Origin of the sequence: Ferrimonas kyonanensis DSM 18153, from assembly GCF_000425405.1 — a bacterium.
GTDB lineage: Bacteria > Pseudomonadota > Gammaproteobacteria > Enterobacterales > Shewanellaceae > Ferrimonas > Ferrimonas kyonanensis.
The window spans coordinates 57,672-115,342 of sequence record NZ_AUDJ01000014.1 but is presented as its reverse complement, the minus strand read 5'-3'; the positions used below and the strand labels follow the sequence as shown (position 1 = coordinate 115,342).

Genomic DNA, 57,671 nt, shown 5'->3' with positions numbered 1-57,671 from the left:
AAACCATGGCCATTTCCGCCAGGTTCAGGCCTGGTTCAGCCCCGACAGCGAATTCAGTTCACAAATGCAATTTTTACAACTAAGTTATTGCAGGGAGACGAAAATGTGTCCCTTACCCCTTTTGGGGTAAAGCAATGTAAATCACTGATGCACATCACAGTAATAGACACTGGAAGTTGATATAAATTACCTCGTAGAAGTGCTTTAGCGAATCTTAATCGAGACTAAAGCACTGATTGGCAAGGTGGTTACTTCGTTACGTAACCCCCTCCAAAAAAAAGCAGGGAAATTGATGATGATGATGAACAAACCTAACTGGCGTCTGCTGGCTACCGCTGCGGTAGTGAGTGCTGCGCTGACCGCCTGTGGCGGCGATGATGGCAACGACGGTAACTCCGGCGAAGATGGCCGTCCCGGTGGCGAGCCCGCCACTTCCGTATCCACACTGAACCTGAAAGTTACTGACGCCAGCTTCAGCAACGGCTTGCCGGTATTTACCCTACTGGCCACCAACGAAGACGATGAAGCGGTTGTCGGCTTGCAGGGGCTGAAGGTCAATGTGGCCCAGTTGCTGCCCGCCGGACACCAGGTTGTTGGCGACCCCACCAAGTGGCAGTTTGCCGGCGATGACAGCCGCAACGGCGCCGCAGAGATCGTGGATCAGAAAAACGGTTACTACACCGTAACCTTTACCAGCCTGGATAAAGCCCAGCTGGATCCGAATTTTACCCGCCGACTGAACATCGTGTCTCCGGCCGGTACCCTGATTGACGGCACCACCGAAGTGCCAAACGGTCAGGCCTCCTTTGATTACAACGCAGCAGGCGCGGCCGCCGATTACACTCGTAATATCGTCGCCACCGACTCCTGCGCCGCCTGTCACGGTGAAGGCAATGGCATTCACCACGGCAGCTACGTTGAACCCGAAACCTGTGCCACCTGCCACGATGGCCTGAAAGCCGAAGGCGGCCGCACCAACCGCTCCTTTGCGGTACTGGTACACGATGTGCACAAAGTGGCCGCCGCCGAAGACGCCGATGGTCACATTCAGTACCCGACTGAGCTGAGCAGCTGTAACGTCTGTCACGAAACCTCCGCTCCAGCGGAAGAGTTGGCGATCACCGAGTGGGGCAACTGGTCTGCGGTTCCGTCCAAAGAAAACTGTGCCAGCTGTCACGCCGACAACAACCACATCATGGAACAGGCTGACAGCTCCCGTTGTGCCTCTTGCCACACCGCCGAAGGCACTGGCGTGGTTAAGGGCACCATCGACGCACACCTGGGTGAGTGGAACGATGCCGCCGAGGTGATCAGCCAGTGGGGCAGCGATGTCGAGATGGCCTACTTCGCCGACACCGACACCACCACGGTAACCGTGTCCATCACCGATGCCAATGGTCAGAAGCTGGCCGCCGATCAGGTACTGCCTCAGATCAAGCGCATCGAAGTGCTGACCAACCTCGGCCCGAACTACCCGGTTCTGAGCTACGGCGCTGGCAGCCATCTGGATGCCGTCAGCAACGGTGAACTGGCCAACAACACCACCATCGTCGATGGTAGCTTTGTCCTGCCAATTACCGGTCTGCCATACGGCGCCGAAGGCACCGATGCCGACACCGCCTTCTCCTTCGTCGGCCTGGCTGCCTGCTCCAAGGGCAATGCCATTGTCGCCTGTGCCGATGTTGCCGACCCGGACAACACCGACAACTACACCGGCATGAAAGCCAACATGGCGTTCGTGACCAAGTCCGGCTTTACCCCATCCAAGCGCCACACCGACTCGCTGGAGTTCAGCAAGTGTGAAGGCTGCCACAACGACAACTGGCAGATTCACAAAGGCTACCACTCCGGATTCGTGATGACCGAACAGGTTGCCCACGACGAAGAGGGCAAGGTGATTGGCCTGGACGGCTGCGTGACCTGTCACACCCCTGACGGCACCTACGCCTTCAACAACAACGGCGCCTGGGAACAGAAGCTGCACGTGGTACACGGTGATAAGAACATCATCAACGACTGTACCCAGTGTCACACCAGCTTCAACCTGAATGCCTTTGCTAAGAAAGGCCCAATCAACACCGGTGCCGGCGCCAACCCTTACGCTGACGGCCTGTACGGAACGCCAATCACGGCCACCTGTGCCAGCTGCCACAGCTACCCAAGCGCCATCGACCACATGACCGGCGGTACCTTCGGTAACGGCGTGTACGACGTCGACAAAGCCGATGCCCAGCTGGCTGTTTCTGCAGAGAACTGCTTTGTTTGTCACGCCCCTGATGTGGCTGACCACAGCAACGTGAAGTTCTAAGCCGATGGGGAGGGCCTGGCCCTCCCCTTCTGTGGACCCGAGTTAGGAATCCTTTATGAAACAGATGAAATGGTTAACCACCCTGCTGGCCGGCGCTGCGCTGGTTGCCGGCTTTGGTGCCACCGCCGCACCATGGGACAAAATGCCCGACGCCGAGGTTGAGCAGATTCTGGACACCAAGTTTGCCGAAGGCAAATACTCCAAGAAAGGCGCCGATGGCTGCCTGATGTGTCACCGCAAGAGTGAGCAGGTCATGGGCATCTTCCAGGGTGTTCACGGTCAAAGCACCAGCAGTAAGAGCCCCATGGCTGGCCTGCAGTGCGAAGCCTGTCACGGCCCTCAGGGCAAGCACAACCGCGGTGGCAAGGAGCCGATGATCCAGTTTGGCGCCGACGCCCCGGTACCGGCGGCCAAGCAAAACAGCGTCTGCCTGTCCTGCCACCAAGACGGCGAGCGCATGGCCTGGCACTCCAGCACCCACAACCTGGAAGAGGTGGCTTGTGCCTCCTGTCACCAGGTCCACGTTGAAAAGGATCCGATCCTCGACAAGGTGACCGAAGTCGACGCCTGTACCGCCTGTCATACTCGCCAGAAGGCCGATATGAACAAGCGCTCTTCGCACCCACTGAAGTGGGCCGACATGACCTGTACCGATTGCCATAATCCTCACGGTTCCATGTCCGAAGCGGCGTTAAATCAGGTTTCCACCAACGACACCTGTTACGAGTGCCACGCCGAGAAGCGCGGCCCTTTCCTGTGGGAGCACGCCCCGGTTGCAGAAGACTGCTCAGCCTGTCATAACCCCCACGGCAGTGTGAACGAAGGCATGCTGACAAACCGTGCTCCTCAGCTGTGTCAGCAGTGTCACACCAATCCTCACAGCGGCAACAACATCAACGGCAAGCCCAGCGTCTTCACCGCCGGCCAGAGCTGTTTGAACTGCCACAGCCAGATTCACGGGTCTAATCACCCCTCTGGCAAAGCGCTGCAGCACTAAGGAGAGGTAACATGAGATTTCGTTTAAATCTGATCACACTGGCCCTGGCCGGTGTCTCCAGTGTTGCCATGGCCGGCGGGTACAGCCTGCAGGAAGCCAACACTGACAAGGTCAACACCGACAAGTGGGCCTGTAAACGCTGTACCGTCGAGTACGGTACCCGGGGTTCGGTCGGCATCGCCGCCGGCATGGTAGAGAGCAATAACGAGCGCTCCGCCAACACCTTTGGTGCCGAAGACGGTGCCGTTGGCGCCGTTAACTCCGACCTGCACTACCTGGCCGAGTCCGGGTACCAGGCTTCACTGGAAGCCCGCAACCTGGGTATGGACAATGGCGAAGCCACCCTGTCCGCCGGACACGGTGATACCTGGAACGTGGCGCTGGAATACGGCAAGCTGGTGTGGGTGGATAACGCCAACGCCCAGACCGAGTACCTGCCCGTGGGCGACACCCTGGTGAAGGGTGACCTGACCGACGTCGAACTGAAGACCGAACGCGAGCGTTATGGCATGGCGTTCGATTTCGGCGGTGAGATGTGGCAAACCTTTGCCAGCTTCAAGCGCGAAGACAAAACCGGTCGCCAGAAAGCCTCCATCTATGGTGGCACACCGACCAACATCGCCAAGCCTGTCGACAGCAGCACCGACAACTGGAAAGCCGGCGTTAAGCTGAACGGTGAGCGCTGGTTCACCAGCCTGGCCTACATCGGCTCCAAGTACGACAACAACGTCGGTGCCCTAAACTTCGGCAGCTTTGCCGGTGCCTATCAGGATGCGCCAAGCAACGAAGCCCACCAGGTGCTACTGAACGGTCAATACAGCATCGGTCGTACCCACCTGGCCGGTCGTTTCTCTACCGGAGAGATGACCCAGGACGACGATCTTCTGTCCATCAACAACGGCATCACCGGCTTCGACGGCAAGGTGGAAACTTTGGACGCCAACTTCAAGGTGACCTCCCTGGTGACCAACAAGTTGCGCCTGGGTGCCAGCGTTGATTACAGCGACCGCGACAACAAGTCGACCGTCCTGACCACTCAGATCGCTCTGGATCCAAACTCCGGCAATGCCAGTGAGTATGTGGCTTACGACACCGAACGCACCACCTATAAGGTCAACGGCAGCTATCGCATCGCCTCAGGCTACCGTGTCGATGCCGGTTACGACCGCAAGGAAGTGACCCGCACCGGCCAGGATCGCGAAGACACCACCGATGACGCCGTCTGGGGTCGTTTCCGTGTCACCGCATTCGATGCCTGGGACATCGCCCTGAAAGGCGAATTCAGCAGCCGCGACGGCTCCAGCTACAGCGTAACCGGTAACAATAACGACCTGATGCGTCGTTACTACCTGGCCGATCGTGACCGCTCCGAAGTGGAACTGCGTGTCAGCCACACGCCACTGGACAAGCTGTCAGTGGACTTCACCGGTCACTATGCGTTGGACGACTACGACAAGTCCGATGTGGGCCTGACCGAAGCGGAAGACTACGGCTATGACGTGACTCTGGCGTTCCAGCACACCGAGCGGTTCTCTACCCACCTGTTTGTTGGCCAACAGTGGATCACCTCAGAGCAAGGCGGGTCCGTGACCGGCCCTGCGGTCTGGGAAGCCACCATCGAGGATGACTTCCTCAATGCCGGCCTGGGCTTCAGCTACACCGGCTTGCTGGCCGATAAGCTGGTGCTGGGTGGCGACTACGTGTACGCCGACTCCAACAGCGATACCGTGTCTGGCTTCAGCGAGTACGACGACTACTACGCCACCAGCCACAACTTCAACCTGTATGGCGATTACGCCCTCAGCACCAGCATGTCGCTGCGCCTGGATTACCGCTATGAGCGCTACCAGGATGCCGACTATGCCGTGGTTGAGGCCGATACCGTTGCCGATCTGATCACCCTGGGTGATCTCAACAGCAACTACAACGCCCACATGGTGATGTTGTCGTTCAACTACAAGTTGTAACCACAACGACAGTGATTAAGGCCGGCATTGCCGGCCTTTTTTGTGCCCCCGACGCCGCGGCCTTAACCCAAACTGAATCACTCGTGCATTGAATTGCCTCAATCGTTGCCTGAACACCTGGGCTACGCCATACTCCCTCCCGAATCGAAACAGACCGATCTGACAAGGAAACGCGTCACGGCTACCCGCCCCTGAAGGGGTCACAGCCGACGCATCGATCGGCCCACGCTCCGCGCTCCCAATGGACACGAGAGTCGCCAGCCCTGAGACTCAGGAGACTGACATGACCGATTTAATCAGCCCAGTGCTGTTCGACAGCCCCAATGCCCTGCTGGTCGCCAAGATCATGCTGACCGCCGGCCTGCCATTTCTGGCCTACGTGCTCTACGACATGGTCAATACCGAACGCCAGCCCAAACTCTGGCAGCAATATTCATAAAAAAACCGGCCTCAGGGCCGGTTTTTTTTCATCTCTGGCTTGTCGTCAGCCCAGCACTGTGTCCGCCACATAGGGGTTCAGTCGGCGTTCGCGGCCAATGGTGGAGTTTGCTCCGTGCCCGGGGACAAACTCGGTCTCATTGCCCAGAGGCCACAACTTGTCGGTGATGGAGGTTAGCAGCTGCACCTGGTTGCCGCCCTCAAAGTCGGTGCGGCCAACCGAACTGGCAAAAATCACGTCCCCCACAAACACCAGACCGGCATCGGGTTGATGAAACACCACATGCCCTGGCGTGTGCCCCGGCGTGTGCAAAACCTCAAACCTCAGTTGGCCCACACTCAGCTGATCGCCATCATTGAGATAGCGATCCGGCACGACCTTGGGGTGCACCGGAAATCCGTAGGTTCTCGCTTCCTGCTCCAGATCGTCCAGCAGAAACTGGTCATCCCGGTGCGGCCCAATCACCGCCACCTTGAGGCGATCCGCCAGCACTCTGGCTTCTCCCGCGTGGTCGATGTGGCCATGGGTCAGCCATACCTGAGTCACCGTCACGCCGTTGGCTTCAGCCGCCTTCACAATGTCATTGTGATTGCCGCCGGGATCGATGACCGCAGCCTGCAGCGTAGTCGTGCACCACAACAGGATGCAGTTGGTCCGGTACGGAGTCACCGGTACGACCTGATACTTCATTTGGATTCCATGTAAGGGTGGTAAAAGGCTCAGCCTAACACGATGTCAGGCCGATTCGAGGCGACGGAGACCGTCAACGGCTTCCGGCTTGATCTCGGGCAAATGAAGCACGCTCATTGAACAGGATTTAAGCGTCAGTCATAAAAAAGCCGGCTCAAGGCCGGCTCTTGTTCACGCAGTCGTCAGCATCAACCGGCCAACACGGCGTCGGCCACGAACGGGTTGGAGCGCCGCTCGGCACCAAAGGTGGAGTTAGGCCCATGGCCGGGCACAAACTCGGTCGCATCCCCCAAAGGCCACAACTTCTGAGTGATGGAGGCGATCAGATCGCCATGATTAGACATCGGGAAATCGGTTCGGCCGATAGAACCGCTGAACAGCACATCCCCCACGAAGGCGGTGCCGCTGTCGGCCTCATGAAACACCACATGACCCGGCGTATGCCCCGGCGTATGCAGCACATTCAGGGTCAGGTTGCCCACGGTTTCCGCCTGACCATCCTCCAGGTAGCGGTCCGGCTGAAACGCCTGGGTCAGGGCCAGGCCAAACATCTGCGCCTGCTGAGGCAGTTGGTCCAGCCAGAACTGGTCGGCCTTATGAGGGCCAACCAGAGGAACCTGCAGTTTATCCGCCAGCATCCGTGAAGCTCCGGCGTGATCGATGTGCGCATGGGTCAACAGCACTTTCTCAATCTCAATGCCTTGTGAAGCGATGGCGGCTTCAATCATCTCAAGATCGCCACCGGGATCAATCACCGCCCCTTTGTTGGTCTGCGAACACCACACCAAGGAACAGTTTTGCTGAAACGGGGTAACAGGAACAATCTGGTATTTCATAACTACACAAACTCGACGAAATCAGTCTCTTTAGAGTATCACAGCCGCCGCGGGTTGCGGTGCCAATGTTGCCGATCCAACAGTAGGACGACGCCCCGGAAATCCGCAGCGTCAGCCACCATGGTCTATTCGTCGATGCCGACGATGTTGCCCTGCTCATCGATGTCGATACTGAGGTAGGCCGGTTTTTCCGGCAGACCGGGCATGGTCATCACATTGCCGGTCAACACATAGATAAATCCAGCACCGGCGCACAGGCGCAGGCCGCGGACCGGGATCTCAAAGTCGGTCGGCACCCCTTTCAGGGACGGATCATGGCTGATGGACAGCGGCGTTTTCGCCATGCACACCGGCAAGTCACCATAGCCCAGCTCGGTCAGGCGTTCGATGTCGGCCTTGGCCTGCTCCGACAACTCGATGCCGTTACCGCCGTAGGCCACTTCCGCCATGGTCAGCAGTTTGTGCTCCAGCGGCTGGTCACACCGATACAGAGGGGCAAACTCGGCCGGTTGGCTGAGCGCAGTCATCACCGCCTGAGCCAGCTCGGTGGCACCTTCGCCGCCTTTGGCAAACGCTTCGGACAGCGCCACCTGGGCACCGGCCTGTTTGACCTTGTCAGCCAGCCACTGCAGTTCGGCATCGCTGTCATCGGGGAATCGGTTCAGTGCCACCACCACCGGCACGCCGTAACGAGCGGCATTGTCGATGTGCCATTTCAGGTTGGCAAAACCGCCAGCCAGGGCCTCGGCATCCTCGTTGAAGATCGACTCCGGCAGCGGCTGGCCCGGACGCAGGTCGTAGCGACCTGAATTAGCCTTGAGACCACGCAGGGTGGCGACCACCACCGCCGCATCCGGTCCACGCCCCGCGGCACGCGCCTTAATGTTGCAGGCCTTTTCAAAGCCCATGTCGGAGCCAAATCCGGCTTCGGTCACCACCACATCCGCCAGCCCCAGGGCCATGCGATCGGCAATGATAGAGGAGTTGCCGTGAGCAATGTTGGCGAACGGACCGGCGTGCACCAGGGTTGGTACCCCTTCCAGAGACTGCATCAGTGTCGGCTGAGCGGCATCGCGCAAAATCGCCGCCATCGCGCCGGCGACCCCGATGTCTTCGGCGGTGACCGGCTTGCCAGTGTTGCTGTAGGCCAGGACCACACGACCGAGACGAGCCCGCAGATCGTTCAGGTCGCTGGCCAGGGCCAGGATGGCCATCAATTCGGACGCCGCCGAGATGTCAAAACCGGACTCGCGCTCAATGCCGTTAATGGTCTTGCCCGGCTCGTTAAGCCCTATCTTGATCTTTCGCAGGGCCCGGTCGTTCATGTCGACCACACGTCCCCACACCACCGAGTCGGCTTGCAGCCCCAGCGGCGTCAGTCCGGTTTTGGCTTCAAACGCTTCGCCGTGACGCAGCTCGTGATACAAACGGGCATCGATGGCCGCCGCTGCCAGGTTATGGGCCGCCGTCACCGCATGAATGTCGCCGGTCAGGTGCAGGTTCAGCTCCTCCATCGGCGCCACCTGGCTGTAACCGCCACCGGCTGCACCGCCTTTTACGCCAAACACCGGCCCCATGCTGGGCTGGCGAATGCACGCCATGACCTTCTTGCCAATGGCCTTCAGCCCCTGAGACAAGCCGATGGTAGTAACCGTTTTGCCTTCGCCTAACGGAGTGGGAGTAATGGCCGTCACCAGCACCAACTTGCCCTGTGGCGCGTTGCTGGCACGGTGAAGCAGTGAATAGCTCAATTTGGCTTTGTATTGCCCCTGGGGGATCAGTTCTTGTGGCTGAATGCCAGCGGCGGCCGCAACGTCAGTGATTGCGGATAAACAAGCAGATTGAGAGATGGCAATGTCTGATTTCATTATTATTTTCCGGGTACCACGCTAGAATCGCCGACATTGTACTGGATCAATGGCCAATTTCAGACAATTTTACGATAAAAAGTGTGTTCCGCTTCAATCGCCTGGGCCGGGGCAGCCGCCACGATAAATTTTCTTTAAAATCATAAGGTAACAACATAAGCGTCGCCCCAGGTGGCGGCTAATACACTGTCACCCTATCGCAACACCAACTTGGAACCGACTGAAAAGTATGTCAAAAAAGAGTAAACCTGATAACTCTCAAGGAATGGAATGAATCAGTCCCGCTGGCTGCTGACCGCCGCCGTGGCCTGCGCCGTCGCCTACACCCTGACGGAAGCCTGGCGCCCCTACCCACTCAGCTACCTGCTCAAAGCCCTGCCGGCGCTGCTTTTGGCCGCCTACTGCCTGAGGCACTTGCCCCATCGTGACCGCAGCCCCTGGGTCATCGCTCTGCTGGCCGCCGCCGTTGGTGATGTTTTTCTGGACTTTGGCCACCACTCCCACCTGCATCTGGGCCTGGCCGCCTTTGCCATCACCCAGTTCGGGTTGTGCTGGCTGTTTTGGCGCCGTCCTGGCCGGCGGCCAAGCTGGCAGTGGCTGGGAATGCCGGTGGGTACGGTGATCTTCCTGTGGCTGTTGTGGCCGTTCTTCGATTGGCGAGCCCCCCTAATCGGCCTCTACAGCCTGCTGCTGACCGCCATGGTCATGGGCGCCCTGCGTGCCAACCTCAATCCGGCCACCCAAGCCGGCGCACTGCTGTTTCTGCTGTCCGACAGCCTTATCGCCTTCGACACCTTCTATTGGCACAGCCAGTTAGGGATGAGCACCATATTCATCAGCTACTTTGCGGCGTTACTGCTGCTGGTGACCGGCTGGGTGTCGGCACACCGGAGTGAAACCGAAACTGAGTGTCTGCCGACAGGATCAACTGACGCTCCCGTGCACCGATGACCTCGATCCGGGGGTCGATGATCTCCGGGCTGATCTGCCGAGCCAACACCAGATAATCCTCGAAATGGCGCGCCTCGGAGCGCAGCAACGACAGGTAAAAGCGCTGCAACTCTCCGTCCAGATGCGGTGCCAGGGCCGCAAAACGCTCACAGGAGCGGGCTTCGATGTAGGCACCGATGATCAGTTTATCCACCAGCGCCTGGGGCTCAAAGGTGCGCACCTCCGCTAACAGACCCGACGCATAACGCGAGGCAGACAGCGGCTGCACAGCGATGCCCCTGGACTGCATTAACTGGTGTACCTGGTTAAAATGGTGCAGCTCTTCTTTGATGAGCCGAACCATCTTCTCCAGCAGCGCCTCAGACCCGACCCCACCATGACGTCGCGACAACTCAGACACGCTGAGCTCGGGCCGAGGCAGTTGGGCTAATCGCTGCGGCTGATACACGGTGGCCGAGTAAGGAGCGAGACAGGCTTGCAGCCGCTGGCTGCTGCGCTCATCGAGCACATAGCGACGCAGCAACCAGGCCGCCGACTGCGCGGCCTTCAATTCACACAGTAGATGGTCCTGCAGAATCAACGACTGAGACTGGGGTTGACGTGCCAGCTCAATCCAGGCCCCCGGGGTGGCACAACACAAAAACTGCCTGATGGGCAACAGCAACGATTCCATAGCACTCCCTTGCCAGCTTAACACTGGCCCCATGGTAGCGGCTGCGCCCCATAAGACAAGACCAAGACACCGCGGCGAGCTTATGACACTTTCTGCCTCTACGTTCAGTAGCCTATAAGAAATCAATGGTATGATTCAGAGTTCGATAGGGAGAGCAACCTCATGAAAACCGAAGATCTAAGCCTGTTCCATCTGGTCGCCGACTGCCAGAGCTTTACTCAGGCCGCCACCATCTCCGATCTGCCGGTGGCCAATGTCAGTCGTCGCATCAAGGCGCTGGAACAAGATCTCGGCTTCATGTTATTTCAACGCACCACCCGGCAGTTGAGAATCACCGAGGCCGGTGACCAGTTTTATCAACGCACCCGCCCGTTACTCAATGAGCTGAACAACACCCTGCAGGAGCTGCAAGGGGCCCAACAGGAGCTTAAGGGCCGACTGCGAATTCAGATGTTTGCCGACTCCAACCTGATACTGCCGTTCCTTCAACAGTATCAGCAGCTTCATCCCGGGGTGACCTTTGACATCGTGGTTTCCGATCGAGAGCTGGATCTGGTTGAGAACGGCTTTGACCTTGGCATGCGTCTGGGCAAACAGCGGGATTCCAGCCAGGTGGCCCGCCTGGCAGGGAAGTTGCGCCGGCTGGTGGTGGCCACCCCTGACTACCTGGCCAAGCACGGTCGTCCCCAGCGCCCGGAGGAACTGGCACAGCACAACTGCGTGCTGTTCCGCATGCCCAACGGCCAACTGGACGACGACTGGCAAGTGGACCCCCACAATCGGGTCAAGGTTCGCGGTGACTTCATCGTCAACCAACAATCGCTGCTCGGTGACTTACTGCTCAGCAATCATGGCATCGGATTTTTACCCAACTTGATCGCCTTCCCTCTGATTCAAGAGGGCAAACTGATTCAACTGTTTGAAGGCGACCCCAGCTTTGGTGAGGATATCTGGCTCATCTATTCCAGCCGGCAACTGCAGACCCGACTGCTGAAGGACTTCATCGAGTTTATCCTGACCGCCACCAAAAACGACCCGGCACTTTATCACATTCTGTAAAAGTGATTCTGCTCAAAGAGGGTTAATGCCGAGTCGCTCCGGGCTTACCATAAACACCATCCCGGGTCGTGTATCATCAACTCCCCAATCCGTGCACTCTCCCTGCATTGATTCAGGTTCACGGCCCGGGCTCCCCTGCCCCAGTCAGACCAGCCAGTAGCAACTATCGTCGGCAGTGAAGACTGCCAACCTCGCCAGCCGCCACAGCAACGGCGCTCAGCGGTTGATGCCGCCCAGCCGCCGCCGTTGCCTGGTCGCGGATTTTATTGAATAGCTGTTCAATAGGCGCTGAGAACCCGGCCCATTTTATCAATTATCGTGAAAGTAATTCTCTGTGATGACGGTTCATCGGCGCCGCATCGCTCTTTACACTTGCCCCCAATATTCCCAATCAAAGACACCACTATGAAACCCCTGTCCACTCCGATGCTCCTCAGCAGCCTGGCTCTGAGCCTGATTCTGGCAGGCTGCAGCCACGAAGCCCCGCATTACGCCGACAAAACCCCCCGTCCCATTCGGGCCATCACTCTGACCGCGGCCCAGCAACAGGAAACGCTGACCCTGCCCGCCATGCTGGTTCCCATCGATACCGCCGAACTGGCGTTTCGCGTGCCCGGGCCTGTCGCGGCAATCGGAGCCAAAGAGGGCGATATGGTGGCCAAGGGACAGCCGTTGATGCGACTGGATCCTCATGACTTCGATGTCCAGATCACCGAGTACCAGGCGCGACTGAGAGAAGCCAAGGCGCAGGCAAAACAAGCCCGCCAGGAGCGAAAGCGAGTACTTACTGCCAATGCTGAAGACGCCATTGCCCGAGTCGAACTGGATCGCGCCAACACCGCCGTCGAGCGCAGCGAAGCCTCAGTCACCGTGGTGGAGCAGCGACTGCAGATGATGCGCGATGCCAAACGCTACAGCGTACTCAATGCACCGTTTGACGGCATCGTCGCCAGCATCAGCATTGAACCCCACGAACAGGCGATTCCCACCTCACCGGTGCTGACCCTGCATGGACTCAGCGGTTACGAGGTGCAAATGGACGTGCCTGAACAGATCGCCCAGCGGCTGATGCCGGGCCAGAAGGTTCGCTTTAACGCCACCGGTCAACAGCAGTCTCTCAGTGCCTCCATTCATGAAATTCGCCGCTCGGCCAATCTGCTGTCTCGAAGTTTTCGAGTCACGGCTCGACTCGACGACCAACCCAAGCATGGGTGGCCGGAGCAAACCGGCTTGCTGCGGATCTCGCTGCCCATCGACAATCACAGTGGCCACCTGGTGCCCAGCAGTGCCGTCCAAAGCGACGGAACACACCACTACGTCGCAGTCCTCGATCATCAGACTTTGAGGCGGGTTGCGGTCACGGTCAGTGGCTTAGAAAGTGACCAAATTCGGGTTAACGGCGCACTGAACCAGGGCGATCAACTGGTGATCTCCGGCGCCGCCTATTTTGACGACGGCGCTCCTGTCGGCACGGTTCTGCTGGATGACCAGCAGGCGCAGTTGTGAGAGGAACGCCATCGATGAATCCGGCTACCCTAACCATCAACAAACGCTTCTTTGCCAGTTTTCTTACTACCCTGCTGTGCTTGCTGGGGCTGTACGGCTACAGCGCCATGGGCAAACTGGAAGACCCTGCCTTTACGGTAAAGACCGCCGCCGTGGTTACCCTCTACCCAGGTGCCAGCGCCGAAGAGGTCGAATCCAGAGTCACCGACGTCATGGAGCGCAAACTACAGCAGATGGGCAAGCTGTGGAAACTGCGTTCCGTCAGCCGCCCCGGCCAGTCGATGATTTTCGTCGAACTGGTGGAAACCACCACCGGCGCCGAGTTACCCCAGCACTGGGATCTGCTGCGACGTAAAGTCAACGACGTGAAACTGGAACTGCCGCTGGAAGCTCAGGTCTCGGTGGTGATTGACGAGTTCTCCGAAGTCTATGGCATGCTGTTTGCTGTCAGCGGCGACGGCATTCCTGCACTTGAGCTGAATCACTATGCCCGCCAACTGCAGCGCCAGTTAAAGGCCGTAAACGGCGTCAACAAGGTGCTGCTACAGGGACTGCGTGAACGATCCATCCACATCGAAATCGATGAGGCCAAGCTGGCTAAATTCCGCCTGACGCCGGTACAGCTGTTTGATCAGCTGCAGAGCCAGAACCTGGTCAGTCACCCGGGACAGATGACCCTGGGCTACGAGCGGATTCGCATCACTCAGACCGACACTCTTGACTCCGTTGACGCACTGCGAAACCTGACCCTAAGAGGCGGAGCCGGGCCAGTGGGCGACGACCGCTTCCGTCTTGGTGATGTGGCCAAGGTGCATGAGGCGGACAGCGACACCCCGCTGTCCATGAGTCGATACAACGGCCAGGCAGCCATTACCGTTGCTGTGAATCCGAAAAATGGCATCAATGTCGTCGCCATCGGCGATACTCTGAAACAGGCCATCGCCGACTTCGAAGCCAGAATGCCCGCAGGTGTTCAGGTTCATACCATCGTATTTCAGCCAGACGAAGTGCAAAAATCAGTCAATAACTTTGTCGGCAATCTACTCAGCTCCATCGCCATTGTGGTACTGGTACTGTGGCTGTTTATGGGCTGGCGCAGCGCCAGCATTGTCGGTGCCAGTCTTGCCGTTACCCTGTTACTCACCCTGGTGTACATGAAGATAGGCGCGGTGGATCTGCACCGCGTATCCGTGGGTGCCTTCATTCTGGCCTTGGGCATGCTGGTGGACAACGCCATCGTCATCACCGACCTGTTTATCGCCAAGCTTAGAACCGGCACCGACCGTGACCGAGCCGCGGCCGAAGCGGTAAAAGAGACCGCCATCCCCTTGCTGGCCGCCACTCTCATCGCCATCGCCGCCACCACGCCGGTGTTGTTCAGCCAGACGTCGGCTGCGGAGTTCGCCATTGACCTGTTCAAGGTGATGGCCTCCTCTTTGATGCTCAGCTGGATCGTCGCGGTTACCCTCACGCCGTTGTTGTGTTGGCAGTTTTATCAGCCCGCTGCCGATGCCCAGCCAGAGCCCGCCTGGCAGCGTCACTCGCGCCGGTTGATCACCCGGATTCTCACTCATCGCAAACGAACTCTGGCCGTAGTGGCCCTGGCCCTGGTGGCTACCGGCCTGCTCAGTACCAAGATCCTGGTCAACTTCATGCCCGGTTCTGATCGAGCCATTACCTTTGTCGACTACTGGTTGCCTCAGGGAGGAGACCTGCAGCACACCGCCGCCGACATGGCCAAGATAGAACAGTGGTTACTGCAACAACCCGAGGTGACCCACATTGCCAGCTTCATCGGTGGCGGTGCCCCCCGCTTCACGGTGACCTATGAACCGGAGCCGAATGATCCCGCCTATGGTCAGATTCTGGTCAGCCTGCAGCGATTCGACCAGATTCCGGAATTGCGCCGTCGAGGCAATGCCTTCCTCAAAGCCGAATTTCCCCAGGCCGAACCTCGATTCCGACCACTGAAGCTGGCCACGGTGGATAAATTCAATATCGAGGCCCGTTTTTCCGGCCCCGATCCACTGGTGTTGCGCCAGCTTGCCGCGCAGGCTAAAGCGATCATGCAGGCTCACCCCCACCTGCAGTACATTCGCGATGACTGGCGCCAGCCCAGCAAAGTGCTGATCCCGGCGTTTAATCAGGATAACGCCCGTCTGGCTGGCGTGACTCGCAACGATGTCAATCTGGCGTTGGCCCGCGCCACTGACGGGCTGCTGGTGGCCAACCTGTATCAGGGCCAGGATCGACTTCCGGTGCTGTTGCGGCAACCGCCCATCGAGCGCAATGATTTCAGCACCCTGCTGACACTTCCGGTCAAGCCGCTGCTGGGGGGACACTCGGTTCCCATGGGGCAGGTGGTGGACCGCTTTGACCTCGGCTTCGAAGAGGGCCAGATTTGGCGCCGCGATCGGGTTCGAACCATGACCGTTCAAGCCGATGTCGAAGGGATGTTTGCCTCTCAGGCTCGTCAGCAGATTGCCGATGCCATCGACGCCATTGAACTGCCGGACGGTTACACCATGGCCTGGGGTGGCGAGTTTTACGACGAAGATCGCTCGGTCAAAGACATCTTCGCGCAACTGCCCAAGGCCGGAGTAATGATGCTGATTCTGATGGTGGCCATGTTCAACGGCCTGCGACAACCCTTGGTGATCGTCATGACCATTCCGCTGGCGTTGATGGGGGTGATCCCCATGCTGCTGATGGCCAACATGCCCTTTGGATTTATGGCGTTGGTGGGGGTCATCGCCCTGTCGGGGATGATCATCAAAAACGGCATCGTGTTGATGGACCAGATCAACATGGAGATTGCCAATGGCCGCAGTGCCTTCGATGCCCTGGTGGAGGCCGCGGTCAATCGTACTCTGGCCATCAGCATGGCCGCTTTAACAACCGTGCTGGGGATGATTCCGCTGTGGTGGGATCCGCTGTTTGGGCCCATGGCGGCCACCATCATCGGCGGCTTGTCGGTGGCCACCTTTTTAACCTTGCTGATTATGCCGGTTTTCTATGCGGTGCTGTATCGGGTGCCCGCACAACAGGAGCAACACAATGCGTAAGCTGATTCCCCTCACTCTGGCGCTGCTTCTGAGTGGCTGCGCCGTCGGCCCGGATTATCACGGCCCAGGCGCTCACAGTGGACAACCCGACAGCTGGCAGACGTCGGCCTCGACTCAATCGGCCAGCATCGAGTTAAGCTGGTGGCAACAGTTCAACGATCCGATGCTCAACCAACTGGTGCAACAGGCACTGTCCCAGAACCTGCACGTACTGGCTGCCCAGGAGCGGGTCAAGTTGGCGGACAGCTACCGTCAGGCCGTGTCCGCCACCTCCCTGCCTCAGGTGGGCATCGGCGGCGGCTTCAGCGCCGGCATGCTTAGCGAACAGGGGCCAATCGGCGGGCCACTTCGTCACCCCTCAGTGGGGGGCCAGCCCCTAGGCATGCCTCTGGCCAGCCGACACTTTCAGGCGTCTTACCTAGGCTTGAGTGCCGCCTGGGAGCCGGATCTGTTTGGTAAAACCGCCCGCCTGGTGGAAGCCACTCAGGCCAGGGCCGATCAAGTTGCCATCGTTGCCGATGGCACACGCATGCTGGTGGTCAGTGCCGTGGTCAATAACTACCTGCAACTGCGCAGTGCCCAACAACAACAACGGATTGTCCTCAGCCAGCAACAGGATCTGCAGGCCCTGTTACAGCGGGTGGAGAGCCTCTATGACAGCGGTCTGGCTTCGGGGATCGAACCGGCACAAGTCCGCGCCCAGCAGGCGCAACTGCAAGCGGTACTGCCCCAGTTTGACAGTGTCATCGATGCCCACAGTCGTCGGCTGGCCATCTTAACCGGCCAGCCGTCATCGGCTCTGCTAACGAGTCTGGCCTCGCCGCAGCCTCTGCCCCAGGTTAGCGGTGTGATTCCGGTGGGGCTGCCGTCGGAGTTGTTGCAACGCCGACCGGACATTCGGTTTGCCGAACGGCAGATGAAGGTCGCCAATGCCGAGTTAGGGGTCGCCATTGCCAACCAATACCCCAGCTTCTACCTGACCGGCGCCCCGGGTGTGGCGGCCAGCGACTTTGGTGACTTGTTTGCCAGCGGCGCCAGTGCCTGGAGCTTCGGGGCTGGCGTGAACTGGAGCCTGTTTGACGGTGGCCTGAGGGATGCACTGCAAGCCGTGGCGCAGTCACAGGTCGACATCGCCGCCTTGGAGTACCAACGCACACTGCTGGCCGCCTTTGGTGAAGTGGAAACCCTGCTGAACGCTTACGGCAACAGCCAGGCCCACCTGCAGTCGCTGTCTCAGGCCAGGGCTCAGACCAGAGAAGCGGTCACGCGCACCGACGCCCTGGCCAGCAGCGGCCTGGCCAGCGGCATCGACCGCCTCAAGGCAAGAAGCGCCGGTCATCAGGCGGACCTTGAACTGTTGCAGGCACAGACTCAACATGCCCAGCTGGTGGTGGCACTGTACAAATCTCTTGGGGGACGCTGGCCTCAGCCAGGCTAATGGCAACTGGGTGCCCGCCCTTCCCGGCGGGCACCACTGTGGTACACTTGAACCAAGGTTCCCACAGACAGAGTCCTCATGGAAAATTGGCAAGCATGGCTTCTGATCGCCCTGATCCTCGGCATCATTGTCAGCAACATCATGGTCATCAAGCACACGGCTAACTTTAAGATGCCGCAGTTTGGTAAACCCAACCTGCCTAAACCCGATTCGAAGCCAGACTCTGAATCCGGCGACGACAAACAAGGGTAAGGCCGACCCACAGCCCCCACCACCCTAACGAACCGCCACCGCCGCCACCAGAATCCGGTGCGGAAGTGGCCGTCAGTTCGAGCCGCACCTCCGATTGCTGGCCCCCGGCCGACGTCAGCCTGAGCAGCAAGGCGCTGTCCTGATCACCGCTGAACGTCGTCACATCGACGCTCTTTGACACCTCACCCTCGGCGAACGTCACCGTGGTATCCAGAGGCGCATAGTCCTGCCCCGCCACGGCGGTCAACGCGATGGTCTGCAGCCGCACGGTCAACAATCCCTGGCTGCCGCCAATCCGGGACAAGCCAACCTGAACAAGCTCACCCGCAGAGACCTGATAGAGGCTTTGGGAAAACACGATGCTTCCCGGGCCACCATTGGCATCCGCGTCCGCCAGAGCGACCACCGTCGTACTCTGGGCACCGACGCCACTGCCCGACGGCCACAACAATTCCAACAGCAACTCTCTGTCGGCGTTGATGCCATCCACCGAGGTAACCAGTTCAACCATGGCCTCTTCCACACCGGCCTCAAAGGTCAGTGCCAACAACGCCGGCCCCTGATAGCCGTTGCCGCTGACCCGCACCGCCGCAGCGGCAACCTGGCTGACGTCGGTTCGCCGTACCGGTACTGAAACCGCACTGCCCTCATCGGCTTGCAGCCTGGCGGCCACAAACGCCAGGGTGCCCCGCTCCGTCAGCGGCTGCGCCTGATCGGCGATAAAGTCGGCAGACTCACTCAGGGTGCGGCCATTGTCTGCGGTCACCGCATCGCCGCAGCCCAGAGGCGCAGACAACCCCGGAGAGGAGAAACTGGCCAAGGTGGCATTGCTGACAAACGACCACATCAAGGTACGGCCAAAGCCACAATCAATGGCATGGCTGTAAGGAAACAAGCCATTGGCCTCCCCCTCGTGACCGGCGCCAAAGTTATGCCCCAGTTCATGGGCGAACACCGCATTGCGAATGGAATCGGCAAAGCCCTGGTAGGACACCACCGATGCTTGCCCCGGCAAAAATGCAATGCCGGCGGCATCGTCCATGGCCGGCACCAACAGCATGGCCAGATCCGCACCGTAGTAACGATTCAGTGCCGCCTGGACCTGAAGGTCGTCGGCAAACAGATTCAACAGGCTGGCCGCCTGAGTCGACATCGGCACCGCCGACGCCGGCAGCAATGCCCGCAGCCTCAGCTGCAGTTGAGCGCCGGAGGTGATAAACGCCTGATTGGTGGCCGCCACTCCCTGTTGAGCAATCACCAGCATCTGTTCGTAGCTAAGACGAGGCTGCGCCCAGGAAGGGACAAATACCAACAGATCCACCTGGCGATGGTTGGCCGCCGCCACCGAGGGGGTTGGCATGGGCACCGATTGGCGATGGTCATTCAGCCGCTGCCGGAACGCCTCATCACTCAGGGTATCGCCAATCAGAGGCACCGGTGTTGCCATCACCGCTGGCACTGCCATCAGCGCCAAAGCCATCAACCACTGTCTCATCGCTACTCCTCCGCGGCTATACCGATGCCCCAACGGGCGCCGTCTAGTAAGGCTAGACCAAGAAGGAATAAGTACGGCGCTAATCGCCAAACAAAGGGATACGCAGGCCGAACCAACAACGGGGGGAGCAGTCACAAAAACGCCACCGAAACGGTGGCGTTTTTTCACTCTTCCTGGGCCGCGCTAACGATTACCACGCCGCTTCAGCAGATACACATCGTCGTCCGCCAACTCGCTGTCCAGTTGCCTGGCCACAAACTCCGGCGACTGGGTATAGCGCGCCAGCAGGTTGTACACCACCGGAATCACCAACAGGGTGAAAAAGGTGGCCACCAGAATGCCGGTCAACACCACCACCCCAATCACAAAGCGGGTTTCTGAGCCGGCTCCGGACGCCATCACCAACGGAATGGCGCCTGCCGCAGTGGTAATGCCGGTCATCAGAATCGGCCGCAGTCGCTGCACCGAGGCGTCGATGATCGCCTGCTCAAACTTCACCCCTTTGTCCCGCAACTGGTTGGCAAACTCGACAATCAGGATGCCGTTTTTCGCCGCCAGTCCCACCAGCATGATGATGCCAATCTCGGAGTAGATGTTGAGGCTTTGGTCGGTAAAATAGAGTCCCAGCAAGGCGCCAAAGGTCGCCAGTGGCACCGTCAACATGATCACCAGCGGATGGATGTAGCTTTCAAACTGAGCCGCCAGCACCAGGAACACCACCACCAGCGCCAGGGCAAAGACGAACACCACGGCGTCGCCCGACTCCTCGTAGTCCTGCGAGGCACCCTTGTAGCTGACCACCGCATCGATGGGCAGCAATTCGTTCACCAGGCCATTGAGGTAGGCCAGCGCCTCCCCCTGGGTGTAACCATCGGCCAGGTTGGACTCGATGGTGATGGCGCGCATGCGGTTATAGCGATTCAGCCTAGGCGCATCGGCGTACTCCTCTACCCTCACCAGGTTGGCCAGCGGGATCAATTCACCGGTTGAACCGGAACGCACGTACAGATTGCTCATGTCGGCCGCGGTGTTCTGGTTGTCCCGCTGCCCTTCGATGATAACGTCGTACTCCTTGCCCTGTTGCTCAAAGGTGGTCACCACCCGCGACCCCAGCATCGACTCCAGCGTCCGGCCGATGGTGTTCACCGACACGCCGAGATCGCCGGCCCGATCCCGATCAATCACCACCCGCAACTGCGGCTTGGTTTCCTTGTAATCGTGATCCAGGCCGATGAGGTTGGGGTTGTTCTTGGCCTCGGCCAGGATCAAGTCCCGCCATTGGGCCAGCTGTTCATAACTGCCGCCGCCGATCACAAACTGCACCGGCTTGCCCACGCCCCGTCCAAAGGCCTGGCGCATGATCGGGAACGCCCGCACTCCACTGAGGTCTGCCAGGCGACTGCGAATATCGGCCATGATCTCAAAGGCACTGCGACGGCTGCCCCAGTCCTCCAGATTGATGATGGCCATGCCACCGGAGAAATCGGCGATGCTGCCCCAGCCACGGGGGGCGCGAATCAGCAACCGTTTGATTTCACCAGCTTCCACCAGTGGCATCAACCGGTGCTCAATCTCGTCCATATAGTCTTTCATGAAGGTGTAGCTGGCGCCTTGGGGGCCGTTGATAAACACAAACATCGAGCCCCGATCCTCCTTCGGCGCGAACTCCGACGGCACCTTGGAAAACAGAAAGCCGCTGCCCGCCATGGCCACGATCACTATGGTCACCACCAACAGCGGGTTTTTGAGCCATTGCTCCAGCGAACGCCGATAGCGCGCCTTGGCCGCTTCCACCGCCTGGTCGACCTTTTTCACCAACCAGGGCTCCTGATCCGCCGGCTGCAGCAGTTTGGAACACATCATCGGACTCAGGGTCAACGCCACCAGTGAGGAAAATGCCACCGCCGCGCTCATGGCGATGGAGAACTCTCGAAACAGCTTGCCAAGATCCCCCTCGAGGAAACCAATGGGCATAAATACCGAGATCAGCACCAAAGTGGTGGCCACGACCGCAAACGCCACCTGACGGCCTCCGAGAAAGGCCGCCTTCAGGGGCGACTCCCCCTCCTCGACCCGGCGGTGAATGTTTTCCAACATCACGATGGCGTCATCCACCACCATGCCGATGGCCAGAATCAGCGCCAACAGCGTCAACAGGTTGATGGAAAAGTCCAGCGCATACAGCACCACAAAGGTGGCCAGTAGCGATACCGGCACCGTGACCGCCGGAATCAACATCGCTCGCACACTACCCAGAAACAGATAGATCACCACAATCACCAGCAGCATGGCGATGCCCAGGGTGGTGTACACCTCGTCAATGGAGGCCTGCACAAACACCGACGCGTCATAGGAGCGCTTAATGGCCATTCCATCCGGCAGCGTCTGGTTCAGCTCCGCCACCAGCTTGTGCACCGCCCGGGCCACCTCCAGGGTGTTGGCGGTGGACTGGCGACTGACCCCCAAGCCGATCATCGACTCGGTATTGCCCCGAAACGCAATCCGCTCCTCCTCCGACGCCAGCTCCACGTGAGCCACGTCCGCCAGGCGGATAAGATACCCATCGTCACCGCGGCCAACCACCAGCTTGGCAAAGTCTTCCGGGGCAATAAAGCTGCGCTGAACCCGCACCGAAAAGTGGCGATTCTCAGACTCGATGCTACCGGCGGGCAGTTCGACGTTGTCCGCCCTGAGCGCGGTCTCGATGTCCGCCACCGTTAAACTTCGGGCGGCCAGCGCCTGGCGGTCCACCCAGATTCGAATGGCGTACACCTTGCCGCCGCCAACGCGAATGTTGGCCACACCGTCGATGACACTCAACCGGTCCACCAGGTAACGGCGGGCATAATCGGTCAATTGCAGGGTGTCCATGCGCTCTGACTGCAGGTTGAGCCACATGATCACTTCCGAGCTGCCAGAAGCCTTTTGCACCTCCGGGGGATCCGCCTCATCCGGCAGGTTGTTGAGCAGTCCAGAGACCCGATCCCGAACGTCGTTAGCCGCCGCATCGATGTCCCGCTCGATGTTGAACTCCAGCGTCACCGACGAACGACCGTCACGGCTGGATGAGGTGATGTTCTTGATCCCTTCGATACCGGCGATGCGGTCTTCGATGATCTGGGTAATCCGGGTTTCCACCACCGCCGCCGAAGCGCCGCGGTAGTTAGTGGAGATGTCCACCACCGGCGGGTCGATGTTGGGGTACTCCCGCAGTGGCAGCTTATCAAAGGAGACCAGGCCGAAGGCGATCAGCAGCAGGCTGATCACCGAAGCAAATACCGGCCGCTTGACCGACAGATCCGTTAATACCATCAGCCCACTCCCTGGACGCTGAAGCGTTCACTGGTCCGGGTCTTGACCTCCTGACCGGGACGCACCTTCATAATGCCCCGAGTGACCACCTGCTCGCCGCCGTCCACGCCGGAGAGGATTTCCACCTTGCCGCGAACCCTCAGGCCCACCTCGACTTCACGCTGTTCAATTTTATTGTCGGCATTGACCACAAACAGGTAGTGACGCTGCTGCAGGGGAATGATCGCTTCTTCCGGCACCACCAGCGTGTCCCGCTGCTCGGTAATTAACTTTAGGGTCATCAACATTCCGGGGCGCAGTGCCAGGTCGCGGTTATCGATGTTGGCCCGAACCACCAGCGCTCGGGTCACCGGATCGATGCGGCTGTCGATACTGGCGACGGTACCTGTAAACACCCGCCCGGGGAAGGCGGCGGCGGTGGCTTCTACCTCGCGGCCTTTTTTCAGCCGCGACAGGAACCTTTCCGGTACCGGAAAGTCCAGTTTCACCACGTCGATGTCATCCAGGGTGGTGACCTCGGTTCCCGGAGTCACCAGGGCGCCGGGGCTGACCTCTCTAAACCCCAGTACCCCCTTGAAAGGGCTGCGCAGATAGCGGGCATCCAGCTCCGCCTGATACTGTGCCAGCGTCGCCCGGGCCACATCGATGGAGGTGGCCCGCTTATCCAGCTCGGAACTGGCGATGGTTTTGGCCTTGACCAGGCCTTTAATGCGGTTGTATTCGCGGTTCTGCTCCTGCAGGTTGGCCTTGGCGGCGCGCAACTTGGCTTGCTGCTCTCCGTCTCTGAGGGTCACCAGCAGGGTATCGGCCTCGACGATCTGGCCGTCTTCGAAGTGCACCGCCTCTACGGTCTCGGTGACTTTCACCGACAACACCACCGACTCCCGGGCCTTGACCGTTCCCAGGGCTTCCACTTCCCGCCGCATCGGCTCCCTTACTACGTCAGTCACCACCACCGAGGGCATGGGACGTTGGCCTCGCTGGCCGGGATCCGCCTTGCCGCTTTCCTTGTAATACACCGCTGAGCCTAACGCCAGGCTCAGCAGTACTCCGGCAACGATTGTTTTTTTCATTGTTATGGGCCTAAGTTGATTGCTTGTTGTTGGTGCTACGCAAAACGCGCCTCATTAAGGGTAACAATCCCCCGGCGGATTCTCAGCAGCCGCTTGTGAAGCAGTTAACACTCTTTGGTAACGAACTGTGACAGAAAGGTAAATAACGGATGAACTGAGCAGAAATGCAGCAAAAAGCCCACCAAAGTGGGCTTTTTGCGATTCAGACTGAATAGGCAGTCAATCGATAACCGTTATGGTCAGATTTTAAAGCGACCGACCAGCAGTTCCAAATCTCCGGCCTGGTCCGACAAGGCCTGACTGGCACTAGCCATCTCGGCCGCGGTGCGAGTGTTACGCTCGGTACCATCGTTGATGTTGGTGACGTGTTCGGTAATCTGAGTCACGACGCTGGACTGCTCCTCGGTAGCGGTAGCCACCTGAACATTGAGGTCGGCGATGGCCCTTATCTGCTCGGCAATCTGGGTCAGAGATTCACGGGTGCGCTGCGCCGCCTGAGTGCCATCGACGGCCTGTTGGCGACCGCTGGCCACCGCGTCCACCGCCCGGCCGGCTTCGCTCTGCAGGGTGCCAATCATCTGCTGAATCTCTTCGGTGGACTCGTTGGTTCGCTGTGCCAGGTTGCGAACCTCATCGGCCACCACCGCAAAGCCACGTCCCTGCTCCCCAGCCCGAGCCGCTTCGATGGCCGCGTTCAGGGCCAGCAGGTTGGTCTGTTCTGACACCGAACGAATCACCTCCAGCACCGAGCCGATGTCATTGCTGTGGCGGGCAAGGGATTCGATCACCTCGCTGGCGCGCTCCATCTCGGCCGCCATGGTGTTGATGGTGGTGCTGGACTCCTCCACCACCACCATGGCATCACCGGCTTCCCGGTTAGCCTGTTCGGCTACATCGGCGGCCTCGGCGGCATTGCGGGCGATCTCGCCAATGGTCAGCCCCATCTCTTCGATGGCGGACGCGGCTACGATGGTTTCATCACGCTGCGTCTCACTGTCTTCTCTGGTCGTCTGGGCACTGGCCGAGACCTCTCCTGCGGCGGTGCGCAGCAGGCTGGAGGTTTCTGACACCTCGCCAATGGCCAACTGAATCTTGCCAATAAAGCTGTTAAAACCGGCACCGACCCGGGCCAGCTCAGAACGGCCCTGATCGCTGAGGCGATGGCGCAGGTCCCCTTCCCCCTCTCCCATGTCATGGAACACATCGGCCAATTGGTTGATGGGACGGGACAGAGAGCGGGACAGCACCACGCCTAGGGCAGAACACGCCACCAGAACCAACAGGGCCCACAAGGCAATGGTATTGCGCGACGCATTCAGTTCGGCATACAACTCTGCCTTAGGCACCTCGGAGATCAGGTACCACCCCAGGCTGTCGACGTAACTGGAGGCGATGATGCGCTCATCGTCTTCGACAAAGCCAAACTCCTGTCGGTTGAGCAACTGCTGCCAGTCAACGTTACCGTGCAGGCCTGCCAGACTCAGGGAGTTGCTGCCGGTTTTCTGCGGATGCACCATCACCTCACCCTGGGCGTCCACCAGGTAGACGAACCCGGTTTTCTCAATTCGAAACTGATTCAGATAGGTCAGCATGTCATCGAAGGAGCGGGAGATACCGGCGAAGCCGCGTCCATTCAACTGCTGATAGTTAACAAACAGATCGGTGTTGCCTTCCGGGTAGGTGTACAGGCTAGCCTGGCTGGCCTTGCCGCTGTCACGAAACGCGTAAAACCAACCATCCAGCTGATCGCGCTGCAGACGACGCAGGAACCCCTGCTGATTCCAGTAATCTGCGGTCTGGCGGTCGCCAAAACTGGCATTGCTGAGATCGTATTTCTGGGCAATGCGGCCCAGATAGGCCACCAGTTGCTGTTCGTCGAGGGCATCGGCCCCTTGCTCTAAGGCCTGCAGGGCGAACTCGTTGCTGGCAATGCTGTAGGAGATGGCGTTCATCACGCTGATCTCGCGGTCGATGGCATTGCGAATGCGCAGTGACAGGCTCGGCAGTTCAGACTGCTGCATCCGGGTTACCAGCAGCTTGCGAGCTTCGAACTGGCTGATGGCGCCGATCACCACCGTCGAGGCCAGGACCGCCACGATCACGATCATCATCAGCCGTTTTTGAATGGTCAGGTTGTGCAGATTAAACATAGGTGGTTTCCGTCTCTGGGCTTCCCATCACGGGACTCTCTGGCATTCACCCCTGAATCGGAGCTGAACGCATCTCAAACAGAGCGGCAATTATGAACAAAACTTTCAGAATTGAAAGCAAAAACACATCAGAGCTGATGTTTTAGACGATAGTGTCAACTGAATGGTGAAAAGTGCTGGTTATTTGCCCAAAATCCAAAATGAACAGCATTTAATTACAAGCCGCAAACAGAAAAAAGCCCCGACCTGGTCGGGGCTTTACCATCAAACAAAAATCGACTTAGAAAGTGACTTCGGCAGACAGGTAGAACTCACGGCCAATCACGTTGTAGTAACCGCGATTGTAGTGAGGCCAGCTCTTCTGAGTGGCATCGATTTCCGGCTCGGCGTCAAACAGGTTGTTGATACCACCGGTGAAGCGCCAGGCATCGTAGTTGTAGCTGCCCATCAGGTTCACTTCAACATGGCTGTCCACTTCGACGTCGTACTCGTCTTGAATGCCCCACTCGAGGAAGCTGTCCTTGTTTTCGGCGTGGTAGCTGTCGATGTACTTAACCAGCAGGTTGACGCCGATGTCATCGTAGGTCCAACCGGTGTTGAAGTTGGCACGCAGTTTCGGTGCGGAATCTTCACCACCCAGTTTGTTGATAGGGTCAGACTCGGCAGTCAGCTGCTCTTCCCACTTGGTCAGGAAGGTCCCGTCCAGAGAGAACTTCAAGTCGCCCAGGTTACCGGCTTCCAGCAGGTAAGAGACACTGAAGTCGATACCAGAGGTTTCCTGGCTGGACATGTTGATGGCCTGGGTGTTGACCTGCACCAGTTGACCATTGGCGTCGCGCTCGATCTTATCGGCATATACATCAGCGTGATCCAGAATGTACTGAGCGGTAGGATCGCTCACCAGATCGTCAATTTCTACGTTCCAGTAATCGACGCTCATGTTCAAGCCTTCGTAATCCCACACCACACCCAGGTTCCAGTTGGTACCGGTTTCCTCTTTCAGGTTCGGGTTGGCGCCAATGGTGATAGGCAGGGAATCGATCTTCTGACACTCAGGAGAGTTTGGATCGCCACTGGCTTCACAACGTGGGGTATCGACAACACCAGCATAAGCCCGGGTGGGGTCGCCAAACAGGCGCTGCATGTCCGGAGCACGGAAGGTTTCCGCGAACAGGCCGCGAAGCAGCAACTCATCCATCGGACGGTACTCGAACGACACCTGAGGAGTGAATCGGCCGCCCACATCAGACAGGTCGTCATAGTAGTCGTAACGACCTGCAGCGGTCACCACCAGCTCATCGATCACTGGAATGGCAAATTCGGCGTAACCGGCGTACTGCTTACGAGCACCTTCGGCAGAGCTGCCGCCCTTACCCAGCACACCACCAACAGAGGTGAAGGAGTCATCGGCGCTGAAGAACCACTCACGGCCGTATTCCACACCGGCGGCGTAGGCGATAGGACCGGCTGGCAACTCCCATGCTTCACCGCTGATGCCAAAGGAGATCACGCTCAGGGTAGACTCACCGCGCTTATTGCCCTGGTAGCCTATGGCCGCCGCGTCTTCCGCGGAGATCTCGTTCAGAATAGACTGACCGCCATCGGAAACGATGTAATCAAACATGCCTTGAACCGTCGGGCTGCCTTCGCTGACGGTGTTGACTTTCTGGCGGGCAAAAGACCAGCTCAGATCGTATTCGATGTCTTCGGTCAGGTAACCTTCCAGTCCTGTCAGGAAGGAGAAGTTGTTGGTCTCAAAGTCGGTACGGCGTGGGCCCATCTCCAACAAACGACGGGTGTAGTAGTACTGACCATCGTCAAAACCGGCAAAATCGCCACCGAAGGCGGTAGAGCCTGCTGCTGCCGCGCCAGTAATGGTCTGCTGCATGTCAGGGAAGGCCTGAGACTTAACGATCACGTCGTCGCCAACCACATTAAACAAAAAGTCGTTGTTACCAAAGGTCGCCGGCTCGATCTCGGTGTACACCTCGGAGTGGGTGTAATCCATGCGGCCATACAGCTGGTGATCCGCATTCAGCTCACGGGTGAAGTTGATCATGGTGGACAGACGCTGCTGCTCCGGCATGAAATCACGCATGGCGGAACGATCGAAACCACAGCGGTCGCTATGATACTTCATGCCACGATCGGTACATTCTTGCTCGCTCAGAGTCTTGAGCACTTCATCATTTGTTGTGGCAGGAATATCCTTGTACAGGGTCGCGCCATAAGTACTGTAGCCGGCATAGGCTGCACCAGGAATGAGATCCGTGCCCCACTCTGGGCGATCGGTGCCCTTCAACGCTTCCCGATCATCGTATTCCACGAAGAAGGTGACGTTAGAGGTGTCATTACTGGTACCGGTCAGGAAGGAGATGTTGTTGCGCTGCATTCCACCGTCTTCGGTATCGCTGAAGCGATACTTAACCGTGGTTTCATCAACATCTTTCTTCAAAATGATGTTAATTACCCCGCCCATGGCGTCGGAACCATAAATCGCCGAGGCGCCGGTAGTCAGGATCTCAATACGTTCGATGGCACCCAGCGGCATATTGGCGGTATCAACAAAGTTGTCTGTACCACCCGCTGCGAATGGGTATTTAGGCACACGTTTGCCGTTGATCAGGGTCAGAACACGACCGGCACCCACACCACGCAGGTTTACGGAAGAGGCTGCAGGAGTAAAGCCATGCACTTCCTGCTGGCTCATGGAGCCGCCGGAGTTCTGGGACAGGTTGTCCAGTACATCCTGAACGGAGTTGAAACCGCCCTTTTCAATGCTCTCTGAGCTGATAACCACCAGCGGAGAAGCGGTTTCCATGTCGGTACGCTTAATGCGTGAACCGGTTACTTCAATGCGTTCTACGTCTTGACTTACTTCTTCTTCAGCAACAGCCACGCCGCTCACTAAAGTTGCGGTTGCCAAAGTGCCCAGCAACGCTCCCTTAACTGCTCGTGACACAATCGATTGCATCATCATCGTTATTATCTCCATTTAGCGACTTTGCGCTAATACATCTGATTAATTGTTATGCAAAGGTTACTCCAACCTCACGATGATGCTGCATTTAATACCACCTCCTGTCAGTGATCCAAATCACACTCAATTTATTAACAAAAGGTTGAATCTGTCACCACAATGTAAAGTCGCCGCTATTTTTAAAGCGGAAAAACAGGCAACAACGACGAACGCATCTACAAATTAAGTGCGTTAATCAAAAGTTAATTATTGATGAGTTGAAGACGGGGTGTAGAAAAAAATAAATCAGATTCGAAATTTAAGTGCTGCTTTTTTAGCCTGAATGAAAAGAACTTTCTTTGTCACTAATGGCATTGAGGATCTGAATTCGGTCACATTCCAACCACAGGTGATTTGTTTTTCATTCGAAATATTCTCGGCTTGATATCGCTCCCGTTTATTTAGTCATACTGTTTTACATATTAAGTACAAACCAGATCGACCTTCTCATCATAAAAAAGGCGACCCGAAGGTCGCCTTTTTAAACACTCAACGTTAATTAGAACTTAACGCCGGCCTTCACGTAGAAGTAGCGGCCCAGTACGTCGTAGGTGTACGGGTCAGTGTTGGAGTCGTTGTTGCCGGAGTAGTATGGAGGCTCTTCATCCAACAGGTTGTTAATACCACCGGAGATGGTCACGGTATCGGTCACATGATACGCACCTGAGATATCGTGGTAGACGATGGAATCCACACTCGGCGCGTAACAGTCGCTCGGATCATCCTTACAGCTGAAGGAATCCATGCCATCGATGTAACGCAGCTCGTAGTTGGCGCTCCAGTCATCGCCGGCGGCAGTCAGAGTGAAGTTACTCTTGAACTCGGCGTAAGCACCGCTGCCAGACGTGATGTAACCGGTGTAATCAAGGATGTTGCCATCCTGATCGCGCTCTTCGAACTCATCCAGGATGGAGGTATCCAGGCTGGCACGCCAGTCCAGACCCGCGGCTTCGAAGGCGTACGCAATGTTGATGTCGTAACCGGAGGTCAAGGCACCACCCAGGTTCTGCAGGCCGTTGTCAAAACTGATGCGACCACTGCCGTCGATGGCAATGTTCGACGCCTGACACAGGGCGGTAGACGCGTTGATCAGGTTACCGCCGGCATCCATACACTGGTTAGCAATGTAGTTGGAATCCACGGAGCTGATGGCGTTGGAGATTTCAATGTTGTAGTAGTCCAGTGTCAAAGACAGACCGTCAACAAAGCTTGGCTCATACACCACACCGACGGTGTAGATGTCGGCTTCTTCCGGAGTCAGCAACTCGTTACCGCCCACGGTCACTTCGGCCTGAGTCTGGTCAGTTGCCGGGTGAGTGATCTGGTCAAACGAAGGAGACTTACCTCCGTAGAGCTCATCAACGGTCGGAGCACGGTAAGCGGTAGACGCCACACCACGAACCATCAGGTCGCTGTTTACCCGCCAGGTCAGACCCAGCTTCCAGGTGTAATCATCACCGAAGGTGCTGTAATCGAAGTAACGTGCCGCTGCACTCAGTTCAACGTTTTCGGCCAGGAACATGTCGGACAGAACCGGAACCAGGAATTCAACGTAGGCTTCGTCAACGGTGAAAGAACCTGAAGTTGGCTCAACACGCGGATCGTTGGCCAGGCCCTGTGCGGTCAGAGAATCCGGAGTGTACTTGGCAGACTCACGGCGGTGCTCGTAACCGGTGGCAAAACCCACGTAACCCGCAGGCAGTTCAAACAGCTCACCGCTCAGTGTGGCGGCCACGATGTCCATCTCACTGCTACCGGCATTCAGCTCGGTGTAGATGAACGGCGCGATGCTCTCACCCTGCCAGGAGGACTGCAGGAAGGGGTCAAAATCGCCCGCCTGTACGGCGTCGTTGATGGCACCGATGTTGTGCAGGTTCGCCAGGGTATCGATGGAGTCGTTACGGCCCTTGTTGTAGGACACGTCCCAGCCCCAGCCATTGTCGAACTCACCTTCAAAGCCGACAACAACACGCAAGGTATCGACGGTCTGAGAGAATTCACGGTTACCGGTATCGCTCATACGACGGCCGTAGCTCAGCTCTTCACCAGGCTGGACCCAAGGCAGCAGGTCGTCGGTCATCCAACCGCCGGCGCTGATTGGATCATAGACCCACGCTTCGCTGTTCCAGATAGGCTGAGGCGCCATCTGCTGCTCGGACCAACGCTTGGTGTACATCACTTCGGAGAAGAAGGTTGCATTGTCCGCCACCTCGTAAGAGCCGTTGGCCGTTACGTTGATGCGCTGCATGGGGGTGAACAGGTAGCTGGTCGCCGAGTAGTTGTATTTGTCGGCGTTAGTGAAATCGTGGTATTCGCCACCACGGCCACTCAGGTCCGCTTCACTCATGCCATCGTGGTACTCGAATACCGGAATCTGATTGCCATCGTCGTCCAGTACCGGGTTACCAGCATCATCCAGCTTGGCGACATAACCGCCGTAAGTGCCAGAATCGCCAATGGCATAGGCGCCATCAGGGCCAGTACCGACAATACCAAAGTTGTTGTCGCCCCAGATGTGACCGCCTTCGGCGTAGGAGCTACCACCACAGTAAGGTGCGCTACCGTCGCCAGCTTCGTTCAGCGGACATTTTGAGAAATCACGGTCGGCCTGAGACGCTTCACCGCGGTCGGTGTACTGAACACCCAATACCAGGTGACCTTTGTCGAAAGCAGTACCCAGGGTAAAGTCGATGCTGGACTCTTTGGCATCGCCTTCACCGGACATGCCGTACTGAGCGTTCATCTCAAAGCCTTCGAAATCACGCTTGAGGATGATGTTCACTACACCGGCAACCGCATCGGTACCGTAAACCGCAGAAGCGCCGTCCTTCAGTACTTCAATGCGCTGAACCATAGAAACGGGGATGGTGTTCAGATCCACAGTGGAGGCCGCACCGGTACCGGACGCAATCATACGACGACCGTTAACCAGAACCAGCGTACGCTGAGAACCCAGGCCGCGCAGGTTAATGCGGGAGTTACCGCCAGAGCCGTTGTTGATGCCGGGGTTGGTCATGGCACCGCCGGCGGCGGTCAAGGTTTGCAGTACGCCATCAATGGAGGTGGCGCCAGATGCAGAGATGGCGGATGAATCAATCACGGTAACCGGGCTGGATCCTTCCATGTCGGCACGCTTAATGCGAGAGCCGGTTACTTCAATACGTTCAACACTGTCTTCGCCTTCAGCAGCTACGGTAGTAAAACCAGTAAATGCTGTTGCGCCGGCTGCAACCAGCATGGCGCGACGAACTGCCTTAGAAACAGTCGAATGGGTTGTCATTATAATTCTCCCTGAACAGCACTTTTCAGTTAACGAAAGCGCCTACTTATTCATTTTTGTTGATAAAGAGTTATTCACTCTTTGTTAAATGCTGCACCGACAGGCAACATTGTGTCAACCTGATGACAGTTTCACAAATGTTAAAAATGTATGAGAATTGTTTTTAACAGATTAGTAATTACCCCATCAAATTGAGTTAAACCTCACAAAATCGAATGTAGGGGGTAAAAAACGTCAGTTTCGCCCGCATTACCAGCAACATTTGCGCAACAAAAAAGATCGCTTTTTTTATGTAAATTTCTCGAACTGGATAATTGACTAGTTATTCGCTACATCAGACGATTACGCCCAAAAAGCAAGCGTGATCAAGATCTAATATTTGCTGGAGAGTGTGAGCGCGGAAGGATCTCGCGTATGAACTGAAATGAAAGGAGAAATCACTATAGAGAACCGCCGGCGGTAGAAAAAGCCAGCAGGAATATTAACTATCAACGACTTCAAAAGAATAAAAACGGGCATCCAATAAGCAGGTTTGGCACCATAAACCCCTACCGAACCAACATCACACACTGGCGAAATATGAGATCTATGCACGCACTGGGTGAATTTCGAACCGCCTTGGTGTTTTTTACCTCCACCTACCTGTACACATAAAAAAGGGGCAGCGTCTGCTGCCCCTGCCAATCAAATCTCAGCTTAGAAACGAACCGATACACCACCGAAGTAGGTGCGACCGATGGTCTCATACACCTCAGGCACGGTGCCCGCATCGTTGCCATTTGGAACCATTGGCGGCTCCTCGTTGGTCAGGTTACGAACACCAATGGTGGCGCTGACCGAATCGGTAAAGAAGTAGGTACCGGACACATTGTGATAGGTAATGGAGTCAATCTTCTCACCAGAGTTCAGTTCGTCCATGGAGCCGATGTAGCGAGCCGAATACAGCACCGAGAAATCGTCGTAGGCCGCGGTCAGGGTGAAGTTGTTCTTTACCTCCGCGTAGCCACCGAACATACCACCAACGGTACCGGTGTAATCGACACCATCCTGCTCAAACTCGATCAGATAGGTCAGATCGTTGTTAATGCGCCAGTCCAGACCCAATGCCTCAAAGTTGTAGTGAGCATTGAAATCCACACCGCTGGTGTCCTGATAGCCAACGTTGGTCAGCGGGCTGGTCAGGTTCTCCAGGTTGCCATCTGGGGTAATGTTGAAGGTTTCACAGGCACTGACATCACCATCATGGCACGCGTTTAAACCGGCTTGTACATCCATACGGGCAATGGCGTTATCGATCTTGAACGACCAGTAGTCCAGGGTAAATGACAGGCCATCCACATAGCTGGGTGCGTACACCAGGCCGACCGTCAACGAGTCGGACTCTTCCGCCTGCAGATCCTCATCCGAGGTTCTATTAACCAGAATCTGCGGATCCTGGGCATTGCCCCATGGGTCGATGAGGTAATCGTAGGAACCGGTATTACCGCCGTACAGCTCGGAAACGTTAGGGGCACGGAAACCGGTGGCGACGACGCTACGCAGCATCAAGTCATCGGTCGCTTCCCAGGTCAGACCCACTTTCCAGGTGGTGGCACCACCAAAGGTGTTGTACTCATCGTAGCGAAGCGCAAATTCCGCCGTCAGCGAGTCGGTTACCGGAATCGCCACCTCTTCATAGATGGAGAAAACGTTGTAATCACCGTCGGTGGGATCCTGCTGTGCCGCGGTGCCTTCACCGGCAACAATCACCGGATCCGGGTTGTAGTAGCCACTTTCATAGCGGTACTCGGCGCCCAGTGCGAACGACACCATACCGGCATCCACTTCAAACAGATCGCCACTGATGACACCGGCGACGATGTGCTGATCGTTGCCACCGTCGTTGGTTTCAACAAAAGAGATATCATCAATGTAACCGGCGATGTCATCGGGATTGCCACTGAACCAATCATCCTGATTGGCGTAGATGGAGTCTTCCATCTTAACCGCATTGATGGAGTTCTTTACCCTGGTATCGGCACGGTTACGGCCATAGGTGTAGGACAAATCCCAGTCCATGCCTTCATTGATGTCCGCCACACCAGACAACCCGGCGGAAGCACGAATGGTATCGGTTTCCTGCTCATAGATACGTGGGCCAGCTTCCACCATACGGCGACGGTAGTTAACCCGGCCGGTGTCATCGGCGGTGATGCCGGCAGCCAGCATCTCATCGGTCAGGGTGATGCAACGATCCGGGTCCGCACCGGCTTCGCCACACACATCCAACATCACGTCTGCCGGCTGCGGGGCCATCTGCTGGCTGGATTCGCGGCGGGTATACAGCACATCAGCGGTAAACACCATGTCGTTGTCCAACTCCTGAGTGGTGTTGGCAAACACACTGTACTTGGTGCTGGGGGTCTGCAGATAGCTGTCTTCGGTATAATCGTAACCGCTGTCCCGCTCTTTCCAGGTGCCATCCTCATTAGGCACGTAACCGCCCAGGTTGCCACCAGGCACAAAAGAGCTTGATCCAGGCGGAACCCAGGCGCGATCGGCCTGCATCACTTCACCGCGATCGGTGTAGGAGAAACCCACGGTGTAGTTGGCGCTGTCGGTAGAGGTACCGTACAGTGCGGAGATCTCGATGTTCTCGCCGTCACTCTCTTCGGTAATGTCGCCGTTAACATCAAATTGGAAGCCTTCGAAGTCGGTTTTGGTGATGATGTTCACTACCCCGGCAATGGCGTCAGAGCCATACACCGCAGATGCGCCATCTTTCAGCACTTCGATACGTTGAATCATGGCGACCGGGATGGTATTCAGATCCACGGCACTGTCGGCGCCAGAGCCGGAATTCACCATACGGCGACCATTGAGCAACACCAAGGTGCGGTTGGCACCCATGCCACGCAAATCCACCTGAGCCACGCCATCGGCGCCATTGTTGGTGGTCGAGCCTACCGCTGCCCCAGCCATCGATGGCTGAGATTGCAGCACCTGATCCACCGAGGTGTAACCTTCGGCTTTAATGGTGGCAGAATCGATCACCGTTACCGGTGACGCGGTTTCCATGTCCTGGCGCTGAATACGAGAACCAGTGACCTGAATGCGCTCCACATCCTCCATGCCCTCTTCGGCATTGGCCATGCTCACCGCCATCACCGGCGCCATGGCACCGGCCACCATTCCCAAACGCACGGCTCTAGCCAGAATCGTCTGATTCTTCATCCCTTACTCCCTAATGTGCTTTTTGTTGTAATCGTTAACGGTCCGCCGTTATTTGTTTAATATTCTGCGAACCACCCCACGATAGTGTTAAACACCATGAATAAGATCAAGAAACAGAGTGCTATGCTGGTGTAGCGACCTTGTTAAACATAAATTGCGTTTGGTGTGACATCCGCATGCGCATACTTTATTTACAGTTAATTTGCTTGCGAAAGGAGGCTAATCCACTGGGTCGTGGAGTTTTATGCAGAGAATCCGACCGTTAAGTCAGTTTAACAACTCGCTCGCGGCAAAAAACAAAACCGTGATCGAGATCACGGTTTTGTGAGAGTTGAAACGTTGGGAAAATTCGCCGGGGCTATTTTTTTGACTGGGCTCGCAGATTGTCGACCCACAAGTAAATTTTTTGTTCCAATACCGCCATCGGCAGTGATCCGGAAGTCAACACTTGATTGTGGAATGACTTGATATCAAACTTGTCACCCAACTGCTGCTGCGCATAGTTACGCAACTCCAGAATCTTCAATTGCCCCACCTTGTAGGACAACGCCTGACCGGGTATCGCCATGTAGCGCTCAACTTCGGCGGTAACATCCGACTCCGCCATGGGGCTGTTATCCAGCATGTACTGAATCGCCTGCTCACGACTCCACCCCTTGGCATGCAAACCGGTATCCACCACCAGACGCATGGCGCGCAGCATTTCGTCGGATAACTTACCAAAGTACTGATAGGGGTCACTGAACAGCCCCATCTCTATGCCCAGGTACTCGGCATACAGTGCCCAGCCCTCCTCAAAGGCGGTGTAGCCCCCAAAACGCTGGAAACTGGCCACATCGTCCAGCTCCTGCTTAATGGCGATCTGAAAATGGTGGCCCGGTGCTGCCTCATGCAACGACAGCGTGGTCATCCCCCATTTGGGCTGAGCCTTCAGGTTGTAGGTGTTAACGTAAAACACGCCGGGACGGCTGCCGTCCGGTGCTGGCGCTTCGTAACTGGCGCCGGCGGCAGAGCGTTCACGGAACGGCTCCACCGGCTTGACCACGTAATCGGCCTTCGGCGACACATCGAAATAACTCGGCAGCACCGCATCGATCTTGGTTTTCAGGGTCATGTAGCCATCGACCAGTCCCTGCTTATCCTCGAAGAAAAATTCCGGGTCAGAGCCCAGGTGCTCAAAAAACGCGGCCAGGTCACCGTCAAAACCGACTTTTTGCCGAACCTTATCCATCTCTTCCAGGATTCGAGCCACTTCCTGCAGCCCCAACTCGTGAATCTCCTCCACCGGCATGGTGGTGGTGGTGTGCAGGTTGGCCAGATGCTGATACCAGGCCTTGCCATTGGTCAGTCCCCACCAACCGTGAGAGCCGCGGGAGGCGGCCAGGTATTCCTGCTTCAGGTAGGTATTCAACTTCTGCAATGCCGGCATCAAAACCGTCATGATGGCATCGTTATAACGGCTTTGCAGCGCCTGCTGCTGCGCCGGGGTCAGGTTGTCTGGCAACTGCTGCAAAGGCTGAGCAAAGATGCTGTCTTGCGGTTGTGTCACCAACTGAGCCTCAATCTGAGGAATCATCCGTTCAACCAGCACTCGAGGCAACACCACTTTTGAGTCAATACCCTGCTGCATCCGCTCGATGGCGCTGTCGACCCACTGGGAAAACCCATTCATCCGGCCGATAAAGTTATCGAAATCCTGCTCAGTCTCAAACGGCTGAGCCGATTCGCCACTGCCCAGCTGCACCAGGGTAAACACCTTGCTGTAAAACTGGTTCAAGGGTAGCCATCGTGATGGAAAAGTCTCGTCCTTCAGCGCCATCTGCACGTCATAGCCGATCACCTGATAGCCAATTTGATGCTGAGGTGACAGCGACTCAATCTCAATTCGAGCCAGATCCGATTGCATCTGAGTATTGAGGTCATGACGCTGTTTCAGGTACTCCTCTGACAGCTCGTTACCAAACAGGTGGTTGTATTCGCTGCGACCCACAAAGGTGGCGTTGATGGGGTTCAGCGCCAATTGATCATCAAAATAGCGCTCCACCAGCTGCATATACTGCTGGTCGGCTGACTGAGAAACTTGGGAGGCAGGAGACGGGGCTTGAGACTCTGGACTGGCGGAGGGGTTGCAGCCCCCGAGTCCAATGGTCAGGGTCACCGCCAGGGCCAGTTGTGCCATTCTCATGAAGGGCTCCTTGTTATTGTTATTCCATGGGCTGGAAGGGAATGAAAAAAGCCCCGCAAGCGGGGCTTTTAATTTAGATGGAAACCTTTTTCCGCTTGGCGGTGTCCTCGATATAAGACAACCAGCTGGTCGCAGCCTTCTTGGTTTTCTTATCCTTGGTCGCTGCCTTACAGGCCTTGTACGCTTCCTTGAACTGGTCGTTATAGAAGTACGCCTGAGCCAGAATCATCTGAACCTGACCGGCACTCTTCAAACCGTCCGCCTTCAACGCCTTCTTACCCGCAGCCTGTGCCGCCTTGTACTTCTGGGATTCCAGAAGCAGGGCCGCCTGCTTGGTGTAATGCTTGGCGTTGTTGGTCAGAGCCGCGGCTTCGCCGTAGTACTTGGCCGCTTTGGCAATCTCTTTAGCCTGGTGGTAGGTGTTGGCCAGCATCGACAATGCCGATTCATCTTTCTCTACCATGCCGTTGCTCAGGTACTGCTCCTGAATCACGGCCGACTTATAAGGGATCTCGTTCTGAGCGTACAGCTGAGCCAGCATCTTATAGTGAGATGGCTTCTCCAGCAGATTCTGGCGATAAGCGACGTCCATGGTGTACAGGGCCTTGGTGTAGTTTTCGCTCAGCATGTACATCTGAGCCAACTGAACCCACAGCTTGCTCTCTTCCGGGAACAGCTCCACCATATCTTCGACGACTGCCGCCGCTTTCTTGTACTGCTTGGACTCATAGTAGGAGCCCATCTTCAGAACGTAAGCGTTTTTACTCGGCTTCTTCTGCAACCGAATGGCGTGATCAGCCAGAGGAATTACTTTATCGAACTGCTTCAGCTCAAACTGGGCACTACCCATGCGCAGGTAGACATTCATGTCTTCCTTACAGGTAAACGCCATCCAGTCTTCATAGCCTTTCAGAGCCGCCTTGTAATTCTTCTCCTGCATACGCAGGTCGGCCAGCAGACGCATCGCCTGAGCCTGATCGGTTCCGCCGAGAAGGTCCGCATCCACAGACAACTGCAGGTGCTTCATGGCGACTTGGGCCTTACCCTCTTTGCCGGCGTAAATGTTGCCGATAAAGCGGTTGACGTAGGCTTTGTCAAAGTCCTTCCGAGGGTCGATCTCCAGCAGCAGCGCCAAAGCCTCATCCAGCTGATCGGCGCTGTACAGCTCGAACGCTTTCTGAATCTTCTTACCGACTCGCTCAGAGACCACTTTGGTCTTGCGCTCATCGGCGGGGCACTTTTCTGCTGCCAGGGCTGCAGGCGCTACCGCGCCGGCGCCTAGGGTTGCCAGCAACAGAGCAGGCAGCAGTTTGCTTTTCATGCGCATGATACCTCCTCCTTAGCCTTGGTCTTTATTCAGTTTGAAGTCCAGACGAACCGTGATGCCAGGCTGTTTAACCGGCTTGCCATCAACAATTTTCGGCTTGTACTTCCACTTACGCAGGGCGCGCTTCGCTTCTTTATCGAACAGGCGCTTCGGCTCAGCTTCGATGACCACGATGTTTTCTGGCTGACCCAACTCGTTGATGGTGAACTTCATCACTACGTAACCTTCTTTGCCCTCTCGGAGCGCTTTCATCGGCCACTTAGGTTCCATTCGAACAATCGGAGTTGCATCACCGTCACGCATCATGGCGCCGCCCACATCACCCATACCGGCATTAACGTTACCCAGGTCTACACTTGGGACATTAATGGATACAGCATCTGAAACGTCATTGGTTTCAGGTTGCAGATCGATAGGCTCTGGCGGCTTTTCCGGCGGCTTAGGCGGTTTAGGCTTAGGCCGGTCTCGGTTCTGGGCTTTCGCGTCCTGGCGATCCATCACAATCTCAATTGGCGGCAGGTCGACTGAATTGGCGGCGCGCTTGGCGCCACCATCGATCAAAAACGCCATGAAAGAGAACAGAGCGAAGGTCACCGCTGCGCCGAGAATTAGGGCTAACAGTGATCGCTGCATAATTACTCTTCCTTCGCTGCGACAGAAATGGTGTTGATACCGGCGGCTTTCACCTGGTCCATCACCTTAACAACGACGCCGTGTTTGGCGGCCTTGTCTGCCTGGATCATGACAGAAGCTTCTGGCGATTCGGCCAACATCCGCTCTACGTTTGCACGTACGCGTTGAATGTCGACTTCCCGTTTCTCCATGTAAACGATGCCAGCTTCGTTAATTGCGATAAAGATGTTAGCCGAAGGCTTCTTACTCGCCTGTTGCGCCTTAGGACGGTTGACGTCAATACCAGACTCCTTCACGAACGAGGTCGTTACAATGAAGAAGATCAGCATGATGAAAACGATGTCCAGCATCGGCGTCATATCGACTTCCGCACCCTCAGAGGCGCTTGCATGCTTTTTGCGTGCCATAAAAAACTCTCTCTAGTGGTGTGACAAACTATCTTGCAGTTTCTCAGCAGACACCTTCAGGGATGCGTTCAGCCTGGTGCTGAAGAATACCCCTGACAGTGCTGCCACCATGCCCGACATAGTCGGAATAGTTGCCATCGAGATACCACCTGCCATCAAGCGGGGGTTACCTGTGCCTTGTACTGCCATCACTTCAAATACTGCGATCATGCCGGTAACGGTACCGAGCAAGCCGAGCATTGGACAGATGGCCACCAGCGCATTGATAAGTCCCATTCGGGCAGTTAACTGTTCTTTGGCCTGGGAAAGCCATGCTTCACGGATTCGGTGAGCATGCCAGGAGGTTTTATCCTCACGGGCGTGCCAGTTGTCTACCACCTCTTTGCGCACCTTAGGGAACACAAAGCTGAGGTAGAGGTAACGTTCCAGCATCAGTACCCACATCAAAAAGAGGGCACCTGCTACAAGCCAGAGAACGTCACCGCCTGTTGCCATGAAGTCCCTGACAGATTCCCAGAGCTCTATCAGGTAAAGCATATCACTTGCTCCTTGTTTCAGCGTGTGCTGCTACAATTCCGGCGCTTTGCTCTTCAAGTACATCCACTACCGCGCGAGCACGGCCGGCAACCAGAGCGTGAGTCAGAATTAGAGGCAGTGCTGCAATCAGACCCAGAACAGTTGTAACCAGAGCCATGGAGATACCACCGGCCATGATCTTCGGATCACCAGTACCAAACAGGGTGATGTTCTCGAAGGTCTTGATCATACCGGTTACGGTACCCAGCAGACCCAGCATAGGAGCAATGGCCGCCAGTACCTTAATCAGTGGTACACCACGTTCAATTTTCGGAGTTTCTTTCAGAATCGCTTCGTCAATCTTCAGTTCCAGAGTTTCAACGTCAACGTTGGTGTTCTCTTTGTAAACCTTCAGAATACGGCCCAGAGGGTTGTTACCTGGGTTATCCACGTTCTTGATTTGAGAACGAATCTTGGCAGAAGTTGCGGTCAGGGAAACCACTTTCCATACGGCAATCAGCAGGCCAAAGGCCAGCAGGGCTGCAATGATGTAACCCACGGTGCCACCCTGGTGGAACTTCTCTTCCAGAGAGGCTTTCTGAGTGTACACCGCCAGCAGTGCGCCTTTAGAAGGATCCACGAAGGTGTCGGTGACTTCACCGGCGCCCGCGCCCAGGAACTTCTTAACGGTCGCAACCTTGAAGCCTTCTGGCTGCTTAGGCAGTTCCAGTACGGTACCGGTCTCGGCGTTGTAGCTCAGGTACTCGCCGTTGGCCAGCAGGGTGAAGGGACCAACACGGGTCACTTTCTGCTCGGACACGTTACCGTTGGAATCGGTAACCGGCGCGTTGAAGCTAACCACCTTGCCAGACTCAGTCATCTCAGTTTGCAGGGAGATCCACAGCTCTTCCAGCTCTTTGATGGTAGGCAGTTCTTTAGCCTGAGCCAGTTTGAACATCAGGTCTTCACGGCCAGGGTACTGAGCGCTGATCAGAGAAGCATCGATCAGGCCGGCAGTGTCGTTGGACACCTGACGAACCACACCGAACATCTCACCCAGGTCACCTTTGGCGGTTTCCAGGTCCTTGTTCAACTGGTTGATGGTCTGGTCGTTGTCGCTGAAGCGACGAACCAGATCTTCACCACGTTGCTTTTCAGCAGCCAGTTGCGCCTTGGCTTTCTTCAGCAGCGCCGCCTTATCGGCACGCTCAGAAGTAAACTCGGACTCACGCTTCTTGTTCAGCTTGGCATCGGATTGACGCTCGGTCTTAACCTGGTTCAGCAGTTGATCCAGAGACACGGCTTTCGGCGCTTCGGCAGACAGGGCGGCACCACTGAAAGACAGGGCGGCCGCTACCATAGCGGTAGAGATTAACTTTTTCATTATTCTGCTCCCTCCGCGGTACGAACAGGCAATTTCAGCAGATCAGGAGCGGCTTGCTTACGCGCCATCTTGATTGCGTTGGCAACGCTGCGCATGGACTCATCAGGCAGGGCTTTCCAGCCGCGGGATGCATTATCCCATACCCAACCGTTCTTCTGGTCCAGAGACTGGGCCAGGAACACCACGCGACCCAGGTGGAAGAAATCCACGGTCAGCTCTTTGCCTTCGATGTTCAACTTACCTTCGTAAGCGGCCATCTTGTTGCCGTACTCGTTTTCGATCTGGTACGCATCCAGAACCAAACGGTACTTCTCCGCAGTGGAAACGTTGGAGTCACCCATCACTTCTTTCAGGCGGGCCACACGGGCACGACGCTCGTCGATGGAGAAAGGCACGTCCAGTTCAACGAACTGGTCCATGGTTTCAATCATCTTGAAAGTCAGTGGAATAACACCTTGCTTGGTCTTCTCGATACCACCAATCTGAGTTTGCAGAGAAGCGATGTTGGCTTCTTGATCCGCTACCAGACCGGCATAGTAATCGTTGTAAGACTTCAGGGTTTCATACTCGTCAACAACCAGGCGGTAGTCGAACAGCATGTCCTGAGCTTGGTCATACAGCTTGTTAATCTTCTTCTGAGACTTAACTGCATCTTGTTGAATTTGGGCATCAGCTTTCTGAATGCCAGCCAAATCGGCTGCCGAAGCGACGCCTGTTCCTGCCAATGTCATTGCAAAGGCAGTTGCTAGTGCGGTTCTTTTACTAATCACGGACATAGTTCCCAACCAGTCTTGTTGTGAGTTTGCGACTCTGAACACTTCAATTTCCAGTGTGTTCGCTAAGCATTGCGCCAGAGCCAGTCCTACTTTATTGGTCTATTTTTTATATATCCCTTGCTCTCTTTTCCTATATAAAGGTGAGCGCACTCGCATCTTTCCACAGTTTACCAAGGTGTGTCAACCGTGTTACTAACACTCGCAGGGCACTAAGATTGTGTAAACAAAAAGGATTGAGCAATATTCGCTCAAAACGGGATTTTTCCCTATTTTTCCTCAAAAAATAGTCCGTTGCGATTGGATTATACTGCGCCCAGACCCACCCCTTAGCAGGATAATGTATCGCCATACCCCTATGCCCAGATGATGACTCCATCAAATCTGTTTACATAAACGAAATCAACATCGCCGTTTGAGAGCGGGATTTCACCATCTTTGATGATGATGAATCGATAACGTCACCTCATAGTTAGCTGTTGATGTAACTAAATTTTTCCACCCCAGGTTCGGGCAGAGTTTTATCCCGGTGTTGGCATCAGCTTTGAACAGAGGCCCTGGGTAGCCAGCGACTCCTTTCTGCGTCCACAGATGCTCAGAAAACGGCCCAAAATCGTGCAACCACTGTCGTCCTTAACCACCGGCAGTCACCGGTTCAAAGCTATCGCGATTCGAATAACTTATTGTGCTTCGGTCTGAAGCCAGGGGGCACCATCAACATCAGCGCCTACTCAAACCAGCAGTTCATTGCCACGCAGATTCGCTCACCTTCCCCCATGAACGGTGCCACCTCGTGCATCAGATAAGAGGGGAAAATCAGCAACTGGCCGGCTTTTGGTTCAAAAGAGAGGGTTCCTTGATGAAAAGGTGCTGAAAAGCTGGTGTTTCCCGCGTCCATAAACATCTGATTAGAGGAACTGGGATGAAAAAACCGAATCTGCCCGGACTCGGGGTAGTCCGGGTTGGCCTCGCCAACATCGACGTAATACACCGCCGACCAGGACGCCAGCGGATGGTTGTGGTAGGCGATGTAGCCATGCTTGCGGGTAATGTGAAACCAGGCATGGTTTTTCAGTTTCAACTGTCGCATCTCATCGGCACTCTTACGGGTCGTGCTGGCGACAATGGACATGATTGAGGAGAGACAAAACTGCCGAAGCTGCTGTAAAGGAGGATCCTGCAGGGTAAACAGGTCCATGTTACTTTCAAAAATATTCACCCGGGTGGTCGGGGTGTGGGTCTCTTCAAAACCGGCCTGTTCCAGTTCAAAAAAGCGCTTTTTAAGTTGGGGGTTTAGCTGCTCGGCGCCCTCCAGAGTAGCGGTCGCCATTGGCACGGCAAAAGCCGGAAATAATTGTAATTGACTCATAATACGTCCCTGAACACTGACACCCGGATGACCAGACACCTTGGTCCGGAGTGGTCCCCACTCCCTGGGTCATCTCACAGGTTCACTACTATATACCAGCCATAACGGCTTTTCCTATCGAACAACGCGGTCAAATCCAGACAGTCAGCCATGAAAAAGGCCACCCCAAACCTTCAGGGTGGCCTTCACTATCGCTCTGTTATCTGAGACGGCTCAGAGCTTAGAACTTAACGATGGTCTGAACATACCAACGGCTGCCCAGTACGTCGTAGGTGTAGGTATCGGTGTTACCGTCGATACCGTTGGTGACGTATGGAGGCTCTTCATCAAACAGGTTATCGATACCCGCGGTTACAGTCACGTAATCGTTGACGAAGTAGCTACCGGAGATGTCGTGGTACATAACCGCATCGGTGCTGTCACCCAGCTTAGGCTTGGCAGGGTCCGCTTCGAAGCGATCCAGGCCTTCCAGGTAACGCATCTGGTAGTTGAAGGCCCAGGTGTCACCCCGTACAGCGGCGTTGAAGGAGTGCTTCCACTCAACGTAGGAGCCACCGGAGGAGAACACCTGACCAACGTAGTCAAACGGATCCGCTCCGGCATAAGGAGTGAAATCGTACTCCAGCAGGTAGGTGGACTCGTAATCTACGCGCCAGTCCAGGCCAGCCGCATCGAAGTTATAGGCCACGTTGAAATCCAGACCGCTGGTTTGAATGTTCGCAACGTTTTCCAGAGTGGCGATAACGCCGTCAATCTGACCTACCGCATCACGACCGATGTCGTTACAGAAGGTACCGGTACCGTCAACACCACCGTTGGCGGAGTTGTAGCACACGTCGACCTTAGTGTTCACGTCAACGTTACTGATGGCATCTTCAATCTCGATGTCATAGTAATCAACGGTCATGCTCAGGTTTTCGATGAAGGTTGGCTCATACACCAGACCCACGGTAAAGGTATCGGCAGTTTCTGCCTGCAGATCTGGGTTACCACCCACCTTGGCACGGGTCTGTTGGTTCTGCTGCGGGGTACCTGGAGTCACACCATCGGCAATACAGTTAGCCTTGACCGTGGCGTTGGCATCGGCGTTGCTACAAGGATCGGCGTAGTTCTCGTACGAGTCAGACTGACCACCGAACAGCTCGTTTACGGTAGGCGCACGGAATGCGGTAGAGGCTACAGAGCGCAGCATCAGGCCGCCACCGGTACGCAGGGTGGCACCAATCTTGTAGTTGGTGTCGCTGCCAAAGGTGCTGTAATCGGAGTAACGAACCGCCGCTTCAATATCGAAGTTCTCGATGAAACCAGCGTCAGCGACAACAGGAATCGCTAATTCAACGAAGGCTTCGGAAACGTCGTAACGACCGGAGGTTGGGTCCTGTGCGTTACCTGAACCCAGACCCGCAACCGTCAGTGCGTCAGGCTGGAAGCCGGCGCTTTCACGGCGGTGCTCGATACCGGCAGCAATGCCGACGGCGCCCGCTGGCATATCAAACGCATCACCAGAGATGTGCGCTTCGATGATCTCCTGCTGGTTAAAGCCGGTGCCTTGGTCGGTGTAGGCGATGTACTTCACATCATTTGGCGTCAGCGAACCTTCACCAAAGTAATTGATACAAGGCGCGTCCGGGTTGTTACCGGTACCGTCTGGGCTTACGCCTTCACAGTTTTCAGTAACGGACTTAACCACACGGTCCATGTTGATGTAGTTGTCAGAGACGTCTTTGGCGTCGTTACGACCGGCCATGTAAGACACGCCCCACTGCCACTCATCGGCCAGGGTGCCTTCGAAGCCGACCACGGTACGCCAGGTGTACACGGTCTGCTCGAAGATCCGTGGGCCCACCTCGGTCATACGACGCAGAGGCCACAGTTGATCCTGACCGGTCACCGCTTCACCGGTAACCGGGTTGATGGTACCGGCAGTGATGCCGTCTGGCAGGAAGCTGTAGTTCTGCGCGTACGGGTAGTTGGCTGGCAGGGTCCAGTTATTCAGCGTGTAGTTGATTGGCTGAGGAGCCATCTGCTGATTGGAGTGACGCCATACGAAGCTGTTTTCACTGATGAAACGCAGGTCATCATTGAACTCGTAAGTACCGTTAACGGAGAAGTTAGCGCGCTCTGCCGGGGTGGACAGGTAGCTGACTGCCGCGTAGTTGTAACGGTCGGCATCACTAAATGGGTGGTAGCCCTTGTCGGAAGAGGAACCGTCACCGCCTGGCTCGAACTGCAGCCATGGCTCATAGGAGCTTACGCCCTCATCCGACAAGTGACCGATGGCGGTCCCCGCCTGGTCAAAGATCTCGTAAGTGGTGGCATCCGGATCGTCGGAGTTCGGATCGCTGACCTTGGTGTCGCCGATGTAACCGAAGAAGTTACCGTCGGAGCCGATGGCCAGGCCTTCGCTACCGTTGACAAAGGCGCCCATGCCGATGGAGTTGGCCGAACCGGCACAGTAAGTGCCATCGGCGTTCTCAGACAGAGGACATGCGGAGAACGAGCGGTCGCCCTGGCGAACTTCGCCACGGTTGTAGTAACCGACGTTAACAACGACGTTACCCTTTTCAAAGTTGGAGCCGAAAGTGGCGCTCAACTCGTACTCATCACCATCGCCTTCGGTGGTTTCACCGTATTGAGCGGAGAACTCGAAGCCTTCGAAGTCGTTCTTGGTGATAACGTTAATCACACCGGCGATGGCGTCAGAGCCGTACACCGCTGACGCACCGTCCTTCAGGACTTCGATGCGCTTCACCATGGAAACCGGGATGTTGTTCAAATCCACAGAGTCGTTGGCACCGGTACCAGAGTTCACGAAACGGCGACCGTTCACCAGAACCAGAGTACGCTTGGCGCCCAGACCACGCAGGTCGATAGACAACTTACCTTCACCACCGTTGTTGACGGCGGTAGTGATACCCCCCTGAGCCGCACTCAACTGCTGCAGTGCGTCAGAAACTTTCACAATACCGGTTGCTTGTAGTTGTTCTGCGGTAATCACGGAAACAGGGCTGGCACCTTCAATGTCGGCACGCTTAATGCGGGAACCGGTAACCTCAATGCGCTCTACATCTTCTTCTTCAGCCCAGACAGCCGGAGCAGTCAAGGCTGCAGCGGAAGCGCCGGTAATCATTGCTAATCGAACAGCTTTTGAAACGATGCTGCTTTGCATGTTTATCTCCCTAGACACATCAATGTGTTTATTGTTTTATCCGTCACGTCAGTTTTTCCTATCTGACACTGCGGCTTGGGGCTGGCCCCGTTGCAAGCAAGATACTAATCAATGCCGCAACAAATACGCAACCCCAGCATCACGAGATGGACACAGAAAGGAAATTCAAAAAGAAGTGTAAGGAGAAATAATTAGAGAAAGGCACTGCAAAACCACAGCCAAAGCAGACCATAAGGCCAGCCAATGACAAAAAAACACCACAGACGTTCAAATTGTTCAGTCATAACAATTTCGACACAAGAGTGTGCAAAATCCGTTCATTGACAATTTGCAATAACATTTGCCAAACAATGTTCACAACAAAAGAAACACATGAGTTTGTCGCCAACCAAAGTAAGCATAGTCAGCAAATTCACTTCTGCATAAAAAATAGTCAGATTTTTTTATCGCTATTAAAACAGGCGCAAAACCGCCCTTTTAAAACGGCACTATCACCTCCAACAAAAAGTCAAAATCACGATCAAAAAAGCCACCGCAAGCGGTGGCTTTTTCTTATGTAACCCGCTCAGGAATTACATGTAGTAGCGGATACCGATGGCAAATGCGTTGTCATCGTTGTCGTCGCCCAGGCCGAATTTGTATTCGCCGTACACGGTGGCATTGCTGGACAGGTTGTAGCCCACACCGGTGATCAGCTGAGATTCGTCGAACTTGCGACCCAGTTCAGCGATGACTTCATCGGATTTAACGAAACGGTACTGACCGTACAGGTTAGTGCTGTTTTCGAAACCATAGGAGACCATGGATTCAAAACCTTCGGACTCACCTTCGAAGCGGTAGCCGGCTTCAACGTTGTCGCCCTGCATGTAGGCAACCGCACCGTAGAGGCCTTTACCCCAGGTACCGTAGCTGGCGGACACGATGGTCGCTTCCAGGCTTTCGCCGTCGGCCAGTTGCACGCTGCTGCTGGCGTCAAAGCTGCCGTCAACGTCGCCACCGTAGTAGGCGGCACCCAGACGGATCTCACCAATGGTGTAGACCAGGCTGCCGCCCATGCGATCGTCCAGACCGTTGTCGGCGCCCTGCCACTGCAGGCCCAGGGTCAGATCGCCGGCGTTACCCAGGCTCAGGGTGTTGTGGTATTGCAGCGCCTTGTCGGCACGGCCCAGGCCAGATTCACCGCCGTCTTTACCGAACGAGTAGATACCCAGGTGGTCGGCAGCAAAGCCGTACGGGTAATCGGTAACCAGAGCAACGTCATAGTAAACAGACCACTGTTTACCTACAGACACACGACCGTAATCGTCATGACCGATGCCGATGTAACCCAGTCGGGATTTAAAGCTCTCGCCACCTTCAACCAGGTTGATGGAGGTTTCCAGCTTGGCATCCAGGACATAACCATTGCCCAGTTGGTTCACAAAGCCAAAGTTGATGCGAGGAGAGTTATCATTAATCTCTGCGTCACCTGAAGCGTCATCCAGCTGAATGGCCAGGTAACCGCCCATGGAAACGGAATTGACACCGTCGTTATACAACTCAACGGCTTGAGCCTGAGCGGCCAATAACGCTGGAACAGCAACTGCAAGAAGTGACTTTTTCATCTAACCTAACCTTTGTGTGTCTGATTCTTAATATGTCTCCCAATCCGTAGCGAGCATCGTTCATCCAGTGAAGGCAGACGAGACTAGCAAGAATTTCTCAGAGCACATATAGATCACGATCACACTTTTGATGGTCAGATTGAATTTATCTGCCTTTTACACCTTCAAATCACAAACGTTATCACTATAACCGCACAACTTTTACAACGCATTAACTATTGACCGGTTTTAAAACAGACCTAATTGCCCCATTAATAATCGCTCCAGTGTGGTTGGTGGCGTTAAATGGGCCAATATCGGCTCAACAATAGGTTGTATCTGTTTTTCCAAATAATGGCCGTAATCCGGCGTTAATACGCAATTTTCTGCTGGTTCCGCTCCCTGAGAGGTCATTATATAGGCTATTTGACTGCCCTTGTGATAACGCGCCCGCCCAGCCAGTGTATTCGCCTTTTCGGCGGCGATGACGTGCGGGCCCCTGGAACGATAACTTTCCAGGGACTGCCTCAGTCGCTTCCGGTACACCAGCAACTCATCACACTCCCCGGCCATCAGCGCCTGCACCTGCTGGCGAATCAACGCCTCGACCGGCCGCCCCTCAAACCAGCTTTGGTACAACCGCTGTTGAAACTGCCTGGCCAACGGCGTCCAGTCGCTGCGTACGGTCTCCATCCCTTTAAACACCAGGGTCAGAGACTCGCCGTCACCGACCGCACCAACGTAGCGCTTCTTCGAGCCCGTTTCGGCACCGCGCAAGGTGGGCATAAAGAAGTGTTCAAACAGGGTTTCGAACTCCAGCTCCAGGACACTCTCCAGCCCGGCCTCCTGTTGCAGCTTTTGCTGCCAGCGCCGGTTGATGAGGGTGACCAGCTCACGGCCAATGCCATTGGCTTGCGCCCGCGTCGCCCATTGGCCGACATGAACAAAGGTGGAGTCGGTATCCCCATAGATCACCTCGTACCCGGCCTCTTCGATCCAGGCACGGGTGGTTTTCATGATCTCGTGGCCTCTCATGGTGATGGAACTGGCGAGCCTGGGGTCATGAAAACGACAACCGGCCGCCCCCAGCACACCGTAAAAGGAGTTCATCAAAATCTTAATGGCCTGGGACAGCGGTTTATCGTTATTGGTCTTAGCCAACTCCCTCTGGCGCCACAACGCTTCGATGATGGCCGGCAACCGATGTTGATGGCGATGGAAAAAAGCGCCGCGGAATCCGCGAATGCGGGCCTCATCCGGCGCCGACTCCGCCGCCGCCATGCCCATGGGATCAATGAGGAAGGTGCGAATAATGCTGGGGTACAGGCTTTTAAAATCCAACACCAGTACATTGCGGTAACGCCCGGGAACCGAGTCCATCACGTAGCCCCCTGGGCTGGGGGCGATATCGGCCTCGTTCAGATCCGGAGCCACATAGCCGGCTCGGTGCAGTTCAGGCAAATAGAGATTGTTAAATGCCGCCACCGATCCGCCAAGCCGGTCCATCTCCAATCCGGTCAACTGGGCTCGGCTACAGGCAAACGCCAGCAGATCCAGCTTCTCGAAGATACGCCAGACCAGCTCACAATCCATCAGGTTATAATGGGCCAGCGCCAACGGGTCATGATGAAAGTTGTGCTCAATCTCGGCCATGCGGTTACCACTATTCTGGCAAGCCTTGCCTTCTCCCAGCAACGCTTGGGCAACGTTATCCAGGGCGTAGCTGTCATAATGGTAGAACGCCGCTTTCAGCCAGTCGATGCCATCGAGCACCACTCGGCCTTCCAGGCCGTAGCCACGCCCCGGCCCGGCCTCCTGTTGCCACCTGGGTTCGGTCTGGCCTCGGCCCAGCGTCAGCGCCATTCCATGCTGTTCAGCCCGGCGTTGCAATAATTTAAGGTCAAACCCCACCACATTCCAACCAATGATGACGTCGGGGTCGTGGCGTTCAAACCACAGCAGTAAGGCCTGCAGCAGGGCTTTCTCATTTGAGTACCAGGAGAGATACTCAGGCGACTGGGGCTGGAGAGCGCCTCGCATCAACACCCGCTTATCGCTGTCGGCGTACAAACCGATGGAGTACAGCTCTCCGTCTCGAGAACACTCGATATCCAGGGACACTACCTTCAGGCTGGGGCGCCACTGCAGCGGCCTTAACTGAACCCCCTTGGGGCCCTGTTTCCACTCCAGCGCAGCCGTCACCCGGCGTTCCATCAGAAACCGGTCGCAGCTGCGCACATCACTCTCCAGCAACCGAATCCCCCGGCTGGCACAGTATTTCTGCAGCTGCAGCCACAGTTTGTGGGAATAACAGTAGAGGGCACACTGAGGCTGACCATCGAAACTGATCAGCTCAATGGCGGCCAGCGACCACTGGCTGGCTGGCCAGGGAGACAACCACTGGCGCAACGCCGCCTGTTGCTGCTGGGGCACAAACCCCAAAAACCCTTGCCCGGCCACCTCCAGTCGGTACGGCCCGGAATCGGTTGCCAGCCAGTAAACCAATGACAGGCCGCCAGGGCCGCTGTGCTGATGGCGGCTTAATAACCAGCCACGGGAGGGAGTTGAATCGGTCATACAGGCATTCTGACGTAAACACTGGTATTATGTACAGCTGACTTTCCCCATATAAGCCGCAGCATGCTCAGTGACAAAACCAAAAAAATGACCCGCCAGGCCTATAACGGCATTGCGGAAGCGATCCCGAACTTCGTCCGCCGCAAGGAGCAGAATTTCCTGATCGCCGAAATCGCCAAGACCCTGGCCGGTGAATATGAAAAGTCGCGCCGCATCATGGTGGTTCAGGCCGGCACCGGCACCGGTAAGTCACTGGCCTACTGCCTGGGCGCCATTCCTCAGGCACTGGCATCCGGCAACAAGGTCTGCATCGCCACCGCCACCGTCGCCCTGCAGGAACAGTTGATGTACAAGGATCTGCCTCTGGTGCAGCGCCACAGCGGCATGGAGTTTAAATTCGGCTTGGCCAAGGGACGCCAGCGCTACGTCTGCTTATCCAAGCTGGAACTGCTGGCCGGTGAAGCCGGCGACAATGAGCAGGGGCAGCAGGCGCTGTGGGAAAGCAAACCGGCCAGCGCCGACATCGCCCTGCTGAAGCGATTGCATCAGGCCTACCACAACGGCAAATGGAACGGCGAGGTCGACAGTGTTCCTGAGCCGGTCGCGGATTACCTGTGGCAGCAGATTGGTTCCGACAAGCACAGCTGCAACAAACAGCTGGCCGCCCACCGGGATTGTCCGTTCCACAAGAGTCGCGACGACATGGACAGCTGGGACGTGTTGATCGTCAACCACAGCCTGTTGCTGGCGGATCTCGAACTGGGCGGCGGCAAAATCCTGCCCGATCCCGACAGCATGTATTACATCATCGATGAGGCCCACCACCTGCCTCAGGTCACCCGCGACTTCTCTGCTGCCAGCGCCAATATGAAGAGCACCGCCGACTGGCTGGGAAAACTGGAAAAGTCTGCCCATAAGCTGGCCCGAGAACTGCGCAGTGATCGCGCCACCAATCAGGCCACCGAGCTTACCAGCGACATCGAAGCCATTGGCGATGGCCTTGGCCAGGTGGTGGAATTCTGCGAAGCCAATCCGGCCATCTTTGACAATCCAGAGCTCAGGCACCGGTTCGAAGGCGGCGAACTGCCGCCGGTGCTGATCACCCTGGCTGAAAATCTCAAGCTTGCCACCAATCAGGCCCTGAAGCGCCTGACCAAGTTGCAGCAACAGTTGATGGAGTCGGTGAAAGACGGCGACATCAAAGGCTGGCAGGCTGAGCCTCTGGTGGCCGACACCGGCTTTCATCTGCAACGGCTGGAGGGCTTGTCGCAGCTGTGGCTGATGATGGCCCGGGAGACCCCCAGCAGCGGCGCGCCACTGGCGCGCTGGATAGAGCGGGTGGAGTATCAGCAGCGGGCCGACTACCTGGTGTGCACCTCCCCCATCGAGATCGGCTTTATGCTGGAGGAGATGCTGTGGAGCAAGGCCGCCGGCGTTGCCCTGTTGTCGGCCACGTTGATGGCCCTGGGCAGTTTTGATCACTACCGCCATCAGGTCGGGCTGCGCAATAACGACGGCACCCGCTATACCGCCCTGCCCTCCCCCTTTGATTACCAGCAGAGCGCCACCCTGTTTCTGCCTAAAGTCAGCGTTGAACCCAGCGACGACCGCTTTGGTGACATGCTGATCAAGACCATCCCCGAACTGCTGGAGGAGGAAACCGCCAGCCTGGTGCTGTTTACCTCCTACCGACAGATGGAAGCGGTGGCCGACACCCTGAGGATGCACAAGAAGCTGCCGATCCTGGTGCAAGGTGAAAAGGCCCGCTCGGAGCTGATTGCCGAACACCGTCAGCGCATCGATGATGGTAAGGTCTCCATCCTGTTTGGCACCAGCAGCTTCTCCGAAGGTCTGGATCTGCCCGGTGAGTACCTGACTAACCTGATCATCACTCGGTTACCGTTCGCGGTTCCCACCTCCCCGGTGGAACAGGCCCACGCCGAGTACATCAAATCCAAGGGCGGCAACCCTTTTTTGCAGCTGGCGGTTCCCGATGCGGCCAAAAAACTGGTACAGTCCTGCGGTCGTCTGCTTCGAAACGAAACCGACTATGGCAGAATCTCCATTCTGGATCGGCGCCTGGTCACCAAGCGCTACGGCAGTTCACTGTTGGACTCCCTGCCCCCCTACCGTCGCCATATAGAATATTGATAGCCAAATGATTGAACTGGGTTTAGACCTGAACTTGATGTTGCTGTTGTCGGCAGTGGCCTTTGCCGCCGGCTTCATCGATGCCGTTGCCGGCGGTGGCGGCCTGCTGACCATACCGGCTTTGCTGACCGCCGGGCTGCCTCCGCACCTGGCACTGGGCACCAACAAGCTGGCCGCCAGCTTTGGCTCTCTGACCGCCAGTTGGACCTATTATCGCAAGCAACTGTTTAACCCCTCCTTCTGGCGAAAGTCCTTTGTCGCCACCTTTATCGGTGCCGCCGCCGGTACCCTGGCGGTGGATCAGTTTTCCGCCGACATACTGAACCGGCTGTTGCCTCTGGTGATTGTGGCCATCGCCCTGTATACCCTGTGCGCGCCCAGCCCCAGTGACGAACACAAGGGCCTCCCGGAACGCACTCTGGGGTTGAAGGTAAAACAGTGGACTCAGGGGCTGGGGCTGGGCTTCTACGATGGCTTTGCCGGCCCCGGAACCGGCGCCTTCTGGACCGTTTCCTCCATGGTGCTGTACAAAATGAATATTCTGCTCTCCTCCGGGCTGGCCAGAAGCATGAATTTTGTCAGCAATGCCACCTCTCTCGGGTTCTTCATCGCCCTGGGACACGTCCACTTTGGCATTGGCATCGCCATGGGGGTCTGCCTGATGGCCGGCGCCTGGATTGGCGCCCACTCCGCCATTCGCTTCGGCAGCAAGTTCATTCGGCCGGTGTTCATTACCATGGTGCTGATCATCGCCGGCAAGCTGGCTCTGGAAGCCTGGTTATGAGTTTTCGTCGCCAAAGCGAATTGATGCAGCTGCTGCGCCAGCGCTTTGCCCAGCTGAAACAGCAGGTTCAGGACTACGACCGCCAGCTGAATCAGAGCACAGAAAAGGCTCTCAACCACAGCCATCGCTTCCATCAGGGACTGTTTGAACAAACCGGCGCCTCGCTGAGTCAGTGCATCGCTCAAATGGACAAGGACATGACCGCCCTCGAGCGCCTGTCCCACCACCCTGGCTCCGAGGCCACCTTTGAGTACCTGTGTCAACAGTTCAGCGATCGCTATCAGGCGGTCACTCAGGCCATGGCGGCCACCGGCGTTCAGGTGGCCGGCACCAAGCTCAAAAGCCGCCGGCAATGGCAGCAGCGCCCCCACAACCAGTACCAGTGGATTGCCCAATCGGTGATGAGCAACAGCAACGGCGCCTACGCCGAGCTGCGCAAACACCAGAACTGGGCCAGTCGGCTGGAGCAGAAAATCCGTGAACTTGAGCAAAAACTGGATTTGCATCAAGGACAAGAAAAAATCAAACTACAGAATGATATTCTGGCAACCCACAAACGGCTCGGCCAATGTCGCCAGGCTATGACCTATATTGAAGAACGTATCGCTCAGCTTGAAAAGCGCGGGCACAGATAAAAGGAGCACAGGATGAATAAGGCCTCGGTATTGGCGGCAATGATCGCCGGGGGAATGAGCTTTGGCAGCCTGGCTGCAGAACTGACCATTCCACTGTCATTTGAGTTTATTGCAGTCAATGGGCAGGAAGTGAAGTCCAACTTTTTCAGCCATAAAGACGAAATTGAGTTGGAAAAAGGGCAGCACACTATCGCCCTGGTCTACAAAGATCTGGTGGAAGAACCCTTTGGTGACGGCCATCAGCGGGTCAGCTCCGACCCCTTCCTACTGCACATCACCATCGACAGCGATGGCGAGTACAAGGTGCGCCCCCATGAGGTGATTCGGGATCTGGACCAGGCCAAAGCCTTCGCCCAGAAGCCAGTTCTGAACGTCACCCAGGAAAATGGTCAGGCCGTCACCTACAAAGTTGAGATGACCTCGGTCAAGCAGGAAACCCTCTTCGACACCCTCAACAAGGGCCTGTCCCCGGAGCAGGAAGCCAAAAAGAAAGTGATCGCCGCTACCGCACCGGGCGCCGTGGTCGCCACCGGCGCTGCTCAGCCTTCGGTCAATATGAAGGGCGACGACGTCACCAACCCGCAGATGATGCTGAAGTACTGGTGGCAACAAGCCGACGAGAAGACCCGCAAGGACTTCATGAGCTGGGCCATCCAGAACATGTAACCCGAAGGGGCCGGCAACGGCCCCTTTTTGCCTCATGATCCATTGCGTCTATCACCCCTGCTATTCCCAGTTGGTTCTGCCACAGAATCACGGTTTTCCCATCACCAAATATCAGCACCTGTACCAGCAGTTACAACAGCACCCGCAGCAGCACCGGCTGCGCTGGCACCAACCCGATGCCGCGCCACTGGCGCTGATTGAACGCTGTCACCACCCCGAATACCTGCGACAGTTTCTCGGCAATGGCCTCGCCGCCGCGCCGCTGAAACGGATGGGCTTCCCCTGGAGCGAGGCGCTGGTCAACCGCACCCTGACCTCGGTAGGGGGCACCCTGCGCACCACCGAGTTGGCGTTGGATCATGGCATCGCCCTGCACCTGTCCGGCGGCTACCACCACGCCCACTATGATTTTGGCAGCGGCTACTGCGTGTTCAATGACCTGGTGATCGCCGCCGAGATGGCCCTGCTCCGGCCGGAGATCCACAAGGTGGTGATCTTCGATCTCGATGTTCACCAAGGAGACGGCACCGCTGCCCTATGCCAGGACCGAACCGAAATCATCAGTTGCTCGGTGCACTGCGACAGCAACTTTCCCAGCCGCAAGCAGCGCTCCGACTTCGACTTTGGCCTGCCTAAAGGCTGCCAGGACGACGATTACCTGCAGAGTGTCGGCGAGGCACTGCAACTGGTGACCCGCCTTCATCAACCGGATCTGCTGATCTACGATGCCGGCGTCGATGTCCATCATCGCGACAGGTTGGGACACCTGAGTATCAGTGATAGTGGATTACGTCGGCGCGAACAGCTGGTACTATCCTATTGTCTGGACAAGAAGCTGCCGCTCGCCTGCGTCATCGGCGGCGGTTACGACCGCGACCCAGAGGCCCTGACCCACAGGCACCTGCAACTGTTCGACGCGGCGCTGGAACTGCAATAAAGGAGTATGACATGGATGCAGACATCAGAAATTATTACGAAATTCTGCTGGAACAAACGGTCACCGACCGTAAACTGGCCGAACAGTATAACGACAGCCAGTTGGCCGACCTGTTCTGCCTGACTTTGAACCAGATGCCCTGCCGCTATTTCCGCCACCGGGTGGACCTCAGCGCCTACGCCTCCAGCGACGAGCTGGTTGCGATGCAGAAGAACGTCGATGAAGCCCTAACCCGAGCCCTGAACTACATTGAACGCCATCCCAGAGAAGAATAAGCCCTCGCCCTACCGGTTGCTGTTGATTGGCCTGTTGCTGACACCGACGCTGCAGGCCCAGCAACCGGCGCCCTTCATCGCCCACTATCAGGCCACCAGTAAAGGCTTGCCTTGCGGTGGTGGCTCGCAGCAACTGGTTATCGACGACGGTCAGTATCAACTGCTCAGCAAGGGCAAGTTCTGTCTTCTCGGAGGCCGAGTGGACAACCACAGTCTGCTCAGCTGGCAACAGGGACGCTGGCAGACGCTCGCCTTCGATGCCACGGTGTCCGGCTGGTTCTCCCAAGATGACTATCAAGCCAGCCGAACCCCGGAGGGGCTGATGGCGGTCAACAAGGATGGTCATCCCCTGGTTTATGAGGAGCACGCCCCGGCCAGCCAGGGCGCCGCGACGATGCTGCAGAACCTGGCTCTGGATGTCGAACGCCAACGCCAGGACCTTTATGCCGACTACACCTGGGGCGATGAAACCCGGAACTACCGCTTTGAATGGCTGGGAGAGGAACAGATTGAGTTTGATGGGCGCGCCTACCGGGCCCATCACCTGCGGCAAACCCACCCCAAAAAGTCCCGGGTGGCTGACTTCTGGTTTGCACCGGCACTGGAACACCAGTTGATCAAGATGACGGTCCATCGCCTCGGCATCAAGATGCTCGACGTGCGACTGTCTGACTTCGAACGTTCAGACCCCATCACTCGATAACGGCCA

Annotated in this window: 39 protein-coding genes; 17 read left to right on the top strand and 22 right to left on the bottom strand. The window is 56.5% G+C overall.

All coding sequences use genetic code 11. The annotated features are described in order from the left end of the window. The first annotated feature begins 292 nt into the window (after window positions 1-292). From H598_RS0106300 to H598_RS26415, 4 genes are all read left to right on the top strand, one after another. A complete protein-coding gene (locus tag H598_RS0106300) occupies window positions 293-2,308 on the top strand; it encodes an OmcA/MtrC family decaheme c-type cytochrome (RefSeq protein WP_084144352.1) in 2,016 nt (671 codons plus the stop codon). 55 nt (window positions 2,309-2,363) lie between these two features. After that, complete coding sequence (locus H598_RS0106295) at window positions 2,364-3,305, top strand: DmsE family decaheme c-type cytochrome (protein ID WP_028112255.1); 942 nt, start codon at window positions 2,364-2,366, stop codon at window positions 3,303-3,305. Window positions 3,306-3,316: 11 nt separating this feature from the next. Further along, entirely contained in the window at window positions 3,317-5,272 is a 1,956-nt protein-coding gene (locus H598_RS0106290) for an MtrB/PioB family decaheme-associated outer membrane protein (protein ID WP_028112254.1), read from the top strand. Window positions 5,273-5,555: 283 nt separating this feature from the next. Further along, window positions 5,556-5,711 (top strand): hypothetical protein, encoded by a 156-nt coding sequence (locus H598_RS26415; protein ID WP_156896949.1) that lies wholly within the window; start codon window positions 5,556-5,558, stop codon window positions 5,709-5,711. Window positions 5,712-5,756: 45 nt separating this feature from the next. On the opposite strand, the gene H598_RS0106280 is transcribed toward H598_RS26415, so the two are convergent. From H598_RS0106280 to H598_RS0106270, 3 genes are all read right to left on the bottom strand, one after another. Continuing rightward, on the bottom strand, window positions 5,757-6,401 hold the full coding sequence (locus H598_RS0106280; protein WP_028112253.1) for an MBL fold metallo-hydrolase: 645 nt from the start codon (window positions 6,399-6,401) through the stop codon (window positions 5,757-5,759). A gap of 188 nt (window positions 6,402-6,589) precedes the next feature. Then, entirely contained in the window at window positions 6,590-7,237 is a 648-nt protein-coding gene (locus H598_RS0106275) for an MBL fold metallo-hydrolase (protein WP_028112252.1), read from the bottom strand. A gap of 125 nt (window positions 7,238-7,362) precedes the next feature. After that, a complete protein-coding gene (locus H598_RS0106270) occupies window positions 7,363-9,105 on the bottom strand; it encodes a formate--tetrahydrofolate ligase (protein WP_028112251.1) in 1,743 nt (580 codons plus the stop codon). Window positions 9,106-9,375: 270 nt separating this feature from the next. Here H598_RS0106270 and H598_RS25935 point away from each other — a divergent pair, with 270 nt between their 5' ends. After that, a complete protein-coding gene (locus tag H598_RS25935; RefSeq protein ID WP_084144351.1) occupies window positions 9,376-10,056 on the top strand; it encodes a lysoplasmalogenase family protein in 681 nt (226 codons plus the stop codon). Here H598_RS25935 and miaE read toward each other — a convergent pair. Beyond that, on the bottom strand, window positions 9,941-10,729 hold the full coding sequence (gene miaE, locus H598_RS23525; RefSeq protein WP_051252495.1) for a tRNA isopentenyl-2-thiomethyl-A-37 hydroxylase MiaE: 789 nt from the start codon (window positions 10,727-10,729) through the stop codon (window positions 9,941-9,943). The genes H598_RS25935 and miaE overlap by 116 nt on opposite strands. A gap of 162 nt (window positions 10,730-10,891) precedes the next feature. On the opposite strand from miaE, the gene H598_RS0106250 reads away from it, so the two are divergent. The 5 genes from H598_RS0106250 to H598_RS25930 all read left to right on the top strand — a co-directional run bounded on the left by H598_RS0106250 (window position 10,892) and on the right by H598_RS25930 (window position 18,049). Next, window positions 10,892-11,788, top strand: a complete 897-nt coding sequence (locus H598_RS0106250) for a LysR family transcriptional regulator (protein ID WP_028112249.1) — start codon at window positions 10,892-10,894, stop codon at window positions 11,786-11,788. Between the two features lie 405 nt (window positions 11,789-12,193). Next, on the top strand, window positions 12,194-13,294 hold the full coding sequence (locus H598_RS0106245; protein WP_028112248.1) for an efflux RND transporter periplasmic adaptor subunit: 1,101 nt from the start codon (window positions 12,194-12,196) through the stop codon (window positions 13,292-13,294). A gap of 14 nt (window positions 13,295-13,308) precedes the next feature. Next, window positions 13,309-16,359, top strand: coding sequence for an efflux RND transporter permease subunit (locus H598_RS0106240; protein WP_028112247.1), 3,051 nt, complete (start codon window positions 13,309-13,311; stop codon window positions 16,357-16,359). Then, window positions 16,352-17,797 carry an efflux transporter outer membrane subunit gene (locus tag H598_RS0106235; RefSeq protein WP_028112246.1) on the top strand — a complete coding sequence of 482 codons (1,446 nt, stop codon included), beginning with the start codon at window positions 16,352-16,354 and terminating at the stop codon, window positions 17,795-17,797. Before H598_RS0106240 ends, H598_RS0106235 begins: the two co-directional genes overlap by 8 nt. Window positions 17,798-17,875: 78 nt before the next feature. Next, complete coding sequence (locus H598_RS25930) at window positions 17,876-18,049, top strand: DUF2897 family protein (protein WP_084144349.1); 174 nt, start codon at window positions 17,876-17,878, stop codon at window positions 18,047-18,049. On the opposite strand, the gene H598_RS0106230 is transcribed toward H598_RS25930, so the two are convergent. The 18 genes from H598_RS0106230 to H598_RS0106140 form a co-directional block, all read right to left on the bottom strand. Beyond that, on the bottom strand, window positions 17,997-19,544 hold the full coding sequence (locus H598_RS0106230) for a reprolysin-like metallopeptidase (protein ID WP_028112245.1): 1,548 nt from the start codon (window positions 19,542-19,544) through the stop codon (window positions 17,997-17,999). The two genes, H598_RS25930 and H598_RS0106230, sit on opposite strands and share 53 nt — an antisense overlap. Before the next feature lie 183 nt (window positions 19,545-19,727). Further along, window positions 19,728-22,856: an efflux RND transporter permease subunit gene (locus H598_RS0106225; protein ID WP_028112244.1), complete on the bottom strand. Its 3,129-nt coding sequence runs from the start codon at window positions 22,854-22,856 to the stop codon at window positions 19,728-19,730. Further along, window positions 22,856-23,929 (bottom strand): efflux RND transporter periplasmic adaptor subunit, encoded by a 1,074-nt coding sequence (locus H598_RS0106220; protein ID WP_028112243.1) that lies wholly within the window; start codon window positions 23,927-23,929, stop codon window positions 22,856-22,858. Before H598_RS0106220 ends, H598_RS0106225 begins: the two co-directional genes overlap by 1 nt. Before the next feature lie 239 nt (window positions 23,930-24,168). Next, entirely contained in the window at window positions 24,169-26,079 is a 1,911-nt protein-coding gene (locus H598_RS0106215; RefSeq protein WP_028112242.1) for a methyl-accepting chemotaxis protein, read from the bottom strand. 280 nt (window positions 26,080-26,359) lie between these two features. Then, complete coding sequence (locus tag H598_RS0106210) at window positions 26,360-28,978, bottom strand: TonB-dependent receptor plug domain-containing protein (protein WP_245595563.1); 2,619 nt, start codon at window positions 28,976-28,978, stop codon at window positions 26,360-26,362. A gap of 619 nt (window positions 28,979-29,597) precedes the next feature. Next, on the bottom strand, window positions 29,598-32,378 hold the full coding sequence (locus H598_RS0106205; protein WP_028112240.1) for a TonB-dependent receptor: 2,781 nt from the start codon (window positions 32,376-32,378) through the stop codon (window positions 29,598-29,600). Window positions 32,379-33,074: 696 nt separating this feature from the next. After that, on the bottom strand, window positions 33,075-35,591 hold the full coding sequence (locus H598_RS0106200) for a TonB-dependent receptor plug domain-containing protein (protein WP_028112239.1): 2,517 nt from the start codon (window positions 35,589-35,591) through the stop codon (window positions 33,075-33,077). Window positions 35,592-35,949: 358 nt separating this feature from the next. Further along, entirely contained in the window at window positions 35,950-37,776 is a 1,827-nt protein-coding gene (locus H598_RS0106190) for a DUF885 domain-containing protein (protein WP_028112238.1), read from the bottom strand. 73 nt (window positions 37,777-37,849) lie between these two features. Continuing rightward, on the bottom strand, window positions 37,850-39,103 hold the full coding sequence (locus tag H598_RS0106185) for a tetratricopeptide repeat protein (RefSeq protein WP_028112237.1): 1,254 nt from the start codon (window positions 39,101-39,103) through the stop codon (window positions 37,850-37,852). A gap of 12 nt (window positions 39,104-39,115) precedes the next feature. Beyond that, on the bottom strand, window positions 39,116-39,736 hold the full coding sequence (locus tag H598_RS0106180; RefSeq protein WP_028112236.1) for an energy transducer TonB: 621 nt from the start codon (window positions 39,734-39,736) through the stop codon (window positions 39,116-39,118). A 2-nt stretch (window positions 39,737-39,738) separates the two neighbouring features. Then, complete coding sequence (locus H598_RS0106175; RefSeq protein ID WP_028112235.1) at window positions 39,739-40,143, bottom strand: ExbD/TolR family protein; 405 nt, start codon at window positions 40,141-40,143, stop codon at window positions 39,739-39,741. A 12-nt stretch (window positions 40,144-40,155) separates the two neighbouring features. Further along, window positions 40,156-40,680: a MotA/TolQ/ExbB proton channel family protein gene (locus H598_RS0106170; RefSeq protein WP_028112234.1), complete on the bottom strand. Its 525-nt coding sequence runs from the start codon at window positions 40,678-40,680 to the stop codon at window positions 40,156-40,158. A 1-nt stretch (window position 40,681) separates the two neighbouring features. Then, a complete protein-coding gene (locus H598_RS0106165; protein ID WP_028112233.1) occupies window positions 40,682-42,043 on the bottom strand; it encodes a MotA/TolQ/ExbB proton channel family protein in 1,362 nt (453 codons plus the stop codon). After that, window positions 42,043-42,819: a DUF3450 domain-containing protein gene (locus H598_RS0106160; RefSeq protein WP_028112232.1), complete on the bottom strand. Its 777-nt coding sequence runs from the start codon at window positions 42,817-42,819 to the stop codon at window positions 42,043-42,045. The genes H598_RS0106165 and H598_RS0106160 overlap by 1 nt, the downstream gene beginning before the upstream one ends. A gap of 724 nt (window positions 42,820-43,543) precedes the next feature. Continuing rightward, complete coding sequence (locus tag H598_RS0106155) at window positions 43,544-44,185, bottom strand: TIGR02466 family protein (RefSeq protein WP_028112231.1); 642 nt, start codon at window positions 44,183-44,185, stop codon at window positions 43,544-43,546. A gap of 220 nt (window positions 44,186-44,405) precedes the next feature. Beyond that, window positions 44,406-47,354 carry a TonB-dependent receptor plug domain-containing protein gene (locus H598_RS0106150; protein ID WP_028112230.1) on the bottom strand — a complete coding sequence of 983 codons (2,949 nt, stop codon included), beginning with the start codon at window positions 47,352-47,354 and terminating at the stop codon, window positions 44,406-44,408. Window positions 47,355-47,926: 572 nt separating this feature from the next. After that, a complete protein-coding gene (locus H598_RS0106145; RefSeq protein WP_028112229.1) occupies window positions 47,927-48,958 on the bottom strand; it encodes a porin in 1,032 nt (343 codons plus the stop codon). A gap of 228 nt (window positions 48,959-49,186) precedes the next feature. Beyond that, window positions 49,187-51,514, bottom strand: coding sequence for a DNA polymerase II (locus tag H598_RS0106140; protein ID WP_028112228.1), 2,328 nt, complete (start codon window positions 51,512-51,514; stop codon window positions 49,187-49,189). Between the two features lie 63 nt (window positions 51,515-51,577). On the opposite strand from H598_RS0106140, the gene dinG reads away from it, so the two are divergent. Genes dinG through H598_RS0106105 form a run of 7 tightly spaced genes read left to right on the top strand, consistent with a single transcriptional unit; the run spans window position 51,578 to window position 57,665 of the window. After that, a complete protein-coding gene (gene dinG, locus H598_RS0106135) occupies window positions 51,578-53,665 on the top strand; it encodes an ATP-dependent DNA helicase DinG (protein ID WP_028112227.1) in 2,088 nt (695 codons plus the stop codon). A gap of 7 nt (window positions 53,666-53,672) precedes the next feature. After that, on the top strand, window positions 53,673-54,449 hold the full coding sequence (locus H598_RS0106130) for a TSUP family transporter (protein ID WP_028112226.1): 777 nt from the start codon (window positions 53,673-53,675) through the stop codon (window positions 54,447-54,449). Beyond that, the gene (locus H598_RS0106125) at window positions 54,446-55,084 is read left to right on the top strand and encodes a primosomal replication protein (RefSeq protein ID WP_035415548.1); all 639 of its coding nucleotides are present in this window, start codon (window positions 54,446-54,448) and stop codon (window positions 55,082-55,084) included. The genes H598_RS0106130 and H598_RS0106125 overlap by 4 nt, the downstream gene beginning before the upstream one ends. A gap of 12 nt (window positions 55,085-55,096) precedes the next feature. After that, the gene (locus H598_RS0106120; protein ID WP_028112225.1) at window positions 55,097-55,750 is read left to right on the top strand and encodes a YccT family protein; all 654 of its coding nucleotides are present in this window, start codon (window positions 55,097-55,099) and stop codon (window positions 55,748-55,750) included. 34 nt (window positions 55,751-55,784) lie between these two features. Further along, complete coding sequence (locus H598_RS0106115; protein WP_028112224.1) at window positions 55,785-56,687, top strand: histone deacetylase family protein; 903 nt, start codon at window positions 55,785-55,787, stop codon at window positions 56,685-56,687. An 11-nt stretch (window positions 56,688-56,698) separates the two neighbouring features. Then, entirely contained in the window at window positions 56,699-56,962 is a 264-nt protein-coding gene (locus H598_RS0106110) for a late competence development ComFB family protein (RefSeq protein ID WP_028112223.1), read from the top strand. Beyond that, entirely contained in the window at window positions 56,937-57,665 is a 729-nt protein-coding gene (locus H598_RS0106105; RefSeq protein ID WP_084144348.1) for a DUF3108 domain-containing protein, read from the top strand. Before H598_RS0106110 ends, H598_RS0106105 begins: the two co-directional genes overlap by 26 nt. Window positions 57,666-57,671 lie beyond the last annotated feature (6 nt).

Bases quoted from the DNA above. Each gene is read 5' to 3' on its own strand.
- H598_RS25935 (WP_084144351.1), top strand. From the start codon at position 9,376: ATGAATCAGTCCCGCTGGCTGCTGACCGCCGCCGTGGCCTGCGCCGTC.
- H598_RS0106275 (WP_028112252.1), bottom strand. From the start codon at position 7,237: ATGAAATACCAGATTGTTCCTGTTACCCCGTTTCAGCAAAACTGTTCC.
- H598_RS0106125 (WP_035415548.1), top strand. From the start codon at position 54,446: ATGAGTTTTCGTCGCCAAAGCGAATTGATGCAGCTGCTGCGCCAGCGC.
- H598_RS0106180 (WP_028112236.1), bottom strand. From the start codon at position 39,736: ATGCAGCGATCACTGTTAGCCCTAATTCTCGGCGCAGCGGTGACCTTC.
- H598_RS0106250 (WP_028112249.1), top strand. From the start codon at position 10,892: ATGAAAACCGAAGATCTAAGCCTGTTCCATCTGGTCGCCGACTGCCAG.
- H598_RS0106215 (WP_028112242.1), bottom strand. From the start codon at position 26,079: ATGTTTAATCTGCACAACCTGACCATTCAAAAACGGCTGATGATGATC.
- H598_RS0106170 (WP_028112234.1), bottom strand. From the start codon at position 40,680: ATGCTTTACCTGATAGAGCTCTGGGAATCTGTCAGGGACTTCATGGCA.
- H598_RS0106245 (WP_028112248.1), top strand. From the start codon at position 12,194: ATGAAACCCCTGTCCACTCCGATGCTCCTCAGCAGCCTGGCTCTGAGC.
- H598_RS0106300 (WP_084144352.1), top strand. From the start codon at position 293: ATGATGATGATGAACAAACCTAACTGGCGTCTGCTGGCTACCGCTGCG.
- H598_RS0106150 (WP_028112230.1), bottom strand. From the start codon at position 47,354: ATGCAAAGCAGCATCGTTTCAAAAGCTGTTCGATTAGCAATGATTACC.
- H598_RS0106140 (WP_028112228.1), bottom strand. From the start codon at position 51,514: ATGACCGATTCAACTCCCTCCCGTGGCTGGTTATTAAGCCGCCATCAG.
- H598_RS0106115 (WP_028112224.1), top strand. From the start codon at position 55,785: ATGATCCATTGCGTCTATCACCCCTGCTATTCCCAGTTGGTTCTGCCA.
- H598_RS0106280 (WP_028112253.1), bottom strand. From the start codon at position 6,401: ATGAAGTATCAGGTCGTACCGGTGACTCCGTACCGGACCAACTGCATC.
- H598_RS26415 (WP_156896949.1), top strand. From the start codon at position 5,556: ATGACCGATTTAATCAGCCCAGTGCTGTTCGACAGCCCCAATGCCCTG.
- H598_RS25930 (WP_084144349.1), top strand. From the start codon at position 17,876: ATGGAAAATTGGCAAGCATGGCTTCTGATCGCCCTGATCCTCGGCATC.
- H598_RS0106205 (WP_028112240.1), bottom strand. From the start codon at position 32,378: ATGACAACCCATTCGACTGTTTCTAAGGCAGTTCGTCGCGCCATGCTG.
- H598_RS0106185 (WP_028112237.1), bottom strand. From the start codon at position 39,103: ATGCGCATGAAAAGCAAACTGCTGCCTGCTCTGTTGCTGGCAACCCTA.
- H598_RS0106190 (WP_028112238.1), bottom strand. From the start codon at position 37,776: ATGAGAATGGCACAACTGGCCCTGGCGGTGACCCTGACCATTGGACTC.
- miaE (WP_051252495.1), bottom strand. From the start codon at position 10,729: ATGGAATCGTTGCTGTTGCCCATCAGGCAGTTTTTGTGTTGTGCCACC.
- H598_RS0106225 (WP_028112244.1), bottom strand. From the start codon at position 22,856: ATGGTATTAACGGATCTGTCGGTCAAGCGGCCGGTATTTGCTTCGGTG.
- H598_RS0106155 (WP_028112231.1), bottom strand. From the start codon at position 44,185: ATGAGTCAATTACAATTATTTCCGGCTTTTGCCGTGCCAATGGCGACC.
- H598_RS0106220 (WP_028112243.1), bottom strand. From the start codon at position 23,929: ATGAAAAAAACAATCGTTGCCGGAGTACTGCTGAGCCTGGCGTTAGGC.
- H598_RS0106130 (WP_028112226.1), top strand. From the start codon at position 53,673: ATGATTGAACTGGGTTTAGACCTGAACTTGATGTTGCTGTTGTCGGCA.
- H598_RS0106270 (WP_028112251.1), bottom strand. From the start codon at position 9,105: ATGAAATCAGACATTGCCATCTCTCAATCTGCTTGTTTATCCGCAATC.
- H598_RS0106145 (WP_028112229.1), bottom strand. From the start codon at position 48,958: ATGAAAAAGTCACTTCTTGCAGTTGCTGTTCCAGCGTTATTGGCCGCT.
- H598_RS0106120 (WP_028112225.1), top strand. From the start codon at position 55,097: ATGAATAAGGCCTCGGTATTGGCGGCAATGATCGCCGGGGGAATGAGC.
- H598_RS0106175 (WP_028112235.1), bottom strand. From the start codon at position 40,143: ATGGCACGCAAAAAGCATGCAAGCGCCTCTGAGGGTGCGGAAGTCGAT.
- H598_RS0106235 (WP_028112246.1), top strand. From the start codon at position 16,352: ATGCGTAAGCTGATTCCCCTCACTCTGGCGCTGCTTCTGAGTGGCTGC.
- H598_RS0106200 (WP_028112239.1), bottom strand. From the start codon at position 35,591: ATGAAGAATCAGACGATTCTGGCTAGAGCCGTGCGTTTGGGAATGGTG.
- H598_RS0106110 (WP_028112223.1), top strand. From the start codon at position 56,699: ATGGATGCAGACATCAGAAATTATTACGAAATTCTGCTGGAACAAACG.
- H598_RS0106290 (WP_028112254.1), top strand. From the start codon at position 3,317: ATGAGATTTCGTTTAAATCTGATCACACTGGCCCTGGCCGGTGTCTCC.
- dinG (WP_028112227.1), top strand. From the start codon at position 51,578: ATGCTCAGTGACAAAACCAAAAAAATGACCCGCCAGGCCTATAACGGC.
- H598_RS0106295 (WP_028112255.1), top strand. From the start codon at position 2,364: ATGAAACAGATGAAATGGTTAACCACCCTGCTGGCCGGCGCTGCGCTG.
- H598_RS0106165 (WP_028112233.1), bottom strand. From the start codon at position 42,043: ATGAAAAAGTTAATCTCTACCGCTATGGTAGCGGCCGCCCTGTCTTTC.
- H598_RS0106240 (WP_028112247.1), top strand. From the start codon at position 13,309: ATGAATCCGGCTACCCTAACCATCAACAAACGCTTCTTTGCCAGTTTT.
- H598_RS0106230 (WP_028112245.1), bottom strand. From the start codon at position 19,544: ATGAGACAGTGGTTGATGGCTTTGGCGCTGATGGCAGTGCCAGCGGTG.
- H598_RS0106160 (WP_028112232.1), bottom strand. From the start codon at position 42,819: ATGTCCGTGATTAGTAAAAGAACCGCACTAGCAACTGCCTTTGCAATG.